This window comes from Bacillus cereus group sp. Bce019 (assembly GCF_051781745.1).
GTDB classification, from domain to species: Bacteria; Bacillota; Bacilli; order Bacillales; family Bacillaceae_G; genus Bacillus_A; species Bacillus_A cereus.
Genome location: NZ_JBPWJX010000005.1, coordinates 56,234 through 113,904 on the forward strand (window position 1 = coordinate 56,234; position 57,671 = coordinate 113,904).

Below are 57,671 nucleotides of genomic sequence, written 5' to 3' on the forward strand. Positions count from 1 at the left end.
TTTCTTTCGGAGTTTTATTATTATTGATTGCCGCATTTTGTTTCACTTTTCTTTTTACCAATACATTCACCTGCTCTCAAGAAATCACTTTCTACTCTAGTTTGAAGCAAGCTGAAATAATTATTACTGGCAAGTGTTAACAAGTACATAAGAGGCGTTAGATGGAAATACTACATATGAAGAAATCATTATAAAAAGGAGCGATAATTTTGAAGAAAAAAGAAAAGATTCAATCACCAATTTTAGACGAAACGCTCCCGCATCAAATGAATTTTCCATCTTTTAAAGGAACAGGAAAAACGATGCAACAACCTTTTGTGAATCAATATGATGTTGTAATTGGAGACAGTCAATATAATTCCGAGAACAGTCCGCTTAACAATTGGAGTGATGAAGTAGATCCTGCCATTATGGCTGGCGATGAGTGGATCCATCCTACAAATGATATTGGGTGGATTTCAGAAGAAAATCAAGAGTTACTAAAAAACGAAGTGGATAATAAAAATGAAGCTTTTATGCATCCACAATTTGGCATTAACGACTAAAAAACCATTCTACCTAACATAGGTAGAATGGTTTTTTACTATCCAATAATAATCCGCTCTTTCGGGTATTTATAGCGAGGTGGTTGTTCCCTTCCACCACTAGCTAGTATAAATGTTAAAATACCAACGCGTCCGATAAACATAAGCACAATAAGTACAAGTTTCCCAACAGTTGTTAAATCAGGCGTAACACCTGTTGATAGTCCCGTCGTTCCGAAAGCAGAACAAACTTCAACAATTAAGCTCATAAGCGGTACATTTTCCGTAATAGATAAAATGAATAGCGCAGTAGCACATAACAAAATCCCCATCGTCATAACGACAGATGCTTTCAGCACATCCTCTTCATGTAGCTGACGTTTGAAGACTCTAACTGTTCTACCGCCCCTTGCGAAGGTGTATAGTGACAATATACTAACAGCAAATGTTGTTGTACGTATTCCGCCCCCAACCGAACTTGGAGATGCCCCTATAAACATTAATATACTCATAAATAAAAGCGTCGGTTGTGACAATTCACGTATATCCATCGTAGCGAGTCCACCACTTCGCGTCGTCACAGATTGGAATAATGTATAAAATACAGTTTCATGCCATGACTTTCCTACTAAAAAATGATTTCTCTCCAATAAAAAAATCATAATTGTACCAACAACAACGAGCGAAAAAAATGTTGTTGTCGTCAATTTTGTAAATAATGAAAAACGGAATAATTGTTGTCTCCTTTTACTAAGGAATTGTTTCACTTCCATTAGCACAGGGAAACCAATCGCTCCTAAAATAATTAGTAACATATGAATCATTTGAACAATATAATCTTTTTTATACGGAATTAATGATTGTCCTGTTAAATCAAATCCGCCGTTCGTAGTCGCACTAACAGCTGCAAAGAAACCGTGAAAATAAGCTTCTTGCCAAGTCGGAAAGTAAAGTAAAAATCTTGTACCTAATAGGATTGCTCCAATAAGTTCTATTGAAATAATTACAATCAAAATAGAACGCATCAATTCTACAAGACCCGATAAATTTCCTTGATTATGGTCTGCCATAATTAATCTTCTTCTTTGCAAACCAATCTTTTTCCCCGTAATGATCCAAACAAATGTACCAAGCGCCATAATTCCTAAGCCGCCTAATTGTAGAATAAGGGCTAAAACAATAATTCCTGCTGTAGTAAACGTATCTGAAATCGTAATAACAGACAGTCCCGTAACACTTACCGCACTAACCGATGTAAAAAGCGAATCTATAAATGTCCATTTCACACCAGGCTTCGTAACAAACGGTAAACTAAGCAATATCACCGATACAACTACCGCTAATAAATAAAACAAAACGATGAGTTGTACAGGACGTAATTTTTGTAAAAACTTTTTTATATCTCTCATTCCATCACTTCGCTACCTTTTTTCTATCGATTAAATAAAGAAAAATCTTCACTTTCTTTATTTGTAAATAACTGCTCAAATAATTTGGCAAATACCATTCCATACACAGTTCCATTACCTCCGTGCAATAATGCGTAAAATAAATTATGTATCTTCTTATCTTCTTTTAAAATAGGTAGACCATCATGACTACTACCAAATGCTGCTGCCCAATAATACTCTGCTTGTATATTCTTATACTGCGGGAACATCTCTCTTACAATGTTAATAAGGATATCACGCTTACGCAATAGTTTCGTATCACCAATCGGTTGAATTTGCATCGCTTCATCTAATCCGCCTACCATAATGCGGTTTTGAAACGTCCGAAAATATAAGTAGGGACGTGCTGTTTCCCAAATTAACGATCGCTCATGCCAGCCATCAAACTGATCTATTTCATTTGTCACAACTGCATAAGATGCCTCTACTGTTGTATTTTTTTCTTTCTTCCCAAAAAGTGCTTCATAGCCCGTCGCCATAATAATATTCTTTGCTACAATTTGATTTCCTGTTTTCGTGTAACAAATTAAATCATTTTGCCGTTTTTTTATATGTATTGCCTCTGTATGTTCATATATATTAGCTCCCATTTGGTTTGCTTTATGCAAAAGACTATGCGCTAGTAAATACGGATTCACCTCAGCATCACCGTGTGTATACAATGCCGCTTGTTTTATAAAAGGATAACGTTCCTTAATATCAGATTCTGTAAAATACTCAACAGGAAATCCATAATTCTGTAACGTATTGTACTCCTCTTGTAAAAATGAGACATCCTCACTTTTACTTGCATAATATAAACTACTTCTCGGAATAAAATAGGGATCAATATCGAGAGTAGGTACCACTTTCTCCATTGTTCGTAACGCTTCGTAACACAGTTTATATGCTCGTACCCCTTTTTCTTCACCAAATGTATGGATAAGTGAGGTTAACGATTTATCATGAAGAAACTGTAATAAACCTACATTTGCAAATGTACTACCACATGCAATTTCTCTTTTTTCAATAAGCATTACACTCATGCCGATTTTCGCTAAAGAATACGCTATATGAGCACCGGCTTCGCCACTTCCGACTACGAGCACATCACATATCATATCATTTTCTAACAGTGGATAACAAGGTACAGAAACTCCTGTATTCCAAAACAACTTACCCGTCATAAGTTTCATAATTATACTCCTAAAATATAAATTTCTCCTTTCTATGTTTTGTTATTTTTCATAAAAAAATCCAACTAACATAGGCTAGTTGGATTTTTTTATTTTTAATTAGAACGCTCTTCAAGCCAATTTCCAATCGTCGGATATGTTTGTTTTACAGCTGTTCCACCGTAAACGATAGACATATGCCCTGTTGGTAAACATACATATTGTTTATCTGTGCTAGAAATATGATCTAGTAATGCTTCTACTTGACATGGCAAAGCGATATGATCACGTTTCCCGGAAATATTTAAGACATTCGCCTTAATATTTGCAAGGTCTACCTTTTGTCCGCGAATAACGAGTTCACCCTTAACCAATTTATTATTTTGATAAAAATCACGAATCCACTGTCTGTATGATTCACCTGGGAACGGAATACCATCACCAACCCACTTTTGAACCAATCTCCAGCTTTCGACGAAGCGCTCATTCTCTGAACGATCTACTAAAGCAACATATGGACCAACAAAGTTCGTAATTGGCTTTAACATTTTGTTTCCGAAATCAATCATTTCTGGCGGAATATTTCCAAATGTATCAACCGCTTTATCTAAATTGAAATATTTCTCATCTAATAAAGGACCATACAATCCTGTTTCAGAGAAATCAAAAGGACTTGTCATGAAAATCAAATTACGAATTGGCATGTGCGGATGAAGTGCTGCATAAATAGAAGTTAGCGTTCCACCCATGCAATAACCAAGTAAAGAAATCTCGTCCGATTTTGCAGTTCGCATTACTTTTTTTACTGCTTTTGCAATATAATCAAAAACGAAATCATCAAATTTCAAATGACTATCTTCTAAACCAAATGTGCCCCAATCAAGCATATACACATCAAAACCACGATCCACTAGATATTCCACTAAACTATTTCCAGGAGTTAAATCCATAATATATGGTTTATTAATAAGAGCATATATTAACAGAATTGGAACTCTTTGTGTTTTTTCTTGTTTTGGAATGTAGCGATAAAGCTTTGTCTTATTCTTCGTCCAAATAACCTCTTTCGGCGTTAATCCTACTTGCGGCTCTGGTTCACGTAATAAAATTTCACTCGCCCTTTTCACTCGGCGGTACGCTTTTCGGTACTCTTCTGGGTATAGCTCTAATTGCTTTTCCCATTCTGTTGCGAATGTAGTCATTTTTTTATCTCCTTTTTGGTCGATTTCCTTCTTAAAAAAAGAAGTGCATTCCTGCTATGGATATGCACTTTTTTCTTACTTCATTACATATATAATCCGCCGTTAATGTTTAATTGTTGACCTGTGATATACGCACCATCACGGCATAGGTATACTACACCTTTTGCAATTTCATCAGCTTGACCAAAACGTTTTTTCGGGATTTTTGCAACAATTTTTTGACGTACTTCTTCTGGTACTTCTGCTACCATTTCAGTATCAATAAATCCTGGGCAGATAGCGTTTACAGTGACATTTGTTTTTGCAAGTTCTAACGCTAATGATTTTGTAAATCCTAACATACCCGCTTTTGCTGCTGAGTAGTTTGTTTGGCCAAATCCACCTGCTTGACCAATAATAGAAGAAATGCTAATAATTCTTCCTTCTTCCGCTTCCGTTATGTATGGAAGCACCGCGCTTGTCGTATTAAATACGCTGCTTAAATTCACGTCAATTACGCGCTCCCAATCTTCACGATTTAATTTTTTGAATGTACGATCTCTTGTAATACCAGCATTATTAACAAGAATATCAACTTTACCAAAATGATTCACAGCTTCTTCTACAAGTCGGTTTGCATCTTCTACTTTAGAAACATCCGCTTGCACTGCATAAACGTCATGTCCGTCTTTTCCTAATTCATTTACTAAATTTTCAGCTGCTTCTTTACTGCTATTATAGTTAATAACTACTTTCGCTCCCTCTTGTGCTAATGCTACTGTAATTGCTTTTCCAATTCCTTTTGCTCCACCTGTTACGATTGCTACTTTTCCATTTAATTGAACCATTTCTTTTCCCCCTTAAATGAATTTGTGAACGATTGTTATGAATCATTTTGGTACTCATACTATAGAGTCCATATATAATTATGTTTCGCTGTTTATACGTGAAAAGAGATTCTCCCGCTCTCTTTTACCTGTTATAAACAAGCGCTTTTATCATTTTTTATTTTCTGGTTTATTCGTAGGCTTTACCTCTTCTTTTACAGGTACTTGTAGTTTAGCTAGTACTGCATTTTGCTTTTCTAGCAATTCTACAATTCGATCTACTTTTGTTTCAAGCGTACGAATATCTTGTTTCACTTTCGTCACATCACGCTTTAATGTAGGGGCTTGTCCTAAAGAATCTACTTTCTCCTCTAGAAACTCCTCAATGTTATCTACTTTATTTTCTAAGTTAATAACAAGCGTAGCCACTCTTGCGATATCCTCTTTCGTCGGCACATTTACTTGTTCTAAATAGTTTTTTGTCGTATCATTTAATGCTTTTTGATAAAACAAATTCAAATCTAGAACGCTGCCCATCCAAGCTGAATATTCTTCTGTTTTAATTGTTTCATTGAGCGCTTTTCCCCAAAATGTTTCGGTTTGTTCATAAGCATTTTTCCATGCTTGTAGTGGATCGAATTTTTGATCAATCACTTTACCTACACTCCCTTTTTCGTTTTTGAAACAATTCAACCTATTCACTATTTTCTAATATTCTGAATAAAACTTCAAGTCTATATTTTATTTTTTTCTATTTTCTAACAAATGTGTTGACTTTAAAAACAGATAGGTGTAAATTGCACTTATAAGCAAAAAATTCCATCTAACTGATTCATGAGGTGATGCACAATCATGCTACAAAATGAACCAGAACAACGCGAAAGTTTGGAGAAGAACCAAGCGAAACAACCAAACTCCATGCCAAAAAACTTCTTAGTTCCCTTCTTACTTCTCTGTCTAAAAGACTGGAGTCTTCATGGTTACAAACTTATTCAAATGCTAATGGATATCGGCTTTTCTTCTGTTGACCAAGGTAATGTTTATAGAACACTACGCAAATTAGAAAAAGAAAACCTTATTTCTTCTACTTGGGATACAAGCGATGGAGGGCCGGCAAAAAGAATTTATTCTTTAACTGAATATGGAGAGCAATATTTAACAACCTGTGCGACTTCTTTTGAACATTATCAAAATATGTTGCGAACGTTTTTCACGTTATACACCAATGCATTCTTTCCATTTTCTACTTCTCCAGAAAAGGATGAAAAGGATTCTTCATCTTCACCTGGTGGTACAGCAGAGTAATCTGCGTTCACAATATGCAAAAAAACATTTGGGGGTCAAACAATGGAAACTAAACCATACGAATTAGTCGATGCATTTTGGAAAAACTGGTCTCAATCACTTTCCCTTTTCTCTTCAGCTGGAAAACAGTTAGAGCAACTTACTTTAGAAACATTAAAACAACAACAAGACGCTTTGCATAAATTAACATCAGGAGTAGATGAACTAGAAAAAGAACTACAACAACTCACTGCTCAGTTCAATAACCAATACACAGATTACGTGAAACAATTAACTGGAAACTCCTTAAATGATCAAATTAACGAGTGGCAAGACAAGTGGAAGGAACTTTCTGCTCATATGCATCAGCTTACCGTTTCTCCTACAAAAACTTCTTTGTCAATTCTTACACAAACAAGCGGTCAATTTGAAGAAACAACAAAACAATTTATTGAGCAACAACAATTACAACGTGAAGAGGCTCAAAAACAGTTAGAGGGTTTTTTGGAAGAGTTCAAGTCAAAACAGTTGGAACTCGCAAAAAAGTTCGAGGAAAACTCAAAAAATCTATTTACTTCCATCAAGTAAGAAAAATGTGGGAGCTAACCGCAGCACAAACAAAACTCTTTCTTCCTCCTACTACATCAAGATGGCTAACATTTTTCGATATGGAAAAGAAGGAGGACAAAATGAATCCATTTCAAGAAGCACAAACTGTTCCGGAGCTTCGCTATGATGAGATTCAAGTCGGTGATCAAGCATCCCTTACAAAAACAATTACAGATGAAGATGTTATCAATTTTGCAAAATTGACTGGAGATGTGAATCCTATTCACATTTTAGATTCTTTTGCAAAAACGACAATGTTTAAAGAACGTATTGCTCACGGAATGCTCGTTTCGAGTTTTATTTCTACCATCCTTGGAACGAAACTCCCAGGCAAAAATACGATTTATTTATCCCAAAATGTTTCATTCCGTGCCCCTGTCAAAATCGGTGATACACTTCGCGTTGTGGCAGAGGTTATTAAGAAGCGTGACGATAAAAAAATCATTACGTTGCAAACAAACATATATAATCAATCAGATGATATTGTCGTGGAAGGAACAGCGACAATACTAAAAAAAGAGTAGCAAATTTGCTACTCTTTTTTCTATCCAAGAACTTCTAATCGCACCGATTACTTCCGCGTATGAGTACGTCGTTTCCACATAAAATAACGTTACCAGTTTAGATAAGAACTTAGCTGAACTGGACTACTCATAAGGATGTGTATCAACATGGTAAAAACAAACAAATTATTAGTTCCAGGTGCAGAACAAGCGCTTGAACAATTTAAATATGAAATTGCACAAGAATTTGGTGTAAGCTTAGGATCTAATACAGCATCTCGTTCTAACGGTTCAGTTGGCGGTGAAGTAACAAAACGTCTTGTTGCTTTAGCTCAACAACAACTACGTGGATAATAATATAACATATGGCTTAGGGGCAGATATTCTCTGCCTCTTTCTATTTTTAACATACATAATCGTACTTTTTCACATACTAGTAAAAGCAAATTGAAAGGAACGATACGTAACATGAAACGGATTAATATTCGCATGAGTCCTCCCCGTGTTCTTACATTGGCTTTTATTATGTTATCACTTATCGGTACATGCTTATTAAAGTTGCCAATTGCTACAACAACGTCTATCTCATGGCTAGATGCTTTATTTACAACCGTTTCTGCTTGTACGGTTACAGGGCTTGGTGTGGTAGACACTGGGAAAGTATTTACCTTATTTGGCCAATGTGTCATTTTAACACTTATACAAGTAGGCGGACTGGGCATTATGAGCTTTGCTGTCTTAATTGCGATTATGCTTGGAAGAAAAATTGGTCTTCAAAATCGGATTTTACTGCAACAAGCATTAAACCAAACGAATATCGGCGGCGTCATCCGTCTTGCCAAAGCATTATTTTTATTCTCTTTTACAGTCGAATGTATCGCTACTATAATTCTTTCTTTTGAATGGGTACCAAAATACGGGGTTACGAAAGGGATCTATTATAGTTTTTTCCATTCAATCTCAGCCTTTAACAATGCTGGCTTTTCTGTGTGGAGCGATAATTTAATGTCCCATTCTCATAGTATTCTTGTCAATCTCGTCATTTCCTCTCTCATCATTTTAGGTGGAATTGGTTTTACAGTAATCGTAGACATAAAAAGAAAGAAAAACTTTAAAAACCTTACACTACATTCAAAACTTATGCTCTCTTCTACTCTAATCGTCAACATTATTGCTACCCTTTTTATTTTTATATTCGAGTTCCATAACTCCCTTTCTATGAGAGGTTTTACCCCATTTGAAGAAGGATTGGGCTCTTATTTTCAAGCAATTTCAACGCGAACTGCCGGGTTTAATACAGTTGATATTTCTACATTGTCAAAACCTTCCCTCCTATTAATGATGCTCCTTATGTTTATTGGTGCTGGTAGCGCTTCAACTGGTGGTGGGATTAAGTTAACAACATTTTTAATCATATTTTTTGGCGTATTTAAATTTTTACAACAACAAGAGGATATTGTCGTATTTAAAAAATCCATTAAAGATACTCTCATTGTCAAATCATTAACCATTACTATTATTTCCATTTCATTTATCTTTTTTGCTATTTTAATTTTGAGTATTACTGAGCGAGTTCCTCTATTGATGAGTGCTTTCGAAGTATTTTCAGCATTTGGGACTGTTGGCCTCAGTATGAATTTAACACCCCACTTAACTATAATCGGAAAAGCTATTATTATCTTTATGATGTTTTTTGGGAAAATGGGTCCTTTAACATTGGCTTTTTCATTTGCTCGTAAAAAGAACCAGAAAATAAAATATCCGAATGAAGATATTTTAACAGGTTGACAACCGTATAAATTATCCATATAATGAGAATACAATAACATATCTCCAAAGGGGAGTAGCGTCCAAGAATATTTCTTGGAAACAAAGTCGTCATTACGTAGAACTTAGTTCTTCCGGCTTTGTTGGCATTTTTTATTACATATGTCTAGCAAGACCTTTGCCTATTAACGGCAGAGGTCTTTTTTGTATTCAGTTCCAGATTCTTCCAAAGTTAATAGGCAGGAGTATGGGGAAACTAAATAGTGGGGAAATTCTTCACTTATTTAGAACTTATAGAAATGAGAGGAGAATGTACATGGATGTATCATTATTATTGGAGTATGGTTGGGTATTACTCATCCTAATTGCACTTGAAGGGATTTTAGCGGCTGATAACGCTCTTGTTCTTGCAATTATGGTAAAACATTTACCAGAAGAAAAACGAAAGAAAGCACTATTTTATGGATTAGCGGGGGCATTTGTTTTCCGATTTGGATCGTTATTTATGATTTCGTTCTTAGTCGATGTATGGCAAGTGCAAGCAATCGGTGCCATCTACCTTATGTTTATCGCTGGTAATCACTTATTTAAAACATATGTTAAAAAGAATACAGATGAAGAAACAGAAGAAAAAGAAGCAAAGAAAAAACAAGAGAACTTTTGGTGGACTGTATTTAAAGTTGAGGTCGCTGATATCGCCTTCGCAGTTGATTCAATTTTAGCTGCTGTTGCACTAGCAATGACTTTACCAAAAACAGGATTAGGTACAATTGGTAGTCTTGATACTGGGCAATTCGTTGTTATCTTTGTAGGTGGACTTATCGGATTAATCATTATGCGATTTGCAGCAACTGCTTTCGTACAGATTTTAAAACGTAAACCAGGACTTGAAACTGCAGCATTCTTAATTGTAGGTTGGGTTGGTGTGAAGCTAGCAGTTTATACATTAGCACACCCTGCATTAAATGTAATACCACATTCATTCCCAGAATCCACTCCGTGGAAGCTTACATTCTGGATTGTATTAGTCGGAATCGCAGTTGGTGGTTGGTTCTTCTCAAAAGAAGTAGAAGTAAAAGTAGAAAAGAATTTAGACGAAAAAGCGCTGTAATTACAGCGCTTTTTCTTTTTCCGTTCTTCCTCTCAATGTCCAGAAAAAATTCCATTATACTACCTTTTGTAAACGTTTTCTCAATGCATGTATGTCCTTTTTGTGAAACATTGCACAAACTTATTGAAAGTGAGAACAATTCCATGTACTTTATTCATATAAGAAGTATTTATAGAAGATTTACTAAAGGAGCGTATTACTCATGCTAGAACAAGGACTAGATTATGTTGTCAAACTGGCTAAAAACAAAAAGAAAATACTAGATACAAACCCAATGCAATATTTCATTCGTGCTGCACTTGCGGGTATTTATATCGGTTTTATTATTGTACTATGTTTTAAATTAGGTAACTTTTTTCACATTGCAGATTCACCAGCAACGTATTTAGCTGCTTCTATGTTTTTCGGGATTGCTCTCGTACTTATTATATATGGCGGTGCTGAATTGTTTACTGGAAACACAATGTACTTTACTGTAGCAACTTTAAGAAAAGAAACAACGATTTCTGATACACTTCGTAACTGGGTTGCTTGTTATGCAGGTAACTTAGCCGGCGCGTTATTCTTTGCCTTACTATTTTACGCAACTGGAATTTTCGAAGCAATTGATCACGGTCACTTAATGAGTAAAGTCGTTGAAGGAAAGATGAACACACCTACGATGCAGTTATTCTTTAAAGCTATTTTATGTAACTGGCTCGTATGTCTTGCTTGTTTCTTACCTTCTCAGGTTAAAGGTGACACAGCAAAAATAATGGTCATGATGCTACTTGTTTTCACATTCTTCTTATCTGGTTACGAACATAGTATTGCAAACTTATCACTCTTTGCTTTATCTTTAGTTTCACCGCATCCTGAGACAATTTCTTTTTCAGGTGCTATTCATAACTTAATTCCTGTTACAATCGGTAACATTATTGGTGGATCAGTATTTGTCGGTATGGTATACCACTACTTAACAAAGAAAACACCTGACGTTCAACAGGAAAAAACTGAAATCCCAACAGCTCAACAAGAAGAGATTATTCCTTTACAAGCACATATGAAACATTAAAAACTCCAAAATTTTACTTTGGAGTTTTTAGCTTCCCACGTATTTAACTACAAGGTGAGGATTAATTTCTCCCTCTTCCTTTCCCTTATCCATTCTCTGTTTCATCTTATGCATACCGATGACATCATTCGTATGAAGGTGAATTTCATTTACATATAATCCCTCTGTACAAAAAGCTTCTACAAAATCTAGTCCATTTTTTGCTCCCCAGCCCATATTATAATCAAGGGAAAGAATATTCACATCATAATCCCGAACCATTTGCAAGGCACATTCTACTGTAGTTGCGGGCACATACCCGAACGGGCAACTTCTTTGATCATCCATATATACGTTCATTTTCGATTCCCTCTCTAATTTGAATAAACGGCTAATACATAACACATTGCCCCAAGACTAATAAAAGGACCAAATGGAATTGGCTTTCGTACTTCTATACGTTTTAATCCGATACCAATCCCAAAAAAACAAAGACTAAAACAAGATGCTAAAAATAAAACGATAAAAACTCCCTTCACTCCTACTATGAAACCAAGTAACGAAAGTAGTTTTACATCTCCTCCGCCAAGCCCTTCTGGATATATCTTTTGCATGCAATATAACAAAAGGAATATAACACCACTACCAACTATACTATCTGTCCAAGTAACTAATTGTACAAAAACACTTTCAAGAATGAGTAAAACGGCAAACGAAATTAAAATACAATCAGGAATTAACATATATAAGTAATCTGTAACCGAAATAATAAGAAGTAGCGAAAAAAGGGATAAAATGATAATAAGTTCTCGTTCTATTCCAATCATATACACGGTAAGAAGAAATATACTTCCTGTTATACATTCAAATGCTACATACATAATTGGAATTTTCCTCTTACAATTCGTACAACAGCCTCTTTGTATATAAAATGAAATGATGGGGATTAGTTCTTTTGGCCTTAGTACATATTTGCAATAATAACAATGTGAACGCGGGGTAATGATAGACGCACCTAATGGAACCCTTATTGCAACTAGCATAAAAAAAGAACCAAACACCATCCCTGCTAACAGTGCATATAAATAAGTGAACATCCCTTCCTCTCCTTTCCAAAAAAACATAGCAAAAAAAGGAGAGAACTTCTACTTCATATTATCCTTTATTCTACTAAAAAAGCAGGCCATTTTCCGGCCTGCTTTCCCCTCTTTTATACGATGAAATATACTGCTTTTAATGGTCCATGTACTCCGACAACAAGATTCATCTCAATGTCAGCCGAGTTACTTGGCCCTGTAATAAAGTTAATACAAGATGCCGCTGTCTCCCCATTTTCTACGCGTGAGTTCATATCCTGAACTGCTTGTGTAATACGAGGCACAAGTGTTTCACGTGGAATAATAGCAAAATATACAGTCGGTAAAAAGTGTAAAGAACGTCCTTGCCCTTTATGACTTTGTACAACAATTGTACCAGATTCAGCTAATGTATAATCACTAAATGCAATACCAATATTCGCTTTTTCAGCTAAACGCATATTTTCGTCTTTTCTCTCTGGATCCCATACGTTCACTTCAACGTCTAGCTTTGGAAGTTCTTCTTTAAATAAAGATGTTAAACCATATGCATCAAAACGCTCATCTGCTGATAATAAAATAGGTCCCCCGCCGTTTTCCATAATTACTTTTTGAAGGTCTTCACCTAAACTGTCATTTGTCGTTTCTACTACAGTTGTATGAATGTTTGTACATTGCTTTTTAAACACTTCTAGTAATTCTTCTTGTGAATAATCTTTTAACGTTTCTATATTCACATTACTTTTCCATACTGGACGCTCTACACCTTCTGTTTTACGCGCGCGCCCAAGTTCTTTTGCAATGTTATCTAGAAAGGCATCACGGTTTTGAATTAATCCTGTCATTATTTGTCCCCGCCTTTCTTATGATCTTTATACCAATCACGGAATCGTTCTTTACTTGGAGCTGGGAATTCACGAATATCTGTCCAGTTTTTAAGTGGCCCAACACCTTTTGATACACGGTTACCAGATGTAAATGGACTCATTGCTGCTGGCGCCATTTTTGATCCCATTTTATATAAAGCTGCTGAAGATGCACCCATACTAAACATTTTCATTGCTAATTTTTCTGCAAGTGGAGCACGTCCTTCTTGCTCAACGATAACTTGACGATGTTTTAATAATAAATCATGCAATGGAATTTTTACTGGACAAGCTTCTGTACATGCTCCGCATAAACTAGAGGCATAAGGAAGCTCTTTGTAATCATCATATCCACCTAAAAGTGGTGTTAATACCGCACCAATCGGTCCTGAGTATATAGAACCATATGAATGTCCACCAACATGACGATATACAGGGCATACGTTAACACAAGCAGCACAACGAATACATTGCAATACTTGGCGGAATTCAGATCCAAGAATTTGAGAACGACCATTATCGACCACAACTAAGTGGAATTCTTCTGGGCCATCTACTTCCTCTTCTTGAATTGGTCCCGCTACCGTTACATAACTTGTTAACTTTTGACCTACTGCACTACGACATAGTAAACCAACTAAAACATCTAATTCTTCCATTGTAGGAACCATACGTTCCATACCCATTACCGCAATTTGTGTTTTAGGAATTGACATAACAAGATCTGCATTACCTTCATTCGTTACTAAACAAAGAGATCCAGTATTTGCAACAGCAAAGTTACAACCAGTTACACCAATTTCTGCATCCATAAATTTCTCACGAAGTTGTTTACGAACAAACTTTGTCATTTCATATGGGTCATCAGAATTTTCATAGCCTAGCTTTTCTTTAAATACATCGCGAATTTGCGTTCTATTTTTATGAAGTGCAGGTGCAATAATATGTGAAGGTGGATCGTTATCTACTTGCAAAATATACTCTCCTAAGTCACTCTCTAACACTTCACAACCAATCTCTTCAAGCGCATGGTTCATACTAATTTCTTCTGTTACCATCGACTTTGATTTTACTACTTTTTTCGCTTGTTTCTTTTTGGCAACGTCTTGAATATACTTTGCAGCTTCCTCTTTCGTCTTCGCAAAGTACACGTGTCCGCCTCTTTTTGATACATTTTCACTTAACTGCATTAAGTAATAATCCAGATTTTCTAACGTATGTTGACGAATTTGTTCACCTAGTTCACGCCACTCTTCCCAGTTTCCTAATTCATCTGCAGCTTTTAAGCGATTCGTATATAAACGCGTTTGTGCAGAAGATACTGCTCCGCGCATAAACGAATCTTGAATTCCATCACCAACGCGATCATTAAATTTTTTCTCACTGATTTTCATAGACATAGCTTATGTTCCCCCTTCATGAGCGACTATTCAGTACCTCAGCAATATGCATTACTTTTACTTCTTTTCCTAAACGCTCAATACGTCCGCCAATGTTTAACAAACACCCACAATCTGCACCGATTAAATAATCTGTACCTGTTTCCATGACACTATCTACTTTTTCGTCTACCATTTGCTCAGAAATTGGAGTCATCTTAACTGAAAACGTTCCCCCAAACCCGCAACAATTTTGCACGTTTGGCAAATCTCTCACAGTTAATCCTTTTACATTTGATAATAAAATTCCTGGTGCTTCTTTTACTCCAAGCATACGCGTCATATGACATGATTTATGAATAGTAGCTATCCCTGGTAAACTTGCACCAACATCTGTAACTTTTAAAACATCTACAATAAACTGTGTAAATTCATAAGTTTTATCAGCAACTTTTTGTGCACGTTTAGCCCACTTTGGATCATCTTTGAAAACATGCGGATACTCATGAAACATTGTCGCACAAGAACCAGATGGCGTAACAATATATTCTGCATCTTCGAAAGTTTCAATCATATGTTTCATCGCTTCTTTTGCTGCTTCTACATGGCCGCTATTATAAGCAGGCTGCCCACAACAAACTTGTGCTTCTGGAAATTCAATTTCACAACCTAAACGCTCCAACACTTCAACTGTTGCTTTGCCGACATTTGTTTCAAACATATCGACTAAACAAGTAACAAATAAAGTAACTTTCATAACTATTACTCCCCCTTTTTACAACTTCACCAACAAACATATGGTCATCAGATGACTTAGTAGAGAAGAAATAGGCTCAACCATGGCCTATCCTCTCCCTCTTCTAAAGAAAACGCTTACTTAATCTTTCTCTATTTTATCAGAAAATTAAATTTTTAAAAGATTAAATTACGAATTTATATCGTTTTTACCTGTGACAATATGTTCTACATTTGTTAAATGATCTAGCATTGCTTGCTGCGCTAATTCTACATCTTGTTTTAACACCGCATCATATATAACTTGATGCTCTTCTATAAGTCGTTCTGATGTCGTTTGTTCACCATATAAAATAATGCGTCTTGATTCACCAATTGTTTCAGCAATCATCTCTGAAACATGATTCATGAGTTCAAGCAAAATGTTATTATGCGAAGACTCTGCAATTCCCATATGAAATTGAAAATCGGCTTTTTCACCAGCCTTTTCATCTCCAATGCTCTTTGCCATTTCATCTAACCAATGTTTCATATTTTGTAAATTATCTTCCGTACGTTTTGCCGCCGCTACTCGAACTGCCCCCACTTCAAGCACCTTTCGTACTTCTAATAAATTCAAAATATCTTCTTTCTTCATTAATAATCTATTGTTTAATGATTTCGTTAATGAAGAAGAATCGAAGTTCTTCACATATGTACCTTCTCCTTGTTTCATCTCAATTAAGCCCATCGCTCTTAGCGCACTTAGCGCTTCACGAACAGCAGATCTGCCAACTTGAAACTGCTCAGCTAATTGATGCACAGGGAGTAGTTTGTCACCAGGTTTTAACGTACCATTTTTAATCATTGTTAAAATAGCTTCAGATACTTCTTCGTAAATTTTTTTCGGTTTAATAGATTTGTACTCCAGTTAAATCACCTCAGTATCTTCCAAACAACAATTGAAACGATTTATAAGAACTTTGCATCATAACTATTTTAGACCGAATTGATAAGAAGTACAAATGTTTTGTTCATAAAATAGTCAAATTTTCGATATTTATTATATATTAATTTATATTTTGCGTGTAAAGTGAAACTTTAATCAGTGGGGTTTTGTTCATCGCCCACTGATTATTAGCTCTCACCAATCGGGCTTTTACGGGCAGCAGGGCCTCCACCTAACTTCTTTGCTTCCGTTGAATTTTGAGGTGAAGGTCTTACTGCCCGGCGAATAGCGGGATAAATATTTTCTTCAATATAAAGAACATGTCCTAAAAATTAGAACATGCTCCCCTCATCCTGTACATTCAGTTTAATAATAACCGTTGTTCCCTTATCTTTTTCACTTTCAATTTTCCACTGTCCACCATGTATATGAACAATTTGTTTCACAATAGCAAGGCCTAAACCTGTTCCACCGTGTTGACGACTTCTCGCTTTATCAACTCGGTAAAAGCGTTCTCCAAGATTCTCCAAATGTTCTATATCAATACCAATTCCTGTATCTTTTATTTTTAATTCACAGTAATCATCGATTTGCTCTAAAGTTATAACGATATTTCCTTTTTGATTTGTATACCGTATCGCATTATCTAACACATTATGAAGCACTTGTTGCATACGATCCTCATCAATCATGACAATGACCTCTGGATTTAAATTGGTTGAAATATGAATTTCCTTTTCTATAAACTTAATCTCATACGTATCTAATACGTCTTCAATCAGCTGTGAAAAAACGATAGGTTGCTTCTTTAACGGAAAGTGCTCACCTTCTAATTGTGCTAAGTCTAACAAGTCATGAACGAGACGCTGCATACGACCTGCTTCTTTATGAATTAGCTGCGTTACTTTTTCCTGCTGTGGTCCCTTTGCAACACCATCTAAAATAGCCTCGCTATACCCTTTTATATAACTAAGTGGTGTTCTAAGTTCATGCGAAACATTTGCTAAAAATTCCTTACGCTTTACATCTTCTGTTTCTAATGAATTTGCCATTTTATTAAATGCTTTTCCTAATCGTCCAATTTCATCCTCTGAAGAAACTGTAATCCGCTCCGAAAAATCTCCCGTAGCCAAATGATTTGCAACCCGCTCCATTTGCGAAAGTGGCTTCGTAATTGCAATTATAATTTTCCTTCCAACCCATATCGTAATTAAAATCATAGCAATTGCTAACGGTGCTAAAATAAGACCCATATCATAGATTAAATCTTTTATACTTTTTAAAGGAATATACGAATAGACAATTCCGACTAATTTTTTATTTTCCAATACAGGGATGACAACCCCCATAATATTACGGTCAAAATGTTCTTCATATCCTATTTTCGTCACAGTTTTCCCGTCTAATAGCGTTTGCCTATCTCCTTCACTTATAAGAGAATGATGATGCACATCAAAAGGCAAACATGCGCTTAAATCACGCGGATTAGACACGAAAATAACGTCTGAACTAGATATTTGATCAAACGATCTTACTTTCTCTTCAAAAGTTGATATTCCTTCACGCTTATCATATTGAGCAGCAAGACTTTTTCCTTCCATTACTAACGAAGCTTTTAAATTATCAACGTATAATTTTTCATACGAGTATAAAGATACGAAATAAAGAAAGGACACTGTTACACATACTGCAAATACTACTGTAAGCCAAAGTTTTTGTACCATCGTAAACATACGTTACACCTCAAATTTATAGCCTACACCCCAAACAGTTTGAATGTAGTTTCCACTTTCTCCAAGCTTCAAGCGCATCGTTTTCACATGTGTATCTACCGTTCTTGTACTTCCGGCATAATCATATCCCCATACCTTTTCAAGTAATTGCTCCCGGCTAAATACTTGTCCTGTATGTTGGCAAAGAAAATATAATAAATCAAACTCTTTTACAGTAAGAGAAATCGACTCACCATCCGCCTCTATTCGTCTACTTTTTTCATTGATAAGAATTGGTCCAAATTGAATCTCTTCTTGCTGTTCTTGCTTTGTATATCTTCTTAGCACAGCTTCCATACGGGCAACCAATTCACCAGGACTAAACGGTTTTACAATATAGTCATCTGCTCCCATACGTAAGCCGTTCACCCTATTCCACTCTTCACCTTTTGCCGTTAAAAATATAATCGGCACATCTGACGTTTTTCTAATTTCTTTACAAACTGAAAGTCCATCCATTTCTGGCATCATTATATCTAATACAACGAAATCATAATGATCCGTTTCTAGTTTTTTAAGAGCCTCTTTTCCATTCTCAGCTTCTCCCCACTCATATCCAAAGTTATCCAAATACATTCCAACAAGCTGTCTCATATCACTTTCATCATCTACAACTAGCACTCTATATTTATTCATTGTCCTTCCCTTCCCTCTCTATGAGTTGAAACGGTCCTTTTCCGACTTTAATTGTTTGTTTTATTTTCAAATTCTTCATATCTATAACGCACACTTCATCACTATCATAACTGGCTACATACCCTTCTGCTCCGCTCTCAAAAAATGCAAATGGATTCGACCCTACTTCTACAGAAGCTATTTCTTTATATGTTCTAATATCAAACTTTCTAAGTGTATTCGACCCATGACTGAGTGCATATACGTACTTACTATCCCTCGTTATATTCACAGGCATAAATGGAGCGTGTAAAGAACGCACCATTTCTCCACTCTGTAAAGAATACACTAACACTTTCTCATTTACTTGATTTCCATCACCATGTCCGCCAATCCATATTTCTTTCCCATCAGGACTAATCGTCGCTCCTGTTGATGCTGGCGGAATCATAAAGGATTGAATAACTTCTTTTTTCTTCGTATCAATTGTCGTTAGTTTCGTATCATAAAAGTTTAGTACAGATAACCGATTCTGATACTCTACCATCGTTATAGGCCCTTTTCCTGTTGAAACATTTCCTGTCTCTTTCCCATTTATCGTAAAGAACCTTACCTTTTGAACATTTTGATCAGCAGCAAATAATTGTTTTTTATCTGCTGATACGACCACATTTACAATGCCCTTTCCAGTTTTATATTTTTCCACTTGCCTTCCTTCCGCTAGTGAATATACATACATATATTCTAATTGCTTACCGTATACAAGTATTTCATCGCCATTTGGAAGCAGTGTGATTCCGGCTATTGGCTCATTTAGTTCCCATGTCGTAATTAACTTTTTATCTTTTTTATCAATAAAACTAATACTGCCTTCTTTTATATTCGTAGTTATAATAACATTTTTATCTTTAGCAATTGGTGTATATGAACTTCCTTGACACCCTACTAGTAGAAATAAAAAACAGAGAAGAAAAACATACTTTCTCAAAAGATTCCCTCCATCTTCGGATGATTTCGTTATAATTGTAAAATAACAAATAAATGTGTGGAAAGTGTGAAATTTCCCTTTCTTACTCAATTTACATATATAATGTACAACAAATAGAATTTGAGGTGTGTCAATTATGCTATTTCCTGATTTAGCGAATAAAATTGTACGAGAAGTACGCAGACTAATTACAGAAAATATTATTATCATTAATATAGAAGGCGTTATTATCGCAAGTACAGATACAGAAAGAATTGGTCAATTTCATGAAGGTGCACTCCGCTGCGCCAAACAAAAGAAAACCGTCATCATTACAAAAGAAGATGAAAGGCGATTGCAAGGTGTAAAGGCTGGGATGAATCTTCCTTTATTATTTCATGATGAAGTAATTGGTGTCATTGGGATTACAGGAGAACCTGAAAATATTTCACGCTACGGAGAAATATTGCGTAAGATGACCGAATTATTAATTCATGAAAACTACTTTTTAGAGCAACTAGAACTTGAGCACCGTTCTTATGAAGCTTTTGTCTTTGATTGGCTTCAAAATACAGAGTGGTCCCCGAGTTTTCTTGATCGCGCCAAAACACTTGGCATTGATTTATATAAGAAAAAACAACTTATTTTGTTTTCTATTGGCAAAAATGACACGATGCTCCAGCGTAAAATATGGCAACACATACGTAATATTTTAACAAAAGAGCATCTATTTGTTCGCTGGGGAAATGATCGTTTTATTTTATTTACAGCAATGAGCTCCAAAGAGCAAACTTATCAATTTTTAAAACGGTTAAAACAAGACTGCGAAACTTTATTTTCTATTCCTTTATATATAGGGATTGGACAAACAGTCACCTCAAACAATATGAGCATATGTTACGAACAAGCATTACGTGCTCTTTCTGTATCATTGGAAACGAAAAAAATTGTATTTAATGAAGATTTACGTTTAGAAATGTGTTTACAAGATATTTCTGCCGAAACGCGTGAACAATTTCTAGAACGTACCATCGAAAACTTATTATCATTTCCTGAGCTTATGCACACTTTACGCTTATTTATCGATTATAACCAATCTTATAAACAGACGGCTAAACAATTACATATACACATTAACACATTACATTACAGGCTAAAAAAGATTGAAGAACATACAGGACTTGATCCAAAACAATTCAAAGACTTAAACGTTTTATACTTCGCACTTCTCCTATTAGATAATCATATAAAAAAGAACGATAAAATAGATTAATCTTTAGATGATTATACATAGAAAGAATCCCTCGACTTTTTTATCATTATAATGAAAGCACTGTTACCACGTTGTTTATTATAACTAAACACGTTAACAGTTTGAGGGGGATTTCCAATGTTAGAAAAACAAATTATTCATTCATTCGTATCTATTGTTGGCGAAGATAATGTAGATACATCCAATATGGGGCGTTTAACTTATAGTTATGATGCTACTCCAAACTTCCAAGCAATGCCTGATGCAGTCATTGCTCCTCGTAATACAAATGAAGTAGCTGAAGTGTTAAAAATATGTAACACTCACAAAATTCCTGTGTATGTGCGCGGGTCTGGAACAAACCTTTGCGCAGGAACATGTCCACTTGAAGGCGGTATCGTCCTTATTTTCCGCCATATGAACAATATTTTAGAAATTGATGAAGAAAACTTAACAATTACTGTACAAGCTGGTGTCATTACACTTGATATTATTAAAGCGGTAGAAGAAAAAGGTTTATTTTATCCACCAGATCCAAGCTCGATGAAAATTTCTACAATCGGCGGTAATATTAATGAAAACTCAGGTGGATTACGCGGTTTGAAATATGGCGTAACACGTGATTATGTAATGGGGCTTGAACTTGTCTTACCAAATGGTGATATTATTCGCACTGGTGGTAAATTAGCAAAAGATGTAGCTGGTTACGATTTAACTCGGTTATTTATCGGTTCTGAAGGAACACTTGGCGTGGTAACAGAAGCTATATTAAAACTTGTTCCTATGCCTGAAACAAAGAAAACAATGCTTGCATTATATGAAGATATTAATGAAGCTGCACGTGCTGTTTCTTCTATTATTGCAAATAAAATCATTCCAGCAACACTGGAGTTTTTAGACCAACCGACAATTGAAGTAGTAGAAGAGTTTGCACAAATCGGTTTACCTACAGATGTAAAAGCAATTTTATTAATCGAACAAGACGGTCCGCCCGAAGTAGTCAATCGAGATATTGAAAAAATGGCTAACGTTTGCCGCTCTATGAATGCAGTTGATGTTCGCATTGCAAAAGATGAAACAGAAGCAGATGCGCTTCGTACCGCTCGCCGTAGTGCTCTATCAGCGCTCGCACGATTAAAACCTACTACAATATTAGAAGATGCGACTGTACCACGTTCACAAATCGCTCCGATGGTTGAAGCTATTAATGCCATTGCAAAAAAATATAATATTCCTATTTGTACGTTTGGACACGCTGGTGATGGTAATTTACATCCAACTTGTATGACAGACGCTCGTAATGCAGAAGAAATGCACCGAGCTGAGCAAGCTTTTGCTGAAATATTTGCGAAAGCAATTGAACTTGGTGGCACAATTACTGGTGAACATGGTGTTGGTGCAATGAAAGCTCCATATTTAGAAATGAAATTAGGTAAAGAAGGTATTGCAGCTATGCAAGGAATAAAGCAAGCTTTCGATCCAAATAACATTATGAATCCTGGAAAAATGTTCGCGAAAGACACTCGAAAAAGAGTGGTGGTTGAGCGATGACCACATTAAATAAAGAAAATATTCAAAAAGAATTCAAAGCACGATTAAGTGAAGATGAATTACTAAACTGTATGCGATGCGGTTTTTGTTTACCTACTTGTCCTACCTACATTCAATCCGGATATAAAGAGTCACATTCACCGCGTGGACGTATCGCATTGATGAAAGCAGTCGTTGATGGTTTAATCGAACCAGATGAAGATGTTGAACATACATTAAACGTTTGTCTTGGTTGCCGTGCTTGTGAACCTGTTTGTCCATCTGGTGTAAATTATGGACATTTATTAGAAGAAGCTCGTGATATTATTAATCAAAACAAAAAATTCTCAGTGCCAGTGAAAGCTGTTCGAAAAGTCGTTTTTGAAGGACTATTCCCCCATCAAAATCGAATGAGAACATTAACTGGACTAATCGGATTTTATCAACGTTCTGGTTTACAAACGCTAACACATAAAACAGGGATTATGAAGTTATTCCCTGAAACACTTGCAACGATGGATCTCGTTTTACCAAAAGTCCCTAAAATGAAAGCCATGAAAGATCGTCCTTCATTTTTACCTGCAGAAAGTACAAAGAAAAAACAAGTTGCATTCTTCACAGGCTGCTTAATGGATACGATGTTTTTAGAAACAAATAACGCAACGATGAAACTTCTTCAATTAGCTGGTTGTGATATCGTTATTCCAAAAACACAAAGTTGCTGCGGTGCATTGCATGGACATGCTGGTGAAAAGAGTGGAGCAAAAGAATTAGCAAAGCGAAATATAAAAGCATTCGAAGATTTAAACATCGACTATATTATTACGAATGCAGGTGGTTGCGGGGCTTATCTCGTAGACTATGATTATCTTTTAAAAGATGATCCGGATTGGGCTGAACGTGCTAAGCAGTTTGTTTCTAAAATTAAAGATATTACTGCTATACTAGTAGAACTAGACTTCCATAAGCGAACTGACTTACGACTCACGCCGCAAGTTATTACGTATCAAGACTCTTGTCATTTACGCAATGTTATGCGCACATCTTCTGAACCTCGTATGTTACTAGAGGCTATCCAAGGTGCAACATATCGAGAAATGAAAGATGCCGACCGCTGCTGTGGCTCTGCTGGTATTTACAATATTGTTCATTCAGAGTTATCAATGGAATTTCTAGATTACAAAATGGACCGTGTGCATGAAACAGAAGCAGCAACCATTGTTACTGCAAATCCAGGTTGTTTATTACAAATGAAATTGGGTATTGAGCGAGAAGGGCTTTCTCATAAAATGAGAGGAATTCACATTGTGGATTTATTATTAGAAGCAATTGAAACTAACTCGTAACATACGTAATAATAGGAAAACGGCTATCTCCTTCGTCTATGTAAAGAGATAGCCGCTTTTTTGTCTGCTACAACATTAAAAATATGTTACTTTATTATAAAAAAGAACAACAGAAACATTACAGTTTTGTAAAAATCAATCCATTATATTCCTCAAAAAAACGTTCAAACCATTGATACAATAGGATTCTTCATTTTCTATTTAGGTAACTTTATCCAAAAACCCCCTCTTAAAACCAAGTATAAAAACACTATAAATTCCTTTTATACTCTATATTTCTCTTATTTTTGCTCCCTTCTTCTCTTAGGATAAATTAGGTAATTTTAAAGTCTATGAATTTTTTTCCATCTTTTTTCTCGCAAATTGTATGCTACGATGAATTTGTCAGTCAGACAGGCTGTCAAAAACAAATCGTGTGAAAACAAATTAAAACTTTATATAGGGGGACACACATCATGAAAAAGCGTGTTTTATTATCTGTAGCTGCTGCAACAGCTCTTACTTTAGGAGTATCTTCTCTAGATGCACAAGCTGCAACAGTACAACCATCTAACGTAAAGGTTCAAAATATTCAGCATTCAAAAGTAATGATGAAACAAATGAGCCAACAAGAATTACAAGCATTCTTACAATCTATGGGAGTTGAATCATTAGCACAATGGCAACAAGGAAACTTCCAACCAAACTGCTTCATTCCTGGTCAACAACCTACTGAAAATGTTGTAACTGAGCAACCAACAGCTAAGCCAGAAACTCAAAAGCCAGTTGAGCAAAAACCTGCCGAGCAAAAGCCTGCTGAAGAAGTTCAAAAACCAGAAACTCAAAAGCCTGCTGAAAACAACAATACTCAAAAACCTGCTGAACAAAAACCAGCTGAGCAAAAGCCTGCTGAAGAAGCAAAATCTTTAAGCGAGTTTGAACAACGTGTTGTTGAATTAACAAACGCTGAGCGTGCAAAACAAGGCTTACCAGCACTAAAAATCGATACTGAATTAAGCAAAGTAGCACGTATTAAGTCTGAAGATATGCAAAAAAACAACTACTTTGATCATAACAGCCCTACATACGGGTCTCCGTTTGACATGATGAAGAAATTTGGTATTTCTTATACATCTGCAGGTGAAAACATCGCTCAAGGTCAACGTACACCTGAAGAAGTAGTACAAGCTTGGATGAACAGCGCTGGACACCGTGCAAACATCTTAAATAACGGCTTCACTCACATCGGTGTTGGTTATGTAGAAAGCGGCAACTACTGGACACAACAATTTATTACGAAGTAAATAGATTAAAAGAGTCTTCTCATAATGAGAAGACTCTTTTTTAAGTTTCATAGCTTTCTATTATGTATGAATAGAAAATATATAACATAAACAACATAGATCCACAGCTTATTACACTAAGCAATACATAAAATCCCCACTCTAAGTTCAAAAACAATGAAAACAATATGCCACATGCCATCACTTGAAAAATCCGTCTACTCACTAAACAAATTTTTTGTAATTTAATTGGATCTTTTTCTTTTTCTTTGCCTTTTATTTTCTTAAATTCTTTACTCAGCATAAAAAGAAACATACTAATCCCAATCGTTAATCCTGTTTGAAAGGATATCAAATCCCCAAAATTAATAAAGAGAATAAGCGTATGAATAAACAACATAAATAACGTAATTTTCTTTATAAATCCGCCTATAATACCATGCTCTCTTTCATTAAACTTAAATATATTATGTGAAATAATATACAAAAATCCATATGAAAAAATAATAAAACAGGGAATAAATGCTACAACGACTTGTTTACTCATAAACTCGTTTGGCTGACCATTTACATTCCAATGTACTGCCATACGATTTGGTAAATAGGGATAGAGAAATAGAGTAAGTAAAAGACAAGCGAAAAATATTCCCAGTACATACTTATATTTAATCAAGTGATTCTCACCTCTCTTTTCTCTTAACGGCTTCGCTTCTTTTAGAGAAATCCCTGCAAAAATCTACTTTTTTCAAGTTAAAACTTATACTTTACGCATTTTCTTTTTGAAATTCTTTTATTTTATTATTTAACTTTGTAGGAAACGGCACATCAACTTCAATCGCTTCTTTCGTAATTGGATGCAAGAAATTTATCTTCATTGCATGCAATGCTTGACTGGACATATATTTTGTTTGTCCACCATATAATACATCCCCAACTAGTGGATTACCATTATGACTCATATGAACACGAATTTGATGTGTTCTACCCGTTTCTAATTGTAATGTTACGAAAGTCGTGTTTTGCTTCTTAAAATACTTTTCTACTTTATAATATGTGATAGCTTGGTCACCTTTTGGAGAAATACGACGCCTTGTAGCATGATGGCGATCCCTTCCAATAGCAGCATCAATCTTTCCTTGTTTCTTCTTTACTTTCCCTTCAACGAGCGCTGCGTACGTCCTTTTAATTTTTCTTTCCATTAATAGACGATCCATAATTGCACCAGCAATTCTATGCTTAGCAAACACGACACCACCTGTCGTATCTTTATCTAAACGATGAATATGACGCACCTTCGTCTCTAAACCTTGCATTTGAAAATGAAAAGCAACAAGATTTGCAAGCGTCCCGGTTCCACCTTTTTCAGCAGGGTGTGTGTCCATTTGCTCTGGTTTATTTACGATAAGTACGTGATCATCTTCGTATACTACATGTAATTCACCATATTCTGGATCTACACCGTACTCTTCCTCCGAAAACATATGGACTTGTAACTTATCGTTCTCTTTTAAAAGCTCATTCCATCTTCTTTGTTCCCCGTTAACCGTAACACCTTTTTCCATACGAAGCTGATGTAATAGCTTTTTCGGTATTTCCCATTCTACTTTTAATACCGATTCAATACTTATACCATTCCATTTAGCTGGAACGGTAATTTCACACCATTCACCCTTTTTCTTTGTTTCCATACTGTTTATCACCTTATTTCTATTGATTCTCTCATTGTAACGGAAAACACACTTTGATGCACCGTCAAAAATAGAGGACAGTCTTATAATAGACTGCCCCTCAAGCTCTAAGTCTTTTCATTTCTAACAATACTTCTTCAGCTTTTTGTTCATACGATAAATCCTTAAAGAAATCCGCCAACCTTTTATAATCATTGTAAGCATCTAATAAATCGTCCATCTTTTCTATTTTCATCACTTGTTGTTTTTGTTTCATTTTTACTGGATAGCGATAACCTGATACTTCTTGTATTTTGTAATACTCATCCTCTACTTGAACGACCTTTACAAGTTCTTCCTCTTCTGCATCCATCGTATACCCGTCAAATTCTCTAAGTAGTTCATAAATGATATGAGTCCATTCATCTTTTGGATAAAATCCTTTTTCTAACCGATAACCGACAATGCGATACATATGCCCATCGTTCTCGGCAAACTGTACTGTATCATTTAACTTAAACTTAAAATAACGAAACATTGCCTTCACCTACTTATTATGTAATGTTCTTATCACATACTATTTGCAAAATGTAGGCTTTGCTATTCATAAAAAATGCTCATCATATTGATGAGCATTTTTTACGATGATTTTTCTCGTTTTTTTCGAAATGGTAACCACCAGTTCCAGTCTCCAAATAACTTCATTAAGCTTGGTACGAGCATAAGACGAATAATTGTTGCATCAAGAAATATTGCTAATGCAACGCCAAGACCCATCTGCTTTACTGGTAAAATATCAGTAAATGCGAATGCACCAGTTACAACAATCATTATTAAAGCAGCTGATGTAATAATTCTACTTGTTGAAACGAGCCCTTCTAACGTTGCTTGATCGTTATCTCCTGTTTCTTCATAGAGCTCATGAATACGTGAAATAAGAAATACTTCATAATCCATACTAAGCCCAAATACGAGGCCAAAAATGAAGATTGGTAAGACAAACAGAACCGGACTCGCTTCTAAACCGAAATGACCACCTTCAAATAACCAAACAACAATTCCAATAGTTGCACTTAAACTAAGTATATTCATAACAATTGCCTTAATTGGAATGAGTATAGATCGGAATGCAAATAATAATATAACAAAAGTCGATCCAAATATAACAGACATACCAATTACAACTTTATCTTTAATTTCATCTTCTAATTCTTGTTGAAACGTCGTCATTCCACCTAGATAATACGTAACATCCGTTTCTTTATAGTTCTTTTTAAAGTCACGTACCCACTGTTTTGCAGTCTCTGTACGTGGTTTTGTTTTCAAAAATATTTCTATCGTCGTCTTATTCCCTTGCGTGTATGCTTCAAATACAGGAGTTAGTTTCGCTGATTCTGGCGACTGCAACATTCCAACAACTTGATCTGCTTTCATTCCAGTTAACCCGTCGTATAAACTTCTTACTTCATGTACTTTCTTATCACCTTTTAACTTTTGAACGACTTCTTCTATCTTTTGTAGACTTTCTTTTTCTTTCATATCTTTTTTCGTCTCTACAACTAACGTAACATCAGCGTGTGTTTTGACAGTTTCATTAAATGCTTCTTCATACTTTTCATATGCAATCCTTGTATCACTCTTTTCAGGTAAAGCTTCAACACCAGGGAACTGCAAATTAGCTGTACGTAACGGTAATAAGCAAATAACAATAAATGTTGTAACAACAATAATCATTGCAATTGGATGTTTCATCACAAATTTTGCAAATTTACGCCATGCTTTTGCCGGCGTATGTGCTACTTGATTCTTTTTTAATATTCTTTTACCGATTAACGATAATAGTGCTGGAAGAAGTGTGAGTGAGAATAAAATACTCATAATGACAACAATCATTCCGCTAATCGCGACAGATTGAATATAATCTATCTTAAAGAAAAACAAACCGGATAACCCAACAAATACGCATAATCCTGAAAATACAATCGCACGTCCTGCCGTTTGATATGTAATTGCTATCGCTTCTTTTACCGTTCGTTTAGCAACTTCCTCTCGAAAACGGTTCACAAATAATAGCGCAAAATCAATAGATAATGCAAGTCCAATCATCGGTGCAACGTTTAACACGAAAATAGATAGTTCTTTATCAACACCGATGAAATACAATATCCCCATCGTACTAATAACACTAAGCGCCCCATTCAAAATCGGTAAAATTGATGCCAAAAGACTACCAAACGAAAATAGTAATACAAAAAACGCAATTGGTAATCCAATCATTTCTGCTACTTTTAAATCATTTTGCGTTCTTTCATTAATCTCTTGATTAATTTTCGGAAATCCTGTAGGTGTTACTTTTAATGCTACATTACTTTCTTTCTCAATCTCATCAGCAAATTGTAATGTCTTTTCCATTCTTTCTTTATTTGTTTTCCCGGAAAATAAAATTGTCGCATAACCGATGTCATCTTGTAGCATTTCTTTATTTTGGATTGGGTGATGGAAAGATTCATAGTTCTCTTTCTCTTGAACATTCTTTACAATTTCATCTATTCGCTTTTTAAATTCCTCATGCGAAGCATCTTTATTTTTCTCAAAAACGAGCAGAAGCGTATCTTGAGACTTCTTAAAATCTTTATCTAAAATTTCTTTCGTTTTTTGATAGTCGCCTTCCGTTTGGAAACCATCACCACCTAATACTCCCGGTAGCTTTGGAGCAAAAATCCCAAGTGCGATTGCGAGCAACAGTAACGCTACAATTACTGTATAACGGAACTGATACAAAAAGGCTCCTAACTTCCCCCACTTATCAACTTTATGTACATTTGTCTTCACACATTTTCACCTACTTTACATGATTCAATTGTCACTTATACTGTATCACATCTTGATATAAACAAAAAACGTCTGGAAAACTATAATGATAGTTTTTCCAGACGTCTTTCTTTCTATCTCTCTTTATTAAGCCCTAATCTCTCAGTAAGTAAACGATGGTAGTAAATCGCCATAATTAACAAAATACCACCTACGCAGTAACCAGCTAAAATATCAGTTGGGTAATGTACATTTAAAATGACTCTACTTAATCCAATCGATACAATTACTATACCCATCAAAATCGTTGTGGCACATTTGCCAGCTACGCTTTTCAAATTAGCAGCAATGATATAAGTAAGAAATCCAAATGTCATAATCGATAACATTGCATGTCCACTAGGAAAACTATATCCAAGTGCATCTAGCGCTTCATTTAATGACGGACGTTCTCTCTTTACAATCTCTTTTATCCCTTTATTCACAAGATGTGTTATTAAAATTCCCATTGGATATACAATCATCGCAGCATAATAACGCTTCTTCCAAAAAACAAGCAAACTTATAACGAGCGTAGCGACTATCCCAATTGCTGATCCCAATTTTGTAAAGTACGAGAAAAATGTAAGAGAACTTTCCGTTTGCAGCCCTCTTACTAATCCACGGACATATGTATCCATCACTGTAACGCCACCTGCATGTACGCGCCAAGCAACAATACCAAATACAGCAAATAACAAACCGATACACATTAGCTCATACTGATGTAACTTCTTCTTCAAACGATTTCCTCCTACTATGAAAAAATGCGATTTCTACTTTAGAAACCGCATTTCCTTACTTATTTACCTTTTGTTTTTAGCTCTGTCCAGTAACGATCATAGTCTTTTAACTTATCGTCCACATCAACAAGCCATTCTGTACGATCTAACTCTTCTTTCGTTAAGAAAATCATGTGATTATCACGGTATTCTTTACTATGAAGAGGATGAGCTTTTTCATTTGGATTACTGTAACCAATTGATTCGTAGTTTTTCACACTTACTTTTTCATCTAGTAAGTAGTTCATAAATTTCTCAGCAAGCGCTTTATGTTTTGCACCTTTTGGAATTGCTAACGTATCAGCCCAAATTGTGCCGCCTTCTTTTGGTACAACATATTCTACATCTTTATTATCTTTTGCGATAAATGCTGCATCTCCAGACCAAACTGTTCCGATCCAAGCATCTTCTGTAATGAATTTTTGTTTAATGTTATCTGTATCAAACGCTAACAAGTTTGGAAGCAGCTTCTTTAAATCATCTGCTGCTGTCTTTAATTGTGCATCGTCTTTCGTACTGTTTGAGAACCCGTGCTTCTTAAGACCCATTCCTAATACTTCACGAGAATCGTTTAGTAACGTTACATGTCCTTTATATTTCTCATTCCATAAGTCAGCCCAGCTTGTAGGTGCTTCTTTCACATACTTTTTATTGTATGCAATCCCTGTTACACCCCAAGTGTACACTAAAGAATATTTATTCTCTGGATCAAACGCAGGTGTTTTAAAATTAGAAACCATGTTTTCGATATTCGGGATATTCTTTTTATCTAACGGTGCTAATAAGTCCATTTTCGCCATTGTTTTAACCATGTAATCAGACGGCTGGATTAAGTCATACTTTGCGCCACCAGCTTGTAATTTCGCAAGCATTTCTTCATTACTTGCGTACTTGTCATAGTTAATTTTCACATTATATTTCTTTTCAAAATCTTTTAGCACCTGCTCATCAAAATTGTCAGCCCAGCTATAAATATTTAATTCTTCTTTCTTTTCACCACAACCAGCAAGCACACCAGCAACAAGGCTAAAGCTAATTGCTACGCCAGCTATTCTTTTCATTAATTTCATCTGTTTATTACCCCCTTGTACTTTCTATATCGTTCGTATTATAAAGGAAGGTGTCCTCCAGAGTTTTCTTCACCATCTGCACCTTTGTTCCGGAAGATTTCAGATAGAACCATTAATCCTACGATAGCCACAATTAAAATTGTAGAAAGAGCATTAATTTCTGGTGATACTCCGCGCTTAACCATACTGTAAATGTATAGTGGCAATGTTGTTGATCCTGGTCCTGATACGAAGAAACTAATTACAAAATCATCAATTGATAATGTGAATGTTAATAATGCTGCTGAAATAACTCCCGGTGCAATTGCTGGGAACGTTACATAACGAAACGTTTGCCAAGGTGTTGCTCCTAAATCATTTGCAGCTTCTTCTAAGTCACGTCCCATACTTGAAAGACGCGCAGCTAAAATAACAACAACAAACGAAATGCTAAATGTAATATGTGCAATAATAATCGTTGTTTGTCCAAGTTCCATTCCTAACTGACTGAAAAGAATTAGTAAAGATAATCCCATTAAAATATCAGGAATTAAAATTGGTAAATATACAAGGCCATTAATAGCCCCTTCGAAACGATATTTATAACGATGTAAAGCAATTGCAAAGAATACACCAAGTACCGTTGTCACAATCGTTGTTATAACTGCAATCGTAATACTATTTACAAATGCATCAATAACATCTTGTTTTTGAAATAAATCTGTATACCAATGGAATGTAAAACCTTCCCACTCCGCATTAATGCGAGAGTCGTTGAAAGAATAGACCATTAAAACCATCATTGGAAAATACAAGAATAACAAAATTAACCAAGAATAAGAAACTAAAAACTTCTTCATCTTTGCCTATTCCCCTCCGTTCTCATTATATTTATATACTTTCGTTGCACGATAATATAAGTAAATTAACAGAACAGAGAATAGAACAACGATAATCGATAACGCAGATCCAAACGGCCAGTCACGTGCACCTAAGAATTGATTTTGAATAACGTTTCCGATTAATGCTACTTTCGATCCGCCCATCACGTCTGATACAACAAACATTCCGATAGAAGAAACGAATACTAAAATAGAACCAGTCGCAATTCCTGACATCGTCATCGGCACTGTTATATTCCAAAATGCCTTTATTGGTGTTGCTCCTAAATCATAAGCCGCTTCTAGCTTACGCTTATCCAGCTGCTCAATTGCTGCATACACTGGTAAAATCATAAATGGTAATAAAGAATAGACCATTCCGAGTATTACAGAAGGAGTATTATATAATAAATTTAACGGTTCACTAATAATGCCAAGCTTTAATAACAACGTATTCACAAGACCTTGTGAACGTAAAATAACAATCCATGCGTATGAACGAACAAGAAAGTTAATCCAAAACGGGATCGTTGCCAATAATAAAAGAATAGAGCGGTATTTGCGGTCAACAATTGTAATTGTATAAGCAAACGGATAACCAATTAATAAACATATTACTGTCGTAATAACTGCGATTTTAACAGTTTCCCATAACGTTCCTAAGTACAATGGATCAAATACACGGGATATATTCTCCAGCGTAAATTGCATTTCTACTGTCCCGTAAGCTCCGCGCTGCATGAAGGCGAATCCTAATACGAATACGAGCGGGATTAGGAAGAAAATTAACAGCCACGCGACTGTAGGTAGTGCGAGTAATTTCCCTTTTTTCAATTTAAGGTCACCTCGTCCTCTTGCTCCCAGCCTACATATACATTATCTCCAATGCTCCACTGCGCTGCCTCTTCAGCAGTTTGATATGCCATTAGTAATTCTGATGTTTTCTCATCACGTACATAAAGCTTCTCCATATTTCCGACAAACTCAATATCTTCAATATGTCCAAGATGGTATTCTTTTAAAATTGGTTCTTCAACCGAACGTACTTTTACATTTTCAGGGCGAATTGCTACATAGCCTTCCCCGTTCTTCACAATATTATTTTCACCGATGAATGTCGCAACGAACAATGTTTTCGGCTTATTATAAATTTCTTTCGGCGTTCCGATTTGTTCGATATGTCCTTTATTCATAACGACAATACGATCGCTCATGCTCATTGCTTCTTCTTGATCGTGCGTTACGTATATGAACGTAATTCCTAAATTACGTTGTAAGTTTTTCAATTCACGTTGCAAGTCTTTTCGTAACTTAAAGTCAAGCGCTCCAAGTGGCTCATCTAATAGTAATACACGCGGATTATTTACAATCGCTCTTGCAATTGCAACACGCTGCTGTTGTCCACCAGAAAGCTTCGCAGGTTTACGATTACGGAACTCAAGTAACTGCGTTAAACGCATTGCCTCTTCAGCACGCTCTTTCTGCTCTGCTGCTGATACTTTCTGCATTTTCATACCAAAACAAATATTCTTCTCTACTGTCATATGTGGGAATAGTGCGTAATGTTGGAACACTAGGTTCATATGACGTTTATATGGCGGCAAATCGTTAATTCTTTCATCATCTAATAAAAGATTCCCTTTAGTTGGAGTTTCAAATCCTGCGATCATACGAAGTAAAGTCGTTTTCCCGCAGCCACTCGGCCCTAAAATTGTTAAAAACTCTCCCTCTTTAATATCTAAAGAAAGAGGTGGGATAATCACTTGATTTCCAAAATGTTTTTCAACTGCTTCAACTTTAATAATCTTTTTCATTTTCCCGTCCTATCTACCTTAAATTTTAAATTTTTATATTCATGAATAAATATTTATGTTCTATAGACTATTTTTTGTTTCGATCCAAACAAAAATGGTTATTTAACAAGCGTTCGTTTCTATTCTTTATGTAGTATGTTTGATTCATTTTCGCATGATACATAACGTCGAACAGAAAAACCCCTTCCATTGCGAAGGGGCTATTATCATACGGCTACGCCTACTGATAAACACCATCATCATTTTAACAACTTTCGTATGAATTTTAAAGCACTTTTTGTAGAAGAGTAACGAATTTTCATGTCGAATGCTGTAGATTGGGCTAAAATGCTTTTATAATGTGAAAAAGTCCGAAAACTTTCTTTCCCATGATAACCCCCTAATCCACTACTTCCAACACCCCCAAAAGGTAAATATGGCGTGGCAAGATGATAGACAACATCATTAATACAGCCTCCACCATATGAAATATTACTCGTCACTTTCTTTTGTATTTCTTTATCTTCAGAAAATACATATAACGCTAACGGCTTCGGATGTTGCTGGATTGTGCCAATTACATCTTCTATGTTGTCGTACTCTATGATTGGTAAAATCGGACCAAAAATTTCATCTTCCATAACAGTATCTTTCCATGTAATATCCGCTAGTACTGTCGGTTCAATATGTAATGTATCTTTCTTATAGTTTCCACCAATTACGACTTGACCATCTTGTAAAAATCCACATAATCTTTCAAAATGACGCTCACTTACAATACGCACATAATTTTCATTTTGCAAAGGTTCTTTACTATACTGCTCTATAATTTCATGTCGCAGTGCCTCAATTAGCTTTTCTTTCACGGAAGAATGCACATACATATAATCAGGCGCTACACACGTCTGCCCTGCATTTAAAAACTTACCCCAAACAATTCTTCTTGCTGTCATCTCTATCTTTGCATCTTGATGTACAATACAAGGACTTTTCCCGCCAAGTTCTAAAGTGAGCGGCGTCAACTGTTTCGCTGCTGCTTCCATTACAACTTTTCCAACGCCAACACTACCAGTAAAGAAAATATAATCAAATGGTTCCCTCAGCAAAGATGTACTCTCTTCAACGCCACCTTCTACTACCGCTACAAGCTCTTCTGGGAATAATTCATCTAACATTCTCTTAAGCACTTTTGAAACGCTTGGTGTTAACTCTGACGGCTTTAAAACGATTGTATTTCCAGCTGCCAGTGCTCCTACAAGTGGTGCAATTGCTAATTGAAAAGGATAGTTCCACGGTGCAATAATAAGTGTCACACCATACGGTTCTGGCACTACTTTTCCTTTTGATCCAAAATGAGTAAGTGCTGTTCGAACTCGTTTCGGTTTACTCCACGATGACATATGTTTCAATTGAAAGGAAATTTCTTTTAATACATATCCAACTTCCGTTGTAAACGACTCGTGAACTGACTTATTTAAATCTAATTTCAATGCCTGAAATATTTCTTCTTCAAAATGCTGAATGCCTTCATAAAGCTTCTTCAAATTATTCTTTCGCATTTCGATGCTTCTCGTATGCCCTTTTAAAAAATATTCCTTTTGCCTACTTACAATAGAGGAAATACTCATTCACTCACCTTCTCCCACTATTTTTATCCAATTCTTTCATTATTTATATAGACTTCATATATAACAAATTTCTATTCTTAAAGTTACATTATATATGACTTTTTCAGCTATATAAAATTCATTGCTCACAAAAAAACTACCGAAAGAAAATCTCTCGGTAGTTTTACAGTATTAACGATATAAACGAACAGCACCTGCAGAATTATCATCAGCTTGTCCTACTACTTCAAACTTCAGACCAAGCTTCGGTAAAATACGTCCTGCATCTGGAATCTGTTGATTAATATACGTTTTAGAATCATCAAACTTCGGTACACCTGCTAAACCATCATACGTATACGTTCCACGCGTTGGAGATACAACTTTCCAAGCTGGCGTTTTATCGAATGAGAACGCCGCATCTGCGATTTGGAATCGCGTACTACTTTCCACTGTCGGTTTACCATTTAAAGTTCCTACAATTGCTTCTGGATGAGAATCAACTACACCTAGGAAACCGTGTCCTGGATGTACACCTACCCAGTTATCTGTGTAAGCTGAATCTGCATACCATACGACCATACCAGCGTTATATACTGGACCACGTGCAAATTTTAACGCGTTATCTGAACCAGCATAGTTTCTCCACTCAACATAGTAGTTATGGCTTTTCTTCTCTGTTCCGTTAGAAACAGCAAAACCATCTAATTTGAATTGTGCCGTACCTTCTGCGTCATCAGAGAATACTACTTTATCATCTACTGTTAATGAAGCATTATCAAGTAAGAAACCATTTAATGCTAAACCACCATCAGTAATGTAATCAAATGTTAATTTTACTTTCTTACCTTTGAACTGGCTTAAATCATATGATTTGTCAATCCATTTTCCATTTGTCGAATCTGCATTTCCACTATTTGCTTTCTCACCAAGTCTTTCAATTAACGTTTGTTGACCATCTTCCGTTACAGCGTGTACTTCAAGGAAATCATACTCTGCTTCAATTTCATATAATGATTTGAAGTCAAATTTTGCAGTCGTTGCATTTGTTAAATCGAACAGTGGTGTTTCCATCTTCGTATGAAGATCATCACCTTTTGTGCTGTAGTAATACTGTTTTCCGAATGCCGGCTCAATTGTTTTTATATCTTTGTCTGGTAAGTTAACACGAATCATACCTGGACGGTTAGATTTCGTAACACTTTGGTCTAAATATGTTGCTAGGCCGATACCTTTATTTAATTTCTCGTAATCTACTTCTACGATATTTGCCCAGTTACCACCGATTGTTTTTTGGAAAAACTCTTTATTTTGTGGTGATAAGCTCGTTGGTGTTGTACCTGCAATTTTACCAGCCCAGCTTCCGCCACTCATGATAGACCAAGCTTGAATTGGCTCACCAGCACCGCTATATTGTGTATCATACTCATCTGGTAAACCTAAATCATGACCATATTCATGCGCGAATACACCAACTGCTCCATCTTCTGGTTCAATTGTGTAGTCGAACGCTGCCATCTTTCCACCCCAATATGGAACTTTCGCTTGTGTACCTTCAATTGCGAATGGTTTTGGTCCAACTGTCCAGCGATGTGACCAAATTGCATCATCACCTAATTTACCACCACCTGCTTCTTGTCCAACACCTGCATGAATAATCATTAAGTGATCAATTAAACCGTCTGGTTGATTTTTATTTCCATCGCCATTTACATCATATTGATCAAATTGATCAAACTCTGATAGATCAAGACCGCTATCTACAGCTGCTTTTAATGCATCTTTTACTAAATCACGTGGTCCCTTTGGTCCTTTATTATCATGACCGCCGCTAGCAGCATCTGCACCGTAATCAGCAGCTTTACCAGGAACTGTTAACCATTTTGTAACTGTTCCATCTACAGTGTAACTACCACCAGATTGCTCTTCGTAATATTGTTTAAACGTTTCAATTTTACTTCCATCATCTAATGTAAACGGCTCGTCACCGAATAGCATTTTTTCATAGTGTTCTTTGTTAAAGTCTTCCGAATACATATAACCAGGCTCTTTATCGATATTGTTATGTTTAAAGTCAGCGTACTCTACAAGTAAAACGAGTACTTTATCTTTACGCACATCACCGTTATACGCTTTTTGCTTTGCTGGAGATGTTGGTACTTTACCATTTAATCCGCCTTTAACTGGTCCTGTCGCTGCAGGTGTTCCTGTTGCAGGGTTATCTAATTTTTCTTTCGTGTCTGCTTTCGCATCTTTCACTTTCTTTAAAAAGTCAGATGCTTCTTTTGTAAGTTGATCCCCATTTGGTACTTCTTTCCCAGGATTTTCACCCTTTTTGTTCTCTACATACTTTTCGACAGCTTTCTTTGTTTCTTTCTCTGAAGCTGACGAATCAATTACCCCACGTTTTTTTAGCGCATCTGCTAAACGTTCTTCCGGAATTAAGTGATCATCAACTGGGCTCGTAGCTGTTTTATTCGCAGGCGTTTCAGCATATGCAGATTGAGTGCCAGCTCCGAATGAAAGGCCTAATACAGCTGTTAAAGCGATTGATGACAAAACTTTGAACGGTTTCTTGTTCATCCCATATTTCCTCCCCTAATAAATAATATGTATTACAAATTGAATTTTATTAAAAATTCAATATTTTTTCAATATTTAGTCATATTATGTAATATTTTTAATATACTTGTAAAAATTTCATAGTTAGCATACGAATATATCACAATTCAACAATGTTTTCTGAAAATATTGAAAGTTTTTATCGAACAATTTATAATTTCCATAGAGGGAGTTTAATGGGGATTTTATCTTTGTTTCATCTACAAAATATTTGATAATTCACTATATAAAACACAAAATCCGATTGCATTATCATGTATTATGTAGCAGCAATTATGACCGATAATTAGGGAGGAATTACATTTGTACAAAGATAAGACAGACGCACTGGATCAAGAATGGATTGATTTAATACTTGAAGCTCTAGATGCTGGTATCGCCATGCAAGACATCGAGCAATTTTTCCAACGTATGAAGCCATCCAGTCAGGCTCAATAGGTTTGTTCTTTTTAACGAAGTTTATGTTATAATAATGACATCATAAGACAACTACATATTGATAGAAAGGTGCGCAAATATGATTGGAGAACGTATAAAACGCCTTCGTTTACAAAAAGGGATTTCATTAACTGAACTTGCCGAAAAAGCTGGCGTTGCTAAATCTTACATTAGTTCTATAGAACGAAATTTACAAAAAAACCCTTCCATTCAGTTTCTTGAAAAGATCGCAGCAGTTCTACAAATTCCAGTTGATACTTTACTTCATGATGAAACAACAAAGGAAACTAACCTAGACTCCGAATGGACACAACTCGTTAAAGATGCAATGAACTCTGGTGTCTCCAAAGAACAATTTCGTGAATTTCTTGAATTTACAAAGTGGAAGCAAAATCAAAAATAATAATAGAAAGAAGTGCTTACAACCAGCACTTCTTTTTCTTTATAAAAAAAAGCGGGAATACCCGCTTTTTTATTATTTTTCTTCCCCAGCTTCTTGGTTGGCATTGAATGTCCATTCTAAATTCAATGTATCACCTTGGAAGATATTTTGGTCTTTTCCATCATCTACGAATTCAAATTGTACCCATAGATAATCCTCTGTACCAGCTGCTAATCCACCCTTTTCTCCCCACTCAGGAGCAAAGATATCTTTAGCTAAAAGATCTGGATCAACTTTTTGTAAGTCTGCTAAAGTTGTTTCATATACAGGCTCACTTTGTTTATCCCAGTTCCAAAGGAATTTTACTTTAACGTGCTTACCAAAGTCTTCACCAGCATTATCACCTTTTGCATCTTTAACAGTATACTTTGTTGCTAATTTAACGTCTTTAATAGTTAACGAACCGCTGTTTTGTAATAAGAACTCTTTCTTAACAGAATCCCCTGGTTTTAAATCTTTAATATCTACAAGCGTCTTAGGGTTTAATGTAAGGTCTAACGTCCCAGCTGCAAATGTATTGTTTGATACTTCTTTATCGCTAAAGAATGCAAATGTTCCTCCACCAATTAAAGCTAACCCCAATGCTGCTGATGCAACTCCCATACCTAATTTCTTTTTCAGACTCACAATCAATTCCCCCTAGCTTTTTTTTATATTTTTATCACTTATTTTTCAATAAGAGATGTAAAGAAAACTATACTAGCTTAGCTAATATGCGTTCTTTTTTAAAAACCTTATGTTCATTATAACGAACAACTCTATATAAACACAACACATATTTATTAATATTTTCAGTTATTTTTATTTCTCAATATTTTTTAGACTTTTCGGAAAAAATAATGATAATTTATAACTTTTTTCACACTCAAATCACTTAATACTATAAGAAAAAAGAAAAACAAAGAGGTGAGGGCTAACGTTCCCTCACACTCGTATAAATATTACTAGTCTTGCTTATTCGTTCACTCTCTCTTACACCACATTCTTGTTTTCTGGCTGTTTCACTAAAGCAGTTACTCCGCTTTCTTCTGCTCTTCTAGCTTTTTCTGTTCTTCCACTTTCTTTTGCTCTTCTACTTTTTTCTGTTCTTCTACTTTCTTCTGTTTTTCTACTTCCTTCTGTTCTTCGGCTTTCTTTTGTTCTTCGGCTTTCTTCTGTTCTTCTACTTTCTTTTGTTCTTCGGCTTTCTTTTGTTCTTCTACTTTCTTCTGTTCCTCTGCTTTCTTTTGTTCTTCTACTTTCTTTTGTCCTTCCGCTTCAATTGCAACGTTTAATTGTTGCTGAAGAGCCTGAATTTGCTCATCAATAGCTTTCAAGCTAATTTCTTTCTCAATATAGTCACGCTTCTCTTTGATACTGCGAAATCCTTCATTTACATATATGGACACTTGCTGCATCGACTCATCTTTATTTACCTTTAATTCTTCTTGTATTTGATTGTAAGGAGCTTCTATTTCAGTATATACATTTTGCAGAGCTTCCTTCTCAGCAACAATTTTCTCACGCCCTTGTTGCCATACAGAAATCACCTGTTTTATTTCTTCAATAGAAGTTGCTTTCAATTTCCCCTTCATCGTTCCATACTCACGCTCAATAAACTGTTTATGTTTCTCAGATTGCTCTTTTAACGTATTAACTGTTTTCGGAAATATAATTGCTGTAGAAAGCGTCGCTTCTACTTTCGTTTCATGAATGAACGCCGCTTCTGTATGCGTCATAATTTGAGATCCTAAATAAAACGTAATAGAACACATACACGGCAATATAAGCATCTTTTTAAAATTACGCGGTCTTTTCAGCATCTTAATCTCTCCCATCGAACATTACGTTCTTTATACAGAACACTATCTATATTATAGTAAAGAACTATTAAAATTGATAGACAAATACTAGAAAAATAGAAAAAGAGCTATCCATGTGATAGCCCTTTTTATTATTATCTTTCTTCACCTGCTGTTTGTTGTGCATCAAACGTCCAATTTAATTGTAACTTATCGCCTTGGAATTGATTTTGATCTTTTCCATTATCAACGAACTCAAATTTCACTTTGAATTTATCAGATTTACCTGCTGAAATACCTTTTTCATCCCAGAACCAAGCCGATAAATCATTATCTACAGCTGTAAGTGTGTCACCTTTTAATTTATCTAAAGTAGTTTGTTTCACAATTGTCTCATGCTTATCTACATTTTTTAAGAATGTTACTTTAATATGTTTACCAAAATCATCTTTATTATCTTTCTTTACATCTTCTACATTATAATCTGTTTTCAGTAGAACCTTTTTAATATCTAAAGAGCCTTTATTTTCTAGTTTAAATTCTTTTTCAATTGTATCCCCAGGTTTTAAATTCGATACGTTAACAACTGTTGATGGATTTAATGCTAAATCCAGTGTTCCAGCCGCAAATGTATTGTTTGACACTTCTTTATCACTGAAAAATGCAAATGTTCCTCCACCAACTAAAGCTGCTCCTAATACTGCTGATGTAATACCCATTCCTAATTTTTTCTTTAAAGTCATGTCCATATCCCCTTAATATATATTTGTTAACTTCCTAAACGGAAAGTATAACCAAACGAACTAGACGGATTGTTCTACTTTTTTATCTTTCTTTTCTCCGTCAATGCTACGAATAGCACCAAAAATAGAAATAGCGGAATAACCAAGCAAAAAGACTCCTGGAATAATAAGAAGTAATGCTGCTCCTGCTTTCGAATTCGCATAATTCAGTAAATAACCAACATATGGAACTGTAATATCTGCATACTTTCCAACTACATTTTCTGCAAGTACTGGCTCTAAATCTGGTCCGTTGTTGTTATCCCCTTTTGTTTCATACATTACTTTTCCATTTGTATCTTTCACACCGATAATACGGTGAGTGATAATTTTTTGATCTTTCTCTTTAAAGGTAATAACATCACCTTTTTGATATTTAGAACCATCTTTGTTTGGTTCTATTGCAATGATTGATCCTGTTAAAAACGTCGGCTCCATTGATCCTGAAAGAACGCTCTTAAATTGATATCCCATCACTGTCGGATCACCACCGCTTGCTTTTGAAGAAATAACTACAAAAGCTAAAAAAACCATCAATGCAAATAAAACAAATGAGATCGCGTTGCTAATTATCTTCCATATTAATTTCATCGTCTCTCTCCCTCTCCGTTGTTTTATATTATTTGAAGTATGCAATATCCACTTGTGTTCTTTAACAAGAACACAAGTAAATGATATAACGAACTTTAAGTTATTGCAATAAGAAAATTTACAATTATTAGTTATTTAAAATATAGAAAAAAGACTGTGCCAAAATTTTACACAGTCTTTTTATTAGTAATTTATTTACCTTCTGATTTCATTCCTTTTGTATTTCGGCGCAACACTACATATAAAATTGCTCCAAATAATATAACCGCACCTATCCCAACACTTATTACTTTCACATTTGAGTCTTTTACTTCAGGCATAGTTGTATCTTTTTTAGGCATCGTAAAAGTGACATCTTCTGTTGAAAGAACATTTACCGTCGCAATTGTTTGATTATTTTTCGTAATATCAACTGCACCAACTACCTCACCACGATGTATTCCTTTATGATATAAAGATTCTTTATCTAATGAAGCCGCCCGGAAAATAGTTTTCACATTTTTCCCTTCATCTTTCTTAAGCATAAGCTCCGCACTTTGTTCCAACTCAGAATTAACATCTTTATTTAAATATGTTGTTTTTTGATGCCAATTATGTTTATCAAGCACCATTTGCTTCGTAAATTGACCGAAAGAATATTCCGCCATCTGCTTCAAATCTTCATAAATTTCAGGTCTTTGAGAAGCCATTACTACGCTTATAATACGATTTCCATCTTTCTCATTTAATAAAACAAGTGTATTACGTGCTTCATTCGTAAACCCTGTCTTACCGCCAATGCTATATGGATTTTCAAAAAAATTAGATTTATTAAAAATAGACACCGTCTGCCTAGACGTCGTAACTGTCGTTCTTTTCGTATTCATCGCTTGTAAAATTTCAGGATACTTTTGCACACCCTTCGTAATCATAGCCATATCATACGGCGTCGTATAATGGTTCGGATCATGCAATCCATTCGGTGTTACAAAGTGGCTATCTTTCGCTCCTAATTGCTTCGCTTTCTCATTCATCATATTAGCGAAATTCTCAACACTCCCGCCAATCCGCTCCGCAATCGCATACGACACATCATTCGCACTCAGCACCATTAAAATCATAAGCGCAGTATTTCTATTAATTGTCTCTCCAGGTTGAAACTCAATTTGATAATTACTCTTCTCTTGATCTAATGCTAATTGTGAAAATGTAAATTGATCCTCTGGCTTTGTATGCTCCATGAGTAAAATCGCTGTTAACACCTTCGTCGTACTAGCAGGATATGCTCGGTGATATGCGTTTTTATCATACAAAACATCTCCTGTTTTCGCATCAATTGTCGTTGCAAACTGACTAAAAACATTCGGTCCTTCCGCAGGTGGTGGTGCAACTTGTTCTGGATTTACTCCAATATTCGTCTCAGCACGCAATGTTATGGGCGTCAAAAAAAACGAACAAATAACTGTAATAAAAACCAAAATTTTCTTAAAATTTACCATATGACTCTCCCTTTTCCATTTACTCCTTAACAAAATAATAAATCTACCAATCATATGTAATTTGTATTATATTGGAAGAAATTTCACTATTTTTTACTATATCATACTTTTACGATAAAGAACATAAATATACAATAAAAATACAATAAAAATAAGAAGGAATTACTCTTTCTTATCCTTCTCATCAATCAACGAATCTATTAACTTTTGACTAGCTTCCTCGGGCGTAATCTCATCTGTTATTCCCATAAACGACCAACCTTTAGAATCAACCCACTCAACAAACTCTTGTAAAAATTCATCATGTGTAACATCCACATCAAGAATCGATCCATTAATCGAAATCGTTCTATTTTTAGACACGCGCATCTTGAACGTTTTTCTTACCATTACAACTTTTCTCCCTCTACTTCTGAATATTTATAAAGTGAAACTTTCATCAACCCTCACGAATCGGACTTTTACGGGCATTCCGACCCGAACCTAACTTCTTTACTTTTGCTGAATTTCGAGGTAAGGGATCTTACTGCCCGCAAATAGCGAGATAAAATAATCATGTATCTCTGTTATACATGATTTTCAGTAAATTGTAAAAAGGATATATTGGCCAATTTAAATAGCAAAAATAAAAATCTCTTACCTACGTAAACGTAATACGACATACAATCGCTCATAAATTATTAAATAAATCCATAAAAATATACACTTTAAAACATAATTGAGTAAGCCATTCTAGTCTTTTGGAAGATATTATCTAAAATAGTATACTAAACGGATAAAGGATATTTGAATAAAGAAACTGAGGCCCTCTATTTAGCTGGATTCTTAAGTTGTAGACTTAAAGACTGATGCCTGAATTCATATTTAATTTCTATTTCTGTACATCATATCGTAAGAAAGAAGGTAGTACTGTGAAAACAACAGAAAATTTTACTGACAGGGCCGATATATATGCAAAATATCGCCCTAGTTATCCTAATGAATATATTGATTACTTGCTTTCAGCTAACCAACTGAAAGGGAATCGGATTGTGGCTGATATTGGTTCAGGTACGGGGATATTTAGCCACCAGCTGCTTGAAAGTGGTTTACATGTTATTGGAGTTGAGCCAAATGATGATATGAGAAAGATGGCTGAGCAATCATTAAAACTATATTCTCGTTTTCAATCCATAAAAGCAACTGCTGAAAATACCACTTTAAAAGAAAATAGTGTAGATTTAGTAACTGTTGCCCAAGCATTTCATTGGTTTGATAAAGAGGCTTTCAAAATCGAATGCCAACGAATTTTAAAACAAAAAGCAAATGTTGCACTTGTTTGGAATAGTAGAGATTTAACTAGTCCACTTATTAAAGAGAATGCAGAAATTTGCCAGAAAACCTGTCCAAACTTTAAAGGCTTTAGCGGTGGAATAGATGAAACTCCAGAAGTATTTAACAACTTTTTTAAAGATGGAAAGTATGATTTTAAAGAATATCAAAATGATTTACTTTTTGATTATGAAGGGTTTTTGGGAAGGAATTTATCAGCATCTTATGCTCCGAAAGAAAATGACGAACAGTATAAAAACTTTATTTTTCTCCTATCAGAGCTATTCGAAAAATACAGTAAAGATGGAAAAATTATTCTCCCGAATTTAACACGAAGCTATCTAGGCAATGTATAAACAGCCTGATACAAAGAGACATTGAACGGAATTAAAACAAGCTTAACCCCTCCCTGAATGTAGAACGAGGTTAGGCTTGTTTTGCATTTTACCACATCAAATTCAAATGACTTTCGTACAATAAAGTAGAATATATTAGAAAACACCTTAAACTGAGGAGGAACTCAATGGCGCGTTGTACGTATTGTAAAACGAAGTGGAAAGTAAAAGATGTATGGTCAATACTCGTGACATTTGAAAAAGATTGTCCGTATTGTTTTGGGAGGCAATATCTATCAAAGAAAACAGTGAACGCTATGCCAGAACTTATAAGCTTACCTTTACACTTCTTGTTCCCTTTTCTTGTTGATTTGAGTGATGAAGGTCCTTTGGATTGGTATCGGAAATAATATAACCTCTACATCCAAAGACTACTTTCTACTAAATTCGCTTCTCATCATTATCCCTTCATACATTACTCTCATAATCGCTTATACTTTCCCTTTTAAAGATCCCATAGCTCAACAGGAAGAGCGTCCCCTGAACAAATTTTATCAATTATGACTAAAAAAACAGTGATATATGTATACTGTTAAACATAAAAAATTAGCATTAGGTTCCAATTAAATATTAATTGAAACCCAACACTACTTGTATTCTGTAATTCAGAATACAAGTAGTGTTTTTTATTATGCATTTTTGCATACAGTATTGTTTTCTCTTGTAAATAGATAATAATGGTATATAATAAAACCAACATTTTACCAATAAAAGGTAATAAAGAGTAGTGGGATAAGCAAATAACCAAAACATATTAACAGATTTGTTCTATGTAAATCATGATACATATATGAAATCAAAACTATGAAATTTTATGTAGAGGTTAGATTACTACAAGATGAAAGATTCATAGCGAATGCACTCGAGGAAAAAAGTGTTCGATTAGATTAATCTTATTAAACTATTTAATGTGACGCCTATCGAACGAATTGAGAATATACTTAGGGGGAATTTCAAGTGAAGGCATTTAGTAAAGTATTATTAACTGGCGCATTAGCTTTAGGCGGTTTAACGGTTATGAACATTGAAACACCAAAAGCACATGCTGACGAATGGGATGGTTGTCATTACATTTGTGGTCCTGGTGAAACGGTGAACGGTGTTACAGTTCAAGTACACGCTACAGAATATAGCTTTGGTCAAAACGTAATTGCAAGAATTACAAATAAACGAGCTGAAGATATTCATTACAATGTCAGCATCGAGAAAAAATATGGCGATAACTGGGGAGAATATGATACTTTCTTCCATTGGCAAAATCAATGGGTTCCAGCTGGAAGTAACGATGAAATTTCTACTTTCACAGGATATGGCGAAAACATTTCAGACAATGGAACATATCGCTATAAAGTTGAAGTTGTAAGTGCTGACGGTTCTGTAGATACAATTTACACAGCAGGAATGACAGTTACAGGACGATAGCTCATGAACGAGCTCTATTATTTATGCTTGTATTTTTGATAATATCATTGATAATTGCGGTGATATTATTATTATTGAAATAAGCTCTTCGGGGCTTATTTTTTATATACAAATTGGAATAATAATATTCAGAAAATTACATCTTTACACTATTAAATTTTGTTGCTATTATAGGAATACGTCAAACGTTACAATATTCAACAAATTATACAAATCCTCCGATTACACGAATGAAAACACATTGCTGGTCGTAATATTTATAGTTGGGATCCCGTAGCTCAGCAGGGAGAGCGCCACCTTGACAGGGTGGAGGTCGTGAGTTCGAGCCTCTCCGGGATCATAAAATGATCGTAAACCGTGTCAGATTAACGTTTGATACGTTTTTTTTATTTTCCGTTGACTTAACCAGGGTGGCGGTCAGCTACAACGGGTCGTTATAGGTCTCTCGTCTCGTTTTCAAAAACGAAATAGAAGGCGTTTTTTTTATGACAGCTATTAATGAAGGAACTGTTTCAAAACGTAAAGGGAAACGTGTAAAGAAAGAGTTACGAACATTTGCTACACAAACGATCGACGACTTGTTCGAGAGATTTTATCATGCCAAGTTAGCTGAAGGACGAGCTACACGTACTTTGCATCAGTCTAAAGAAAACTTTCGATACTTTACGTATTTCCTCGATTACAAAAGTCTTAGTAGAAATATAGATACCATTACGACTGATGTAATCCGCAACTACGTAGTATTTATGGAGAACGAGAAAATACAATTTGAAGACCATAATTATAAACCAAATAAGTCATAAAAATCGACGTTGTGCCATCTTCGTTATGACGAAATTAATTTTTCAATAGTAACTACCTCCGATTTTTATTAAACTCTTTTTCCTATGTATAAATCCGACTCCTGAATTGCTTCGTAACGTTAATTTCAAAAAAGCTTCAAAACTTCTCATTCGTATATCTTGGAAGAAGCGCCGGTAGAAAGATGGCCAGCTACTACTCCCGTCTCTCACACTATTAAATCCGATCCTAAGTCGACTTTGTAGCGGAGAAACTGAAAAAACGCAAAAAAGACGTGAACCGAGGTTTACGCCTATATTTCAATTATTCTGCTATTATTTATTCTTCATCTTCGTCATACATAAAATGCTTAGCTATCTACCACCTAGCCTACACTCTTAACTTTTGAAGAATTTAAGATACTTAACATCCTCATCTTCAAAACATCTTCCTTCCGATTTTTTGTTAGCAAAGCTGAAAAACTCTTTTGCTATTTCTAAATCACCCAATTCATACGCAACTTTTCCTGAAATAAATTCTTTTTCACCTGTATCAATACGCATAAATCCGGTTAAAAACATTTTATCTGACCATTTTTTTGCTGTCTTAAAATCCTTTACAATAAAACAAGTATCAATAATATCATTCACTAAATCATAACTTTCATTATAAATACCTTTCGGAGTAGGTAATACACTCCAAGCCTCTTCTAATAATGTAATAGACTCATTATGATTACCTCTATCAAATTCATCATTACTCTGATTAACTAGACTTTCGAATTTCTCTTTTAAAGGTGATTGTAATATAGCCATATTGCTCCTCCTTAAATAATGTCTTTAATCAAGTCAAAATATTTATCATCTTCTTCAAAAAATATCTTGTAACCTTCTAGCATGTATGCTTTTAATAAATACTCCTTAGCTTTTTCAAGTTCTCCACATTCGAACAAGCTCTCTCCAAGTCTCAATAAAATCAATGGATTCGAAATACCGTCTGGACAGTTTAAAGCATTATAAAAATTACTTTTTGCCATTTCATAGTCATCTTTAATAAGATAAGTGTCGCCTATTACTGTATATAACCAAGTACTCGCTTCCCAATCCGTCTTTGGTGCTGGCACCATATCTAAAGCCACTAAATATTTCTCCAGTGCTTGATCAAATTGTTCTACTTCAAATAGAATATCTCCCTCTTCACATAGTTGTACAATTTGATTGTATATTTTGTCATCTAGTTCTAGTTCCAATTCCCTTTACCCCCAATTATTTTTTAGTTGGTGGCAAATATCTCTCACCTAATTTAGCGCCTGCTGATCTATTTAAACTAAAATGATCCAATTCATAATTAACAGAATCTAGCATCCATTTTCTAACTTCCTTAGACTTTGCTCCATAATGCCTACCAATACTATTCCACCACGAGACAGCATCGGTTAGATGAGCCATATCTGATTTACTAAGATCATACCACACTCCATCACTTGCCTTAAATTGCATTTTACCGGCACGTGTTGTCCTAATTCTTGGTGGATTTTCATTTTTCATTTTTTCTATTACTTCACGGCCAGTTCTTGATTTCTTTCCAGGTGTCTTTCCTAAATATTGTTCTCTTAAACTTTTAACTTTTTTAGGTGACGATTTTTTTATAGTACTAGCAGATCCATTTGGAGAAGACTGGAATTTTTGAAGAGTATCCTTAGCATTTTGAATTGATTTATGTAAAACAAATCCACCATGTCCAGCCACACTAACACCAGCTACTGTAGCAACTCCATTTAACGGAAGAACAATTGGTGATGCCAATCCACCGGTTCCTACTTCCGCTACGAAGGTTAAGAAATTAGAGGCACCTATAAGTGAAATACCTTCAAAAATTTCTATAACAGATCCTACCATCGATAAAGCATTTCCAGTAAGCCTTCCAGCTTGATAAGTCATCTTGCTTTCTAATTTATCATTATCAGGCGTTTTAAGTCCAATAAAGTTTTCCGCTGCTGCACTGCCAGCACCTTGAAAAAATTCGATAACACCATTTAAATACTCCCAAGCACCAATAGCTGTTTTTTCATACCATGATCTATTATCTTCCTGAGCCTTTAAAGCCACTTGTTTTTCTATTAAATCCATTTCCTCGATTTGATCTTGAATAGCTTGTTCATACATAATTTCTTGAATAGGTGTTAGCCATTCCATATTTAATTCTCTCGTACTAAATGTGCCGCTGGCAGGATTAAATCCTTTTCCACTCTGTACTTCTGCAAGTCCTATAGCAATGCTAGCAGCTAATTGAATTGCTGTACTATAGTTATTACTAGATGTTTGATTAAATTCATGTAGATGATCTAGCTTTTTTTGAAGTTTTTTCCTCATGTCAGTAAAAAGATTCGCCATAGCTTCCATACCCGGTATTGGCATAGCTTGACTGATGGCTTCCATACTTGCTTTCATTCGGTCAATCTCTCGAATTTGTTCTAGCAACTCTTGTTCAATGACATCAGTTGAAGCTACTTGTGATTCGAAATCATTGGGAAAAGCATTATTCTGACGAATTAACTCTTCACATAAAAAAATAATTCCTTGTGCCAAAGGTCGAAAGGTTTGGACAAAGAATGTTCTTGCACTTTCGTAAGTTTGTCCTTGTAAAACAGTATCACCTGCAAATGCGTCAATCGACTGAATGGCTTGTTCCATCCCTTGAATGGTGGCCGTACATACAGCATTCATGCTTTGAGTCTGGTTCTGTACTTCTCCCAAATACATATTTAAACTCATGCATTGACCTCCCTTGCTAATTGTTGTTGCTGATAGGAAAGCTCATTTTCTAAGTCACTAAGATCTCGTTTTTCCTTAAGTAACACTTCTTTTTTGTTTTCAAATTCAAATGTAAGTTTCCGCTCAATGTGTTGTGCTTCTTGACAGATATTTGTAAAAAAATGAGATAATTCTCTATCTCCATGCCAAGTTTCTAAAATTCGGTTAAACAAACGACGATTTTGATTTTTCCATTCATAAAAGCCCTCTTCTGTTTGCTCTTGAGTTTGAATCGCAGATTGATTTCGGTCCTGTTCTTCAAATGCACTTCGTAACCTTTGATTTAATTGTTTGATTTAGTTTTCAATATCTTGACTCATCTTTTTCCTCCTACCGTTTTACCTTTACGAAGGTGGTCACATTAGCGAAAAGTATGTTGAAGTTCGTTATCCATTCTCTCAAACTCTTTAGCTACCGAATGAATATGATCGACTGCCTGTTGAAAGGAGGCACAAAATTGTTTCGTTAAATCTAAAGCTTGCTGATTCGCTTCTTGTGCTTTGGAATTAACAGTTAGCGTAGTACGATTCGACTTCGTTATAGAACGATTTATCGTACTTTGGATAATATCAGAAGCATTCCTCATTTGCGTTGCGATTTGTTCTGCCGTTTGAAAATTACTTTGAAATTGTCCCATCGCTTAAACCCTTTCCAATATTTTTATAGAAAATTATACCATATTGGATTATATCACTGTAGCAGCTATTCAAATTTTCAACATATAAATAGTTAGTGGCATCCCTTCAACAAATTTTAGCTTTCTTTTAAATTTAAAAATTAAATTGCTAAACAAATGTTGGAGAATATCAAAAAAGGTTTTATGAACGTTGGAATAAAAAGAAGTGAACAAAATCTCCAAACTACTTAATGATTAGTATCACACCTGTTGTCACAACGAGTACTCCACTCCCTTCACAGTGGACAATTGCTACATCATATCCATGTGTTTATAATTAACAATTAAGCATAGACTTCAAACTAATTGGTACTTATACATTCGACTTACAGTTAAATTAACATCTGAAAATGTACCAAAGAATCCGACGTAGAAATTAATCGTAAAAGAAACAATAGTGCGCCCTAACATCTTGCAGTTTGGCGGTTCTACACGCTATAATTAATAATAGAAAACGAGACGGATGTATAACTATTTAGCCGCGAATGTTAATATGACTGCATTCGTGACTAGCGTTGACTTGCGGTTTGACTTATGTTAGACTCACGACCCTTAGTGACACCTTGACAGGGTGGAGGTCGTGAGTTCGAGCCTCTCCGGGGTCATATAAAAAAGAGACACCATATCAACCTTCTACGTGATATAGTGTCTCTTTTTTATCTAATTCAATTACTTCCCACCAAACATCTTCTCCAAAGATTTCGCATTTGCAAACAATACTTCTTTCAAGTTATCGTCAGCAACGATTTTATAGTCGCCATCTTTGTCTTTCTTTAAGTTCAATGTAACTTCGCGAGTTGCCATTGCTGCATCTTTATCCGTTAAGTTTTTGATGATAGTTGAGGTCATTGTTTTTTCGATCGCTTTTTCAGATTGTTCTTTGTCTTCGCTAAATGCGCTAGCGAAGGCCATTGGCATAACTTCTCCCACTGCTTTTGTTACAGCAACGGATAGATCAGCAGATGTAATTTTCACTTTCACTTCTGCTTTGTCATCCTTTTTCGATACTTCTTCTAGCTTTTCAAATTTAAAGTTCTTTGTAATTGCACTTAGCATTGCTTTTGCCTCAGCATCATCTGTTTTTTCATTTAGTTTATTAAATTCCTTGTCACTCTCAACAAATGTACGAGCTTTTTCTATATCACCTTTTTGTATCGCTGTTAAAAATTCTTCTGTAGTATCTTTCGGATTTGCACACCCTGCTAAAACACCTGCTGTTAATCCTACTACCATCATTAATAGCAATAATTTCTTTATCTTTTGCACGCTCATTCTCCTCTTATCTTTTCTAGTAAGTCAGCATCATACAATATTATGAAACTGACATTACAAACATTTTTTAGTATAGCATTTATATGATTCGTTTTCTATTAATTCCCAAAAGATAAAGGGCCTTGCAGCATTCCTACAAGGCCCTCTTCTATCAATCTGTATCCGTAGCACAAATGAACCACATTTTCTGTTCCCTACTATCTAACACCATCCAAGTAGCATCCCATGCAACATCGTAAAACCAATCTGTCCAAGGGCAATAGCTTTCGAACACTTTAATATCTTCATAGCGATCTTGGAACATATATTGACATACATTCACTGCTAATTGTTTTGCGATAACTGGTCGTTCCTTAAATCCTTCATATGCTCCGCCCGACAAAATTTGAGCGGCAATGCTACCATCAAGCATGACTGCCCATCGCTCTTTAAAATGCAACTTATATTTTTCTGACGTATGTATTTTTAACTCTTCTAAGCTATTGATTATATCTAAAGAGTTAAAGATTCTTCTAAAGAAGTGCTCGTGTCCATCTTTCCAATATGGTATTTCTTTGAAAAAATTTTCGTTATGTACTTTAAAACAGCTTATAACCGCTCCGCCATTTACGTTTTGTTCCTTAAATGTATGTATGAGTTTCTCAATAGATGAGTCATTCGTTTCTATTTTTTCAAACGTTCCTGCTTTCCATCTCATAACGCCCACTACTCTCTATTAAAAATTTGTTTCTTCATTATAAATAGCAAAATAAAAACCAGCAACTTTAAGGTTGCTGGCTTATCTCTTATTCATATTCTAAAAAACAATAACAACTGCTCCAATTATATAATGCCCTGCTACCATCCACATAGTCCGATCAAAGATTATAAGCGATAACCAAAGCGATATATTAATAGCAGCAAATAATACATATAAAATGAAGTCCCTCTTTTGTAGTGCTTCTCTATTCATCAAAATATAAATTGCACCGATTGGCGGAAGGATGAAGCAAAGGAAAAAGACAAATATTTTTCTTAACGACCACGGATACGAAGTTACTGTCTGCATATGAATCCCCTTTTCATCACAATACCTGCTTCGACATCGGCCTCACTACCCTATATTCATCACTATAAGCTTCCTTTATGATTAAAGGCGGGTAATCACTTTTTTCTTCCTCAATCATTGTAAATACTTCTGTTTTCTCTTGTAATGTATTAGATTCTCTATTTTTAGTAGGTTTTCTACTTGTTTTAATTTTCTTTGTTACTTCGCCAAGTTTTTGCCCAACTTCTTCTACTTTGGCTGGTTCATTCGTAACATAGTATTCTTGTTTGTCCCATACTAATATAGGTGGCACTTGTTCTCTTTTGTTACATATTATATAAGTAGTACTAGCTACAAGTAGTAGACAAGTTAATAAATAGAAGATAGTTTTTTTATTCATATACTACACTCCTTATCTATCATTTCATTGGATTATATAATATAATCCATTTATAGTAAATGGATTTAGTGGTAATTTTTAGGTTAAACAATAAAGAAAAACCTTACCGAAGTAAGGTTCCGTTTTTACACTCTATAGTGACTGACTTATTAAAACGATCATTACAATAATCGCTATAAGCATAACAACTAAACAGGCGATTAATTTATAAAATCCTCGTTTCGTTAACGTCCCGCCTTGAACGTCTTTACGAATAAATAAGAATACAGCTAAAAATAATACAAGCCCAATGCCAAAAGCATACATCATTTGCATATGTTAATCTTCCTTTCTCTCTTCCATCTTAATATCTTTTTGCCAAAACAACAAATGAGATAAAGACGGTACTCATTGTAAGTGCCATAAGTATATTCAATAATATAGAAGAAACTTTTTTTCAATTTCAGCACGTCTATTTTGAAGCGAAACACGGAACACTGTAAATAACTGTTACTATATCTCCTCACTTCTTTTTTTAAAATTTAATATCTCCATATTTGTTTTATCCTTTTAAAACATTTCATTTATTTCTTTATTTCACGAAATACGTTATTTGTTTTACGGTGTTTTTCGTCATATTTATAGAAACTAACTGTTTATGGAGCATTTTTTATGTTTAGCAACTTTTTTTGTAGAAATCCTTCACTTTCCTTTCAATATTTAACACTATCTAAATAAAGTTTACGATAAATTCATAATTTTTTATTTTTTATACTATATTCCGTTATATTGTTGTATAATATCTATGAAAGCGCTTATTATTTCAATATACATAATTCAAACTAATTTTATCGAAACATTCTAACTATTATACCTATATTTAAATGCAACAATTATAGCTATTAGTATAGGCATACCAAATATATCCACCCCATTTTTCTGTAAAATTACTTTATAACATGAAAGATTAACTTGGGTGATAAGTTATTGTGAATGTTTTTTTACAAAACAGATAAGTAATAGTGTTTGGTATTATGTAAATTATTGTAATAACATAAGAGTAAAGAAAACATTTACATTGATTATTGATTTATTACTTATTGAAAAAGAGCAAAATGCACCTTTGTATGGAAAAGGATTATATGCATTGGGAGGTTTAAACAAATGACGAGGAAGAATACAACGACAAACCCTTGGGCCAAGTTCCACGGTCCGAACCTTGGTTATGTTATTGAGCAGTATGATCTTTACGTAACTGGAGCAGGTTCTGTTGATCCGGAATTACAAGAGCTTTTTGAAATTTTTGGAGCTCCTTCGTTTCAAGATGATGTCGTAACAGGGGACAACACAGCAACACATTTTTCTCCTCAAAACACAGGTAACATTGAAAAAATTCTTAAAGTCGTTCAACTTGTTGAGCAGATTCGTTCTTTCGGGCACACGTTGGCTCACATCAACCCGATGGAAGATGCTGCAAATGGACAATCTCTTCTTGAGAAAGCAATGAGCGAACTGAGCGATGCTGACTTGAAAGCGATTCCAGCGAAAACAGTATGGCCAGATGCACCAGAAGGTATTCACACTGCACTTGATGTAATTCATAGATTAAAAGACGTTTATACAAAATCTTTAGCTTATGAATTTTCTCATATACAAGATAGTGAAGAACGCGCGTGGTTGCATCAAATGGTGGAATCAAATTCATTGCGTCAACCACTATCAAATAAAAAACGAACTGCTCTTTTAAAACGTTTAACAGCTGTTGAAGGTTTCGAGCAATTCTTGCATAAAACATTCGTTGGGCAAAAACGTTTCTCTATCGAGGGCGTTGATATGCTTGTACCTGTTTTAGATGAAATTGTTCTAGAAGGTGCTAAGAACGGCGTAGAGGATGTCATGATTGGTATGGCTCACCGCGGTCGCCTAAGCGTACTTGCTCACGTATTAGAAAAACCATATAGCCACATGTTTGCTGAGTTCAAACATGCAAAAATAGAAGGCGCAGTGGCTAATTCTGGCTGGACTGGCGATGTGAAATACCACCTAGGTAGAGAACAAGTCGTTAGTAACGAAGAAGTTAGCACTCGCGTGACATTAGCAAATAACCCGAGTCATCTTGAGTTCGTGAATCCTGTAGTAGAAGGTTTCGCACGTGCTGCTCAAGAGAATCGTAAAAAATCTGGTCTTCCAGATCAAGATACTTCAAAATCATTCGTAATTTTAGTTCATGGTGATGCTGCATTCCCTGGTCAAGGTATTGTATCTGAGACACTCAACTTAAGCAGATTGAACGCGTATCAAACAGGCGGAACGATTCATGTTATCGCAAACAATGCAGTTGGTTTTACAACTGATAGCTATGATTCTCGTTCTACGAAATATTCTAGTGACCTTGCAAAAGGTTTCGATATTCCGATTGTTCACGTGAACGCTGATGATCCGGAAGCTTGTCTTGCAGCTGCTAACCTTGCAATTCAATATCGCATGTTGTTCAAAAAAGATTTCTTAATCGATTTAATTGGTTACCGCCGCTACGGTCATAACGAAATGGATGATCCAGCAGTTACGCAACCACAAGTGTACAAAAAAATTAAAAACCACCCAACTGTAAGGGCAATTTATGCAGATCAATTACAAGCTGCTGGTGTTCTAAATGCAGATGAGGTTGAAACAATTACACAGTTTACACAAGAGCAATTAAAATCCGACTATGCACAAGTACCACCAGCTGATACGAGCGACGCAACAATTCACGTTAAAGTACCAGATGTTGTTGCAAAAGGTATTCAACCAATTGATACTGGTGTTGAGATTGACTCACTTCGTGCAATTAATGAAGGTCTACTATCTTGGCCAGAAGGATTTAACGTATATCCGAAAGTGAAGAAAATTCTTGAGCGCCGTAAAGATGCTCTTGAAGAGAACGGTAAAATTGAATGGGCACTTGCTGAATCGTTAGCATTCGCTTCTATTTTACAAGAAGGTACGCCAATTCGTTTAACTGGTCAAGATTCACAGCGTGGTACATTCGCACACCGTCATATCGTATTACACGATACTGATACAAACGAAACATATTCACCGTTACATCGCTTACCAAACATTAATGCATCGTTCTCTGTTCATAACAGTCCGTTATCAGAGGCTGCTGTTGTTGGTTACGAATATGGTTATAACGTATTCGCTCCAGAAACTCTCGTTATGTGGGAAGCGCAATACGGTGACTTCTCAAATACTGCGCAAGCGTTATTTGATCAATATGTGTCAGCTGGAAGAGCAAAATGGGGTCAAAAATCTGGCTTAGTTCTTCTATTACCACACGGTTATGAAGGTCAAGGACCAGAGCACTCTAGTGCACGTCCAGAGCGTTTCTTACAGTTAGCTGCTGAGAATAACTGGACAGTTGCAAACTTAACGAGCGCGGCTCAATACTTCCATATCCTGCGTCGTCAAGCATCTATCTTAGGAACAGAAGCTGTTCGACCATTAGTATTGATGACGCCGAAGAGTTTATTACGTCACCCACTTACGCTTTCAACTGCTAGTCAGTTAAGCGAAGGACGTTTCCAACCTGCTTTAGAACAAGAAAACCTTGGCATGAAACCAAATAAAGTAAAACGTCTTGTTTTAAGCACAGGTAAAATGGCGATTGACTTAGCAG

At 35.3% G+C, this 57,671-nt stretch carries 61 protein-coding genes, 1 tRNA gene, 1 pseudogene and 1 riboswitch (2 of these 64 running past the window's edge); of the genes and pseudogenes, 20 read left to right on the plus strand and 43 right to left on the minus strand.

Annotated elements, in window-relative coordinates; all coding sequences use genetic code 11:
• Positions 1 to 61 carry the beginning of a hypothetical protein gene (locus ACS2QP_RS10355; protein WP_000240799.1) on the minus strand. 92 nt of this gene lie to the left of the window's left edge, so only the first 61 of its 153 coding nucleotides appear in the window; it begins with the start codon at positions 59 to 61; the stop codon falls past the left edge of the window.
• A 148-nt stretch (positions 62 to 209) separates the two neighbouring features.
• Between ACS2QP_RS10355 and ACS2QP_RS10360 the strand changes: the two genes are divergently transcribed.
• Positions 210 to 545 (plus strand): DUF3905 domain-containing protein, encoded by a 336-nt coding sequence (locus ACS2QP_RS10360; RefSeq protein WP_063535926.1) that lies wholly within the window; start codon positions 210 to 212, stop codon positions 543 to 545.
• 38 nt (positions 546 to 583) lie between these two features.
• Here ACS2QP_RS10360 and ACS2QP_RS10365 read toward each other — a convergent pair whose 3' ends face one another.
• From ACS2QP_RS10365 to phaR, 5 genes are all read right to left on the minus strand, one after another.
• Positions 584 to 1,933, minus strand: a complete 1,350-nt coding sequence (locus tag ACS2QP_RS10365; RefSeq protein ID WP_001204714.1) for a TrkH family potassium uptake protein — start codon at positions 1,931 to 1,933, stop codon at positions 584 to 586.
• A 23-nt stretch (positions 1,934 to 1,956) separates the two neighbouring features.
• Positions 1,957 to 3,150 (minus strand): NAD(P)/FAD-dependent oxidoreductase, encoded by a 1,194-nt coding sequence (locus tag ACS2QP_RS10370; protein WP_000772560.1) that lies wholly within the window; start codon positions 3,148 to 3,150, stop codon positions 1,957 to 1,959.
• Positions 3,151 to 3,245: 95 nt separating this feature from the next.
• Positions 3,246 to 4,331 carry a class III poly(R)-hydroxyalkanoic acid synthase subunit PhaC gene (gene phaC / locus ACS2QP_RS10375; RefSeq protein ID WP_000206336.1) on the minus strand — a complete coding sequence of 362 codons (1,086 nt, stop codon included), beginning with the start codon at positions 4,329 to 4,331 and terminating at the stop codon, positions 3,246 to 3,248.
• A gap of 83 nt (positions 4,332 to 4,414) precedes the next feature.
• Positions 4,415 to 5,158, minus strand: coding sequence for an acetoacetyl-CoA reductase (locus ACS2QP_RS10380; RefSeq protein WP_000250407.1), 744 nt, complete (start codon positions 5,156 to 5,158; stop codon positions 4,415 to 4,417).
• A 150-nt stretch (positions 5,159 to 5,308) separates the two neighbouring features.
• Entirely contained in the window at positions 5,309 to 5,791 is a 483-nt protein-coding gene (gene phaR / locus ACS2QP_RS10385; RefSeq protein WP_000566945.1) for a polyhydroxyalkanoic acid synthase subunit PhaR, read from the minus strand.
• Between the two features lie 198 nt (positions 5,792 to 5,989).
• Between phaR and phaQ the strand changes: the two genes are divergently transcribed.
• The 7 genes from phaQ (at position 5,990) to ACS2QP_RS10420 (ending at position 11,465) form a co-directional block, all read left to right on the plus strand.
• Complete coding sequence (gene phaQ, locus ACS2QP_RS10390) at positions 5,990 to 6,442, plus strand: poly-beta-hydroxybutyrate-responsive repressor (RefSeq protein WP_000939953.1); 453 nt, start codon at positions 5,990 to 5,992, stop codon at positions 6,440 to 6,442.
• Positions 6,443 to 6,484: 42 nt separating this feature from the next.
• Positions 6,485 to 7,009, plus strand: coding sequence for a polyhydroxyalkanoic acid inclusion protein PhaP (gene phaP / locus ACS2QP_RS10395; RefSeq protein WP_000448594.1), 525 nt, complete (start codon positions 6,485 to 6,487; stop codon positions 7,007 to 7,009).
• A 101-nt stretch (positions 7,010 to 7,110) separates the two neighbouring features.
• On the plus strand, positions 7,111 to 7,554 hold the full coding sequence (locus ACS2QP_RS10400; protein WP_001067916.1) for a MaoC family dehydratase: 444 nt from the start codon (positions 7,111 to 7,113) through the stop codon (positions 7,552 to 7,554).
• A 147-nt stretch (positions 7,555 to 7,701) separates the two neighbouring features.
• Complete coding sequence (locus tag ACS2QP_RS10405) at positions 7,702 to 7,887, plus strand: alpha/beta-type small acid-soluble spore protein (protein ID WP_000241212.1); 186 nt, start codon at positions 7,702 to 7,704, stop codon at positions 7,885 to 7,887.
• A gap of 114 nt (positions 7,888 to 8,001) precedes the next feature.
• Positions 8,002 to 9,321: a TrkH family potassium uptake protein gene (locus ACS2QP_RS10410; RefSeq protein WP_438882401.1), complete on the plus strand. Its 1,320-nt coding sequence runs from the start codon at positions 8,002 to 8,004 to the stop codon at positions 9,319 to 9,321.
• 38 nt (positions 9,322 to 9,359) lie between these two features.
• A riboswitch (yybP-ykoY riboswitch) is annotated at positions 9,360 to 9,526 on the plus strand.
• A 90-nt stretch (positions 9,527 to 9,616) separates the two neighbouring features.
• Positions 9,617 to 10,411 (plus strand): TerC family protein, encoded by a 795-nt coding sequence (locus tag ACS2QP_RS10415; protein ID WP_000383326.1) that lies wholly within the window; start codon positions 9,617 to 9,619, stop codon positions 10,409 to 10,411.
• Positions 10,412 to 10,613: 202 nt separating this feature from the next.
• On the plus strand, positions 10,614 to 11,465 hold the full coding sequence (locus ACS2QP_RS10420; RefSeq protein WP_000893023.1) for a formate/nitrite transporter family protein: 852 nt from the start codon (positions 10,614 to 10,616) through the stop codon (positions 11,463 to 11,465).
• 27 nt (positions 11,466 to 11,492) lie between these two features.
• On the opposite strand, the gene ACS2QP_RS10425 is transcribed toward ACS2QP_RS10420, so the two are convergent.
• The 9 genes from ACS2QP_RS10425 to ACS2QP_RS10465 all read right to left on the minus strand — a co-directional run bounded on the left by ACS2QP_RS10425 (position 11,493) and on the right by ACS2QP_RS10465 (position 19,803).
• Positions 11,493 to 11,804 carry a cyclic-phosphate processing receiver domain-containing protein gene (locus tag ACS2QP_RS10425; RefSeq protein ID WP_001103764.1) on the minus strand — a complete coding sequence of 104 codons (312 nt, stop codon included), beginning with the start codon at positions 11,802 to 11,804 and terminating at the stop codon, positions 11,493 to 11,495.
• A gap of 14 nt (positions 11,805 to 11,818) precedes the next feature.
• Positions 11,819 to 12,541, minus strand: coding sequence for a prepilin peptidase (locus ACS2QP_RS10430; RefSeq protein WP_416809738.1), 723 nt, complete (start codon positions 12,539 to 12,541; stop codon positions 11,819 to 11,821).
• A gap of 113 nt (positions 12,542 to 12,654) precedes the next feature.
• Positions 12,655 to 13,365 carry a LutC/YkgG family protein gene (locus ACS2QP_RS10435; RefSeq protein ID WP_017673691.1) on the minus strand — a complete coding sequence of 237 codons (711 nt, stop codon included), beginning with the start codon at positions 13,363 to 13,365 and terminating at the stop codon, positions 12,655 to 12,657.
• Positions 13,365 to 14,786 (minus strand): LutB/LldF family L-lactate oxidation iron-sulfur protein, encoded by a 1,422-nt coding sequence (locus tag ACS2QP_RS10440; RefSeq protein WP_000061927.1) that lies wholly within the window; start codon positions 14,784 to 14,786, stop codon positions 13,365 to 13,367. The genes ACS2QP_RS10435 and ACS2QP_RS10440 overlap by 1 nt, the downstream gene beginning before the upstream one ends.
• 16 nt (positions 14,787 to 14,802) lie before the next feature.
• Positions 14,803 to 15,522, minus strand: coding sequence for a (Fe-S)-binding protein (locus ACS2QP_RS10445; protein WP_438882402.1), 720 nt, complete (start codon positions 15,520 to 15,522; stop codon positions 14,803 to 14,805).
• Positions 15,523 to 15,690: 168 nt separating this feature from the next.
• Complete coding sequence (locus tag ACS2QP_RS10450) at positions 15,691 to 16,380, minus strand: FadR/GntR family transcriptional regulator (RefSeq protein ID WP_254904515.1); 690 nt, start codon at positions 16,378 to 16,380, stop codon at positions 15,691 to 15,693.
• A gap of 380 nt (positions 16,381 to 16,760) precedes the next feature.
• Complete coding sequence (locus ACS2QP_RS10455; RefSeq protein WP_098584343.1) at positions 16,761 to 18,161, minus strand: sensor histidine kinase; 1,401 nt, start codon at positions 18,159 to 18,161, stop codon at positions 16,761 to 16,763.
• 3 nt (positions 18,162 to 18,164) lie between these two features.
• Positions 18,165 to 18,836: a response regulator transcription factor gene (locus ACS2QP_RS10460; RefSeq protein WP_001046397.1), complete on the minus strand. Its 672-nt coding sequence runs from the start codon at positions 18,834 to 18,836 to the stop codon at positions 18,165 to 18,167.
• Entirely contained in the window at positions 18,829 to 19,803 is a 975-nt protein-coding gene (locus ACS2QP_RS10465) for a YncE family protein (RefSeq protein ID WP_098584342.1), read from the minus strand. The genes ACS2QP_RS10460 and ACS2QP_RS10465 overlap by 8 nt, the downstream gene beginning before the upstream one ends.
• Positions 19,804 to 19,939: 136 nt before the next feature.
• Here ACS2QP_RS10465 and ACS2QP_RS10470 point away from each other — a divergent pair, with 136 nt between their 5' ends.
• From ACS2QP_RS10470 to ACS2QP_RS10485, 4 genes are all read left to right on the plus strand, one after another.
• Entirely contained in the window at positions 19,940 to 21,055 is a 1,116-nt protein-coding gene (locus ACS2QP_RS10470) for a CdaR family transcriptional regulator (protein WP_089149015.1), read from the plus strand.
• Between the two features lie 117 nt (positions 21,056 to 21,172).
• Positions 21,173 to 22,585 (plus strand): glycolate oxidase subunit GlcD, encoded by a 1,413-nt coding sequence (gene glcD / locus ACS2QP_RS10475; RefSeq protein WP_438882403.1) that lies wholly within the window; start codon positions 21,173 to 21,175, stop codon positions 22,583 to 22,585.
• Complete coding sequence (locus tag ACS2QP_RS10480) at positions 22,582 to 23,910, plus strand: (Fe-S)-binding protein (protein WP_061456934.1); 1,329 nt, start codon at positions 22,582 to 22,584, stop codon at positions 23,908 to 23,910. The genes glcD and ACS2QP_RS10480 overlap by 4 nt, the downstream gene beginning before the upstream one ends.
• A 455-nt stretch (positions 23,911 to 24,365) precedes the next feature.
• Positions 24,366 to 25,193 carry a CAP domain-containing protein gene (locus ACS2QP_RS10485; protein ID WP_000747598.1) on the plus strand — a complete coding sequence of 276 codons (828 nt, stop codon included), beginning with the start codon at positions 24,366 to 24,368 and terminating at the stop codon, positions 25,191 to 25,193.
• Positions 25,194 to 25,233: 40 nt separating this feature from the next.
• On the opposite strand, the gene ACS2QP_RS10490 is transcribed toward ACS2QP_RS10485, so the two are convergent.
• From ACS2QP_RS10490 to inhA1, 11 genes are all read right to left on the minus strand, one after another.
• Positions 25,234 to 25,845: a DUF1648 domain-containing protein gene (locus tag ACS2QP_RS10490; protein WP_006917704.1), complete on the minus strand. Its 612-nt coding sequence runs from the start codon at positions 25,843 to 25,845 to the stop codon at positions 25,234 to 25,236.
• A 91-nt stretch (positions 25,846 to 25,936) separates the two neighbouring features.
• Complete coding sequence (locus ACS2QP_RS10495) at positions 25,937 to 26,860, minus strand: RluA family pseudouridine synthase (RefSeq protein WP_061456932.1); 924 nt, start codon at positions 26,858 to 26,860, stop codon at positions 25,937 to 25,939.
• A 100-nt stretch (positions 26,861 to 26,960) separates the two neighbouring features.
• Complete coding sequence (locus ACS2QP_RS10500; RefSeq protein WP_000490301.1) at positions 26,961 to 27,377, minus strand: hypothetical protein; 417 nt, start codon at positions 27,375 to 27,377, stop codon at positions 26,961 to 26,963.
• Positions 27,378 to 27,478: 101 nt separating this feature from the next.
• Positions 27,479 to 29,671, minus strand: a complete 2,193-nt coding sequence (locus ACS2QP_RS10505) for an MMPL family transporter (protein WP_438882404.1) — start codon at positions 29,669 to 29,671, stop codon at positions 27,479 to 27,481.
• A 113-nt stretch (positions 29,672 to 29,784) separates the two neighbouring features.
• The gene (locus ACS2QP_RS10510; RefSeq protein WP_000727782.1) at positions 29,785 to 30,432 is read right to left on the minus strand and encodes a phosphatase PAP2 family protein; all 648 of its coding nucleotides are present in this window, start codon (positions 30,430 to 30,432) and stop codon (positions 29,785 to 29,787) included.
• Between the two features lie 59 nt (positions 30,433 to 30,491).
• Positions 30,492 to 31,541 carry a spermidine/putrescine ABC transporter substrate-binding protein PotD gene (potD, locus tag ACS2QP_RS10515; protein WP_061456930.1) on the minus strand — a complete coding sequence of 350 codons (1,050 nt, stop codon included), beginning with the start codon at positions 31,539 to 31,541 and terminating at the stop codon, positions 30,492 to 30,494.
• 38 nt (positions 31,542 to 31,579) lie between these two features.
• A complete protein-coding gene (potC, locus tag ACS2QP_RS10520) occupies positions 31,580 to 32,380 on the minus strand; it encodes a spermidine/putrescine ABC transporter permease PotC (protein ID WP_000714192.1) in 801 nt (266 codons plus the stop codon).
• Between the two features lie 6 nt (positions 32,381 to 32,386).
• Complete coding sequence (potB, locus tag ACS2QP_RS10525) at positions 32,387 to 33,235, minus strand: spermidine/putrescine ABC transporter permease PotB (protein WP_000715500.1); 849 nt, start codon at positions 33,233 to 33,235, stop codon at positions 32,387 to 32,389.
• Entirely contained in the window at positions 33,232 to 34,215 is a 984-nt protein-coding gene (gene potA, locus ACS2QP_RS10530; protein ID WP_000720333.1) for a spermidine/putrescine ABC transporter ATP-binding protein PotA, read from the minus strand. Before potA ends, potB begins: the two co-directional genes overlap by 4 nt.
• A gap of 239 nt (positions 34,216 to 34,454) precedes the next feature.
• On the minus strand, positions 34,455 to 35,822 hold the full coding sequence (locus ACS2QP_RS10535; protein WP_078420617.1) for an aldehyde dehydrogenase: 1,368 nt from the start codon (positions 35,820 to 35,822) through the stop codon (positions 34,455 to 34,457).
• 171 nt (positions 35,823 to 35,993) lie between these two features.
• A complete protein-coding gene (gene inhA1 / locus ACS2QP_RS10540; RefSeq protein ID WP_017672843.1) occupies positions 35,994 to 38,384 on the minus strand; it encodes a M6 family metalloprotease immune inhibitor InhA1 in 2,391 nt (796 codons plus the stop codon).
• Positions 38,385 to 38,726: 342 nt separating this feature from the next.
• Between inhA1 and ACS2QP_RS10545 the strand changes: the two genes are divergently transcribed.
• Together ACS2QP_RS10545 and ACS2QP_RS10550 are read left to right on the plus strand one after the other, a co-directional pair.
• Positions 38,727 to 38,861 (plus strand): anti-repressor SinI family protein, encoded by a 135-nt coding sequence (locus tag ACS2QP_RS10545; protein ID WP_000276219.1) that lies wholly within the window; start codon positions 38,727 to 38,729, stop codon positions 38,859 to 38,861.
• 79 nt (positions 38,862 to 38,940) lie between these two features.
• Positions 38,941 to 39,264 (plus strand): helix-turn-helix domain-containing protein, encoded by a 324-nt coding sequence (locus tag ACS2QP_RS10550; protein ID WP_000578885.1) that lies wholly within the window; start codon positions 38,941 to 38,943, stop codon positions 39,262 to 39,264.
• 72 nt (positions 39,265 to 39,336) lie between these two features.
• Here the strand turns inward: ACS2QP_RS10550 and calY are convergent, their stop codons facing one another.
• From calY to ACS2QP_RS10580, 6 genes are all read right to left on the minus strand, one after another.
• On the minus strand, positions 39,337 to 39,930 hold the full coding sequence (gene calY, locus ACS2QP_RS10555) for a biofilm matrix protein CalY (RefSeq protein ID WP_000053713.1): 594 nt from the start codon (positions 39,928 to 39,930) through the stop codon (positions 39,337 to 39,339).
• Between the two features lie 386 nt (positions 39,931 to 40,316).
• Positions 40,317 to 41,105 carry a DUF4047 domain-containing protein gene (locus ACS2QP_RS10560; protein ID WP_438882405.1) on the minus strand — a complete coding sequence of 263 codons (789 nt, stop codon included), beginning with the start codon at positions 41,103 to 41,105 and terminating at the stop codon, positions 40,317 to 40,319.
• A gap of 134 nt (positions 41,106 to 41,239) precedes the next feature.
• The gene (locus tag ACS2QP_RS10565) at positions 41,240 to 41,827 is read right to left on the minus strand and encodes a CalY family protein (protein WP_000172852.1); all 588 of its coding nucleotides are present in this window, start codon (positions 41,825 to 41,827) and stop codon (positions 41,240 to 41,242) included.
• Positions 41,828 to 41,887: 60 nt separating this feature from the next.
• Positions 41,888 to 42,457 (minus strand): signal peptidase I SipW, encoded by a 570-nt coding sequence (gene sipW / locus ACS2QP_RS10570; RefSeq protein WP_000767792.1) that lies wholly within the window; start codon positions 42,455 to 42,457, stop codon positions 41,888 to 41,890.
• Positions 42,458 to 42,648: 191 nt separating this feature from the next.
• Positions 42,649 to 43,935, minus strand: coding sequence for a D-alanyl-D-alanine carboxypeptidase family protein (locus ACS2QP_RS10575; RefSeq protein WP_438882406.1), 1,287 nt, complete (start codon positions 43,933 to 43,935; stop codon positions 42,649 to 42,651).
• Positions 43,936 to 44,097: 162 nt separating this feature from the next.
• Positions 44,098 to 44,325 (minus strand): hypothetical protein, encoded by a 228-nt coding sequence (locus ACS2QP_RS10580; RefSeq protein WP_000251856.1) that lies wholly within the window; start codon positions 44,323 to 44,325, stop codon positions 44,098 to 44,100.
• Positions 44,326 to 44,846: 521 nt separating this feature from the next.
• Between ACS2QP_RS10580 and ACS2QP_RS10585 the strand changes: the two genes are divergently transcribed.
• From ACS2QP_RS10585 to ACS2QP_RS10605, 5 genes are all read left to right on the plus strand, one after another.
• Positions 44,847 to 45,602: a class I SAM-dependent methyltransferase gene (locus ACS2QP_RS10585; protein ID WP_000858661.1), complete on the plus strand. Its 756-nt coding sequence runs from the start codon at positions 44,847 to 44,849 to the stop codon at positions 45,600 to 45,602.
• Between the two features lie 167 nt (positions 45,603 to 45,769).
• Positions 45,770 to 45,991 carry a hypothetical protein gene (locus ACS2QP_RS10590; protein WP_000090221.1) on the plus strand — a complete coding sequence of 74 codons (222 nt, stop codon included), beginning with the start codon at positions 45,770 to 45,772 and terminating at the stop codon, positions 45,989 to 45,991.
• A 607-nt stretch (positions 45,992 to 46,598) separates the two neighbouring features.
• Positions 46,599 to 47,063, plus strand: a complete 465-nt coding sequence (locus ACS2QP_RS10595) for a hypothetical protein (RefSeq protein ID WP_017672840.1) — start codon at positions 46,599 to 46,601, stop codon at positions 47,061 to 47,063.
• 267 nt (positions 47,064 to 47,330) lie between these two features.
• Positions 47,331 to 47,403: transfer RNA gene (locus ACS2QP_RS10600), tRNA-Val, on the plus strand.
• Positions 47,404 to 47,548: 145 nt separating this feature from the next.
• The gene (locus ACS2QP_RS10605) at positions 47,549 to 47,866 is read left to right on the plus strand and encodes a hypothetical protein (protein ID WP_017672821.1); all 318 of its coding nucleotides are present in this window, start codon (positions 47,549 to 47,551) and stop codon (positions 47,864 to 47,866) included.
• 375 nt (positions 47,867 to 48,241) lie between these two features.
• Here ACS2QP_RS10605 and ACS2QP_RS10610 read toward each other — a convergent pair whose 3' ends face one another.
• The 11 genes and pseudogenes from ACS2QP_RS10610 to ACS2QP_RS10660 all read right to left on the minus strand — a co-directional run.
• Positions 48,242 to 48,658 carry a hypothetical protein gene (locus ACS2QP_RS10610; protein ID WP_017672820.1) on the minus strand — a complete coding sequence of 139 codons (417 nt, stop codon included), beginning with the start codon at positions 48,656 to 48,658 and terminating at the stop codon, positions 48,242 to 48,244.
• Positions 48,659 to 48,669: 11 nt separating this feature from the next.
• Positions 48,670 to 49,092, minus strand: a complete 423-nt coding sequence (locus ACS2QP_RS10615) for a tetratricopeptide repeat protein (RefSeq protein WP_017672819.1) — start codon at positions 49,090 to 49,092, stop codon at positions 48,670 to 48,672.
• Positions 49,093 to 49,108: 16 nt separating this feature from the next.
• Positions 49,109 to 50,617: a T7SS effector LXG polymorphic toxin gene (locus tag ACS2QP_RS10620; protein WP_061456928.1), complete on the minus strand. Its 1,509-nt coding sequence runs from the start codon at positions 50,615 to 50,617 to the stop codon at positions 49,109 to 49,111.
• The gene (locus ACS2QP_RS10625; protein WP_235598829.1) at positions 50,614 to 50,952 is read right to left on the minus strand and encodes a DUF3958 family protein; all 339 of its coding nucleotides are present in this window, start codon (positions 50,950 to 50,952) and stop codon (positions 50,614 to 50,616) included. The genes ACS2QP_RS10620 and ACS2QP_RS10625 overlap by 4 nt, the downstream gene beginning before the upstream one ends.
• A 65-nt stretch (positions 50,953 to 51,017) precedes the next feature.
• On the minus strand, positions 51,018 to 51,293 hold the full coding sequence (locus tag ACS2QP_RS10630) for a TIGR04197 family type VII secretion effector (RefSeq protein WP_017672814.1): 276 nt from the start codon (positions 51,291 to 51,293) through the stop codon (positions 51,018 to 51,020).
• A 708-nt stretch (positions 51,294 to 52,001) separates the two neighbouring features.
• The gene (locus ACS2QP_RS10635) at positions 52,002 to 52,598 is read right to left on the minus strand and encodes a hypothetical protein (RefSeq protein WP_001169480.1); all 597 of its coding nucleotides are present in this window, start codon (positions 52,596 to 52,598) and stop codon (positions 52,002 to 52,004) included.
• A gap of 157 nt (positions 52,599 to 52,755) precedes the next feature.
• Positions 52,756 to 53,301 carry a hypothetical protein gene (locus tag ACS2QP_RS10640; RefSeq protein WP_016082411.1) on the minus strand — a complete coding sequence of 182 codons (546 nt, stop codon included), beginning with the start codon at positions 53,299 to 53,301 and terminating at the stop codon, positions 52,756 to 52,758.
• A 99-nt stretch (positions 53,302 to 53,400) separates the two neighbouring features.
• Positions 53,401 to 53,652, minus strand: a complete 252-nt coding sequence (locus ACS2QP_RS10645) for a hypothetical protein (RefSeq protein WP_438882407.1) — start codon at positions 53,650 to 53,652, stop codon at positions 53,401 to 53,403.
• A 16-nt stretch (positions 53,653 to 53,668) separates the two neighbouring features.
• Complete coding sequence (locus ACS2QP_RS10650) at positions 53,669 to 54,031, minus strand: hypothetical protein (protein WP_061456927.1); 363 nt, start codon at positions 54,029 to 54,031, stop codon at positions 53,669 to 53,671.
• A gap of 132 nt (positions 54,032 to 54,163) precedes the next feature.
• On the minus strand, positions 54,164 to 54,346 hold the full coding sequence (locus ACS2QP_RS10655; protein ID WP_001178291.1) for a DUF3976 domain-containing protein: 183 nt from the start codon (positions 54,344 to 54,346) through the stop codon (positions 54,164 to 54,166).
• 28 nt (positions 54,347 to 54,374) lie between these two features.
• Positions 54,375 to 54,449: pseudogene (locus ACS2QP_RS10660) on the minus strand (permease); the annotation flags it as partial.
• A 725-nt stretch (positions 54,450 to 55,174) separates the two neighbouring features.
• On the opposite strand from ACS2QP_RS10660, the gene odhA reads away from it, so the two are divergent.
• Positions 55,175 to 57,671: the 5' portion of a 2-oxoglutarate dehydrogenase E1 component gene (odhA, locus tag ACS2QP_RS10665; RefSeq protein ID WP_000197157.1), read on the plus strand. The gene runs 371 nt beyond the window's last position; 2,497 of the gene's 2,868 nt are visible here — the first part of the coding sequence; it begins with the start codon at positions 55,175 to 55,177; its stop codon lies beyond the right edge, outside the window.

Bases quoted from the DNA above. Each gene is read 5' to 3' on its own strand.
- potC (WP_000714192.1), bottom strand. From the start codon at position 32,380: ATGAAGAAGTTTTTAGTTTCTTATTCTTGGTTAATTTTGTTATTCTTG.
- ACS2QP_RS10400 (WP_001067916.1), top strand. From the start codon at position 7,111: ATGAATCCATTTCAAGAAGCACAAACTGTTCCGGAGCTTCGCTATGAT.
- ACS2QP_RS10420 (WP_000893023.1), top strand. From the start codon at position 10,614: ATGCTAGAACAAGGACTAGATTATGTTGTCAAACTGGCTAAAAACAAA.
- ACS2QP_RS10605 (WP_017672821.1), top strand. From the start codon at position 47,549: ATGACAGCTATTAATGAAGGAACTGTTTCAAAACGTAAAGGGAAACGT.
- ACS2QP_RS10630 (WP_017672814.1), bottom strand. From the start codon at position 51,293: ATGGGACAATTTCAAAGTAATTTTCAAACGGCAGAACAAATCGCAACG.
- phaC (WP_000206336.1), bottom strand. From the start codon at position 4,331: ATGACTACATTCGCAACAGAATGGGAAAAGCAATTAGAGCTATACCCA.
- sipW (WP_000767792.1), bottom strand. From the start codon at position 42,457: ATGAAATTAATATGGAAGATAATTAGCAACGCGATCTCATTTGTTTTA.
- ACS2QP_RS10590 (WP_000090221.1), top strand. From the start codon at position 45,770: ATGGCGCGTTGTACGTATTGTAAAACGAAGTGGAAAGTAAAAGATGTA.
- ACS2QP_RS10645 (WP_438882407.1), bottom strand. From the start codon at position 53,652: ATGCAGACAGTAACTTCGTATCCGTGGTCGTTAAGAAAAATATTTGTC.
- potA (WP_000720333.1), bottom strand. From the start codon at position 34,215: ATGAAAAAGATTATTAAAGTTGAAGCAGTTGAAAAACATTTTGGAAAT.
- ACS2QP_RS10550 (WP_000578885.1), top strand. From the start codon at position 38,941: ATGATTGGAGAACGTATAAAACGCCTTCGTTTACAAAAAGGGATTTCA.
- ACS2QP_RS10655 (WP_001178291.1), bottom strand. From the start codon at position 54,346: ATGCAAATGATGTATGCTTTTGGCATTGGGCTTGTATTATTTTTAGCT.
- ACS2QP_RS10410 (WP_438882401.1), top strand. From the start codon at position 8,002: ATGAAACGGATTAATATTCGCATGAGTCCTCCCCGTGTTCTTACATTG.
- ACS2QP_RS10440 (WP_000061927.1), bottom strand. From the start codon at position 14,786: ATGTCTATGAAAATCAGTGAGAAAAAATTTAATGATCGCGTTGGTGAT.
- glcD (WP_438882403.1), top strand. From the start codon at position 21,173: ATGTTAGAAAAACAAATTATTCATTCATTCGTATCTATTGTTGGCGAA.
- ACS2QP_RS10415 (WP_000383326.1), top strand. From the start codon at position 9,617: ATGGATGTATCATTATTATTGGAGTATGGTTGGGTATTACTCATCCTA.
- inhA1 (WP_017672843.1), bottom strand. From the start codon at position 38,384: ATGAACAAGAAACCGTTCAAAGTTTTGTCATCAATCGCTTTAACAGCT.
- ACS2QP_RS10580 (WP_000251856.1), bottom strand. From the start codon at position 44,325: ATGGTAAGAAAAACGTTCAAGATGCGCGTGTCTAAAAATAGAACGATT.
- ACS2QP_RS10650 (WP_061456927.1), bottom strand. From the start codon at position 54,031: ATGAATAAAAAAACTATCTTCTATTTATTAACTTGTCTACTACTTGTA.
- ACS2QP_RS10485 (WP_000747598.1), top strand. From the start codon at position 24,366: ATGAAAAAGCGTGTTTTATTATCTGTAGCTGCTGCAACAGCTCTTACT.
- ACS2QP_RS10380 (WP_000250407.1), bottom strand. From the start codon at position 5,158: ATGGTTCAATTAAATGGAAAAGTAGCAATCGTAACAGGTGGAGCAAAA.
- ACS2QP_RS10480 (WP_061456934.1), top strand. From the start codon at position 22,582: ATGACCACATTAAATAAAGAAAATATTCAAAAAGAATTCAAAGCACGA.
- potD (WP_061456930.1), bottom strand. From the start codon at position 31,541: ATGAAATTAATGAAAAGAATAGCTGGCGTAGCAATTAGCTTTAGCCTT.
- ACS2QP_RS10565 (WP_000172852.1), bottom strand. From the start codon at position 41,827: ATGACTTTAAAGAAAAAATTAGGAATGGGTATTACATCAGCAGTATTA.
- ACS2QP_RS10470 (WP_089149015.1), top strand. From the start codon at position 19,940: ATGCTATTTCCTGATTTAGCGAATAAAATTGTACGAGAAGTACGCAGA.
- ACS2QP_RS10430 (WP_416809738.1), bottom strand. From the start codon at position 12,541: ATGTTCACTTATTTATATGCACTGTTAGCAGGGATGGTGTTTGGTTCT.
- ACS2QP_RS10610 (WP_017672820.1), bottom strand. From the start codon at position 48,658: ATGGCTATATTACAATCACCTTTAAAAGAGAAATTCGAAAGTCTAGTT.
- ACS2QP_RS10560 (WP_438882405.1), bottom strand. From the start codon at position 41,105: ATGCTGAAAAGACCGCGTAATTTTAAAAAGATGCTTATATTGCCGTGT.
- ACS2QP_RS10370 (WP_000772560.1), bottom strand. From the start codon at position 3,150: ATGAAACTTATGACGGGTAAGTTGTTTTGGAATACAGGAGTTTCTGTA.
- ACS2QP_RS10495 (WP_061456932.1), bottom strand. From the start codon at position 26,860: ATGGAAACAAAGAAAAAGGGTGAATGGTGTGAAATTACCGTTCCAGCT.
- ACS2QP_RS10435 (WP_017673691.1), bottom strand. From the start codon at position 13,365: ATGACAGGATTAATTCAAAACCGTGATGCCTTTCTAGATAACATTGCA.
- ACS2QP_RS10575 (WP_438882406.1), bottom strand. From the start codon at position 43,935: ATGGTAAATTTTAAGAAAATTTTGGTTTTTATTACAGTTATTTGTTCG.
- ACS2QP_RS10640 (WP_016082411.1), bottom strand. From the start codon at position 53,301: ATGAGATGGAAAGCAGGAACGTTTGAAAAAATAGAAACGAATGACTCA.
- ACS2QP_RS10535 (WP_078420617.1), bottom strand. From the start codon at position 35,822: ATGAGTATTTCCTCTATTGTAAGTAGGCAAAAGGAATATTTTTTAAAA.
- ACS2QP_RS10620 (WP_061456928.1), bottom strand. From the start codon at position 50,617: ATGAGTTTAAATATGTATTTGGGAGAAGTACAGAACCAGACTCAAAGC.
- ACS2QP_RS10500 (WP_000490301.1), bottom strand. From the start codon at position 27,377: ATGTTTCGTTATTTTAAGTTTAAGTTAAATGATACAGTACAGTTTGCC.
- phaQ (WP_000939953.1), top strand. From the start codon at position 5,990: ATGCTACAAAATGAACCAGAACAACGCGAAAGTTTGGAGAAGAACCAA.
- ACS2QP_RS10365 (WP_001204714.1), bottom strand. From the start codon at position 1,933: ATGAGAGATATAAAAAAGTTTTTACAAAAATTACGTCCTGTACAACTC.
- ACS2QP_RS10460 (WP_001046397.1), bottom strand. From the start codon at position 18,836: ATGAATAAATATAGAGTGCTAGTTGTAGATGATGAAAGTGATATGAGA.
- ACS2QP_RS10445 (WP_438882402.1), bottom strand. From the start codon at position 15,522: ATGAAAGTTACTTTATTTGTTACTTGTTTAGTCGATATGTTTGAAACA.
- ACS2QP_RS10405 (WP_000241212.1), top strand. From the start codon at position 7,702: ATGGTAAAAACAAACAAATTATTAGTTCCAGGTGCAGAACAAGCGCTT.
- ACS2QP_RS10425 (WP_001103764.1), bottom strand. From the start codon at position 11,804: ATGAACGTATATATGGATGATCAAAGAAGTTGCCCGTTCGGGTATGTG.
- phaP (WP_000448594.1), top strand. From the start codon at position 6,485: ATGGAAACTAAACCATACGAATTAGTCGATGCATTTTGGAAAAACTGG.
- ACS2QP_RS10455 (WP_098584343.1), bottom strand. From the start codon at position 18,161: ATGTTTACGATGGTACAAAAACTTTGGCTTACAGTAGTATTTGCAGTA.